At 43.1% G+C, this 57,671-nt stretch carries 60 protein-coding genes (2 of these 60 running past the window's edge); 22 read left to right on the top strand and 38 right to left on the bottom strand.

All coding sequences use genetic code 11. The features are described from left to right. Nucleotides 1–586 carry the beginning of a methionine adenosyltransferase gene (locus CI957_RS02810; RefSeq protein WP_096712700.1) on the bottom strand. It extends 614 nt beyond the left edge of the window, so 586 of the gene's 1,200 nt are visible here — the first part of the coding sequence; its start codon is at nucleotides 584–586; its stop codon lies off the left edge, out of view. 217 nt (nucleotides 587–803) lie between these two features. Here CI957_RS02810 and hisG point away from each other — a divergent pair, with 217 nt between their 5' ends. Genes hisG through hisB form a run of 3 tightly spaced genes read left to right on the top strand, consistent with a single transcriptional unit; the run spans nucleotide 804 to nucleotide 3,004 of the window. Next, nucleotides 804–1,658, top strand: a complete 855-nt coding sequence (gene hisG / locus CI957_RS02805) for an ATP phosphoribosyltransferase (RefSeq protein ID WP_096712727.1) — start codon at nucleotides 804–806, stop codon at nucleotides 1,656–1,658. 12 nt (nucleotides 1,659–1,670) lie between these two features. Next, a complete protein-coding gene (gene hisA / locus CI957_RS02800) occupies nucleotides 1,671–2,423 on the top strand; it encodes a 1-(5-phosphoribosyl)-5-[(5-phosphoribosylamino)methylideneamino]imidazole-4-carboxamide isomerase (RefSeq protein ID WP_096712699.1) in 753 nt (250 codons plus the stop codon). A 2-nt stretch (nucleotides 2,424–2,425) separates the two neighbouring features. Beyond that, nucleotides 2,426–3,004, top strand: coding sequence for an imidazoleglycerol-phosphate dehydratase HisB (gene hisB, locus CI957_RS02795; RefSeq protein WP_096712698.1), 579 nt, complete (start codon nucleotides 2,426–2,428; stop codon nucleotides 3,002–3,004). Here the strand turns inward: hisB and CI957_RS02790 are convergent, their stop codons facing one another. The 10 genes from CI957_RS02790 to argC all read right to left on the bottom strand — a co-directional run bounded on the left by CI957_RS02790 (nucleotide 3,005) and on the right by argC (nucleotide 14,101). Beyond that, nucleotides 3,005–5,107 carry an endonuclease MutS2 gene (locus CI957_RS02790; protein ID WP_164909013.1) on the bottom strand — a complete coding sequence of 701 codons (2,103 nt, stop codon included), beginning with the start codon at nucleotides 5,105–5,107 and terminating at the stop codon, nucleotides 3,005–3,007. A 1-nt stretch (nucleotide 5,108) separates the two neighbouring features. Continuing rightward, nucleotides 5,109–5,963: a DUF4130 domain-containing protein gene (locus CI957_RS02785; RefSeq protein WP_164909012.1), complete on the bottom strand. Its 855-nt coding sequence runs from the start codon at nucleotides 5,961–5,963 to the stop codon at nucleotides 5,109–5,111. Continuing rightward, on the bottom strand, nucleotides 5,960–7,096 hold the full coding sequence (locus CI957_RS02780) for a radical SAM protein (RefSeq protein WP_128754170.1): 1,137 nt from the start codon (nucleotides 7,094–7,096) through the stop codon (nucleotides 5,960–5,962). The genes CI957_RS02785 and CI957_RS02780 overlap by 4 nt, the downstream gene beginning before the upstream one ends. Before the next feature lie 69 nt (nucleotides 7,097–7,165). Continuing rightward, nucleotides 7,166–7,681 carry a metalloregulator ArsR/SmtB family transcription factor gene (locus tag CI957_RS02775; protein WP_096712694.1) on the bottom strand — a complete coding sequence of 172 codons (516 nt, stop codon included), beginning with the start codon at nucleotides 7,679–7,681 and terminating at the stop codon, nucleotides 7,166–7,168. A 46-nt stretch (nucleotides 7,682–7,727) separates the two neighbouring features. Further along, nucleotides 7,728–8,447 carry a sugar phosphate isomerase/epimerase family protein gene (locus tag CI957_RS02770; protein WP_128754169.1) on the bottom strand — a complete coding sequence of 240 codons (720 nt, stop codon included), beginning with the start codon at nucleotides 8,445–8,447 and terminating at the stop codon, nucleotides 7,728–7,730. A 141-nt stretch (nucleotides 8,448–8,588) separates the two neighbouring features. After that, nucleotides 8,589–9,911 carry an ADP-dependent glucokinase/phosphofructokinase gene (locus tag CI957_RS02765; RefSeq protein WP_128754168.1) on the bottom strand — a complete coding sequence of 441 codons (1,323 nt, stop codon included), beginning with the start codon at nucleotides 9,909–9,911 and terminating at the stop codon, nucleotides 8,589–8,591. Beyond that, nucleotides 9,912–11,387, bottom strand: a complete 1,476-nt coding sequence (gene pfkC, locus CI957_RS02760; RefSeq protein WP_096712691.1) for an ADP-specific phosphofructokinase — start codon at nucleotides 11,385–11,387, stop codon at nucleotides 9,912–9,914. It abuts the gene before it with no gap. Nucleotides 11,388–11,409: 22 nt separating this feature from the next. After that, complete coding sequence (gene argJ / locus CI957_RS02755) at nucleotides 11,410–12,588, bottom strand: bifunctional ornithine acetyltransferase/N-acetylglutamate synthase (protein WP_096712690.1); 1,179 nt, start codon at nucleotides 12,586–12,588, stop codon at nucleotides 11,410–11,412. A 9-nt stretch (nucleotides 12,589–12,597) separates the two neighbouring features. Further along, nucleotides 12,598–13,062, bottom strand: coding sequence for a CBS domain-containing protein (locus CI957_RS02750; protein ID WP_128754167.1), 465 nt, complete (start codon nucleotides 13,060–13,062; stop codon nucleotides 12,598–12,600). Between the two features lie 19 nt (nucleotides 13,063–13,081). Beyond that, complete coding sequence (gene argC, locus CI957_RS02745; RefSeq protein ID WP_128754166.1) at nucleotides 13,082–14,101, bottom strand: N-acetyl-gamma-glutamyl-phosphate reductase; 1,020 nt, start codon at nucleotides 14,099–14,101, stop codon at nucleotides 13,082–13,084. Between the two features lie 62 nt (nucleotides 14,102–14,163). Between argC and CI957_RS02740 the strand changes: the two genes are divergently transcribed. Continuing rightward, nucleotides 14,164–14,592, top strand: a complete 429-nt coding sequence (locus CI957_RS02740) for a nucleoside 2-deoxyribosyltransferase (protein ID WP_096712687.1) — start codon at nucleotides 14,164–14,166, stop codon at nucleotides 14,590–14,592. Nucleotides 14,593–14,604: 12 nt separating this feature from the next. On the opposite strand, the gene CI957_RS02735 is transcribed toward CI957_RS02740, so the two are convergent. From CI957_RS02735 to acs, 4 genes are all read right to left on the bottom strand, one after another. Next, on the bottom strand, nucleotides 14,605–15,198 hold the full coding sequence (locus tag CI957_RS02735) for a TIGR00296 family protein (protein ID WP_096712686.1): 594 nt from the start codon (nucleotides 15,196–15,198) through the stop codon (nucleotides 14,605–14,607). Nucleotides 15,199–15,212: 14 nt separating this feature from the next. Continuing rightward, on the bottom strand, nucleotides 15,213–16,457 hold the full coding sequence (locus CI957_RS02730; RefSeq protein ID WP_394328817.1) for a phosphoglycerate kinase: 1,245 nt from the start codon (nucleotides 16,455–16,457) through the stop codon (nucleotides 15,213–15,215). 71 nt (nucleotides 16,458–16,528) lie between these two features. After that, on the bottom strand, nucleotides 16,529–17,596 hold the full coding sequence (locus CI957_RS02725; RefSeq protein WP_096712684.1) for a phosphotransacetylase family protein: 1,068 nt from the start codon (nucleotides 17,594–17,596) through the stop codon (nucleotides 16,529–16,531). A 17-nt stretch (nucleotides 17,597–17,613) separates the two neighbouring features. Then, nucleotides 17,614–19,707 carry an acetate--CoA ligase alpha subunit gene (gene acs, locus CI957_RS02720; protein ID WP_128754165.1) on the bottom strand — a complete coding sequence of 698 codons (2,094 nt, stop codon included), beginning with the start codon at nucleotides 19,705–19,707 and terminating at the stop codon, nucleotides 17,614–17,616. Nucleotides 19,708–19,824: 117 nt separating this feature from the next. On the opposite strand from acs, the gene CI957_RS02715 reads away from it, so the two are divergent. Then, nucleotides 19,825–20,391, top strand: coding sequence for a flavodoxin family protein (locus CI957_RS02715; RefSeq protein WP_096712682.1), 567 nt, complete (start codon nucleotides 19,825–19,827; stop codon nucleotides 20,389–20,391). 49 nt (nucleotides 20,392–20,440) lie between these two features. Beyond that, entirely contained in the window at nucleotides 20,441–22,183 is a 1,743-nt protein-coding gene (locus tag CI957_RS02710; protein WP_128754164.1) for a chloride channel protein, read from the top strand. Here CI957_RS02710 and CI957_RS02705 read toward each other — a convergent pair. The 3 genes from CI957_RS02705 to cgi121 form a co-directional block, all read right to left on the bottom strand. Beyond that, entirely contained in the window at nucleotides 22,164–23,444 is a 1,281-nt protein-coding gene (locus tag CI957_RS02705; protein ID WP_241645852.1) for a tRNA (N(6)-L-threonylcarbamoyladenosine(37)-C(2))-methylthiotransferase, read from the bottom strand. The genes CI957_RS02710 and CI957_RS02705 overlap by 20 nt on opposite strands. A gap of 30 nt (nucleotides 23,445–23,474) precedes the next feature. After that, the gene (glpX, locus tag CI957_RS02700; protein ID WP_105460904.1) at nucleotides 23,475–24,563 is read right to left on the bottom strand and encodes a class II fructose-bisphosphatase; all 1,089 of its coding nucleotides are present in this window, start codon (nucleotides 24,561–24,563) and stop codon (nucleotides 23,475–23,477) included. A 73-nt stretch (nucleotides 24,564–24,636) separates the two neighbouring features. After that, nucleotides 24,637–25,146 (bottom strand): KEOPS complex subunit Cgi121, encoded by a 510-nt coding sequence (gene cgi121, locus CI957_RS02695; protein WP_096712678.1) that lies wholly within the window; start codon nucleotides 25,144–25,146, stop codon nucleotides 24,637–24,639. Nucleotides 25,147–25,321: 175 nt separating this feature from the next. Here cgi121 and thrC point away from each other — a divergent pair, with 175 nt between their 5' ends. Then, complete coding sequence (gene thrC, locus CI957_RS02690) at nucleotides 25,322–26,524, top strand: threonine synthase (RefSeq protein WP_096712677.1); 1,203 nt, start codon at nucleotides 25,322–25,324, stop codon at nucleotides 26,522–26,524. A 12-nt stretch (nucleotides 26,525–26,536) separates the two neighbouring features. Beyond that, entirely contained in the window at nucleotides 26,537–29,422 is a 2,886-nt protein-coding gene (gene leuS, locus CI957_RS02685) for a leucine--tRNA ligase (RefSeq protein WP_096712676.1), read from the top strand. Between the two features lie 32 nt (nucleotides 29,423–29,454). Here leuS and CI957_RS02680 read toward each other — a convergent pair whose 3' ends face one another. Further along, the gene (locus tag CI957_RS02680) at nucleotides 29,455–30,060 is read right to left on the bottom strand and encodes a hypothetical protein (protein ID WP_128754162.1); all 606 of its coding nucleotides are present in this window, start codon (nucleotides 30,058–30,060) and stop codon (nucleotides 29,455–29,457) included. 181 nt (nucleotides 30,061–30,241) lie between these two features. Here CI957_RS02680 and CI957_RS02675 point away from each other — a divergent pair, with 181 nt between their 5' ends. Genes CI957_RS02675 through CI957_RS02665 form a run of 3 tightly spaced genes read left to right on the top strand, consistent with a single transcriptional unit; the run spans nucleotide 30,242 to nucleotide 32,079 of the window. Further along, a complete protein-coding gene (locus CI957_RS02675) occupies nucleotides 30,242–30,751 on the top strand; it encodes an ArsR family transcriptional regulator (protein ID WP_096712674.1) in 510 nt (169 codons plus the stop codon). After that, a complete protein-coding gene (locus CI957_RS02670) occupies nucleotides 30,748–31,536 on the top strand; it encodes a winged helix-turn-helix transcriptional regulator (protein WP_096712673.1) in 789 nt (262 codons plus the stop codon). Before CI957_RS02675 ends, CI957_RS02670 begins: the two co-directional genes overlap by 4 nt. 9 nt (nucleotides 31,537–31,545) lie before the next feature. Continuing rightward, nucleotides 31,546–32,079: a metallophosphoesterase gene (locus tag CI957_RS02665; protein ID WP_096712672.1), complete on the top strand. Its 534-nt coding sequence runs from the start codon at nucleotides 31,546–31,548 to the stop codon at nucleotides 32,077–32,079. 5 nt (nucleotides 32,080–32,084) lie between these two features. On the opposite strand, the gene CI957_RS02660 is transcribed toward CI957_RS02665, so the two are convergent. From CI957_RS02660 to CI957_RS02635, 6 genes are all read right to left on the bottom strand, one after another. Then, nucleotides 32,085–32,318, bottom strand: a complete 234-nt coding sequence (locus CI957_RS02660) for a hypothetical protein (protein ID WP_096712726.1) — start codon at nucleotides 32,316–32,318, stop codon at nucleotides 32,085–32,087. Nucleotides 32,319–32,392: 74 nt separating this feature from the next. Further along, the gene (locus tag CI957_RS02655) at nucleotides 32,393–32,959 is read right to left on the bottom strand and encodes an RPA family protein (RefSeq protein ID WP_096712671.1); all 567 of its coding nucleotides are present in this window, start codon (nucleotides 32,957–32,959) and stop codon (nucleotides 32,393–32,395) included. Further along, complete coding sequence (locus CI957_RS02650) at nucleotides 32,960–34,510, bottom strand: replication protein A (RefSeq protein ID WP_128754161.1); 1,551 nt, start codon at nucleotides 34,508–34,510, stop codon at nucleotides 32,960–32,962. Between the two features lie 94 nt (nucleotides 34,511–34,604). After that, on the bottom strand, nucleotides 34,605–36,473 hold the full coding sequence (locus CI957_RS02645) for a cation:proton antiporter (RefSeq protein WP_342764915.1): 1,869 nt from the start codon (nucleotides 36,471–36,473) through the stop codon (nucleotides 34,605–34,607). A 267-nt stretch (nucleotides 36,474–36,740) separates the two neighbouring features. Next, nucleotides 36,741–38,366 carry a methylamine methyltransferase corrinoid protein reductive activase gene (locus CI957_RS02640; protein WP_128754160.1) on the bottom strand — a complete coding sequence of 542 codons (1,626 nt, stop codon included), beginning with the start codon at nucleotides 38,364–38,366 and terminating at the stop codon, nucleotides 36,741–36,743. 127 nt (nucleotides 38,367–38,493) lie between these two features. Beyond that, the gene (locus tag CI957_RS02635) at nucleotides 38,494–39,078 is read right to left on the bottom strand and encodes a hypothetical protein (protein ID WP_128754159.1); all 585 of its coding nucleotides are present in this window, start codon (nucleotides 39,076–39,078) and stop codon (nucleotides 38,494–38,496) included. Between the two features lie 214 nt (nucleotides 39,079–39,292). On the opposite strand from CI957_RS02635, the gene CI957_RS02630 reads away from it, so the two are divergent. Beyond that, on the top strand, nucleotides 39,293–39,622 hold the full coding sequence (locus CI957_RS02630) for a DUF6951 family protein (RefSeq protein ID WP_096713063.1): 330 nt from the start codon (nucleotides 39,293–39,295) through the stop codon (nucleotides 39,620–39,622). Between the two features lie 45 nt (nucleotides 39,623–39,667). Beyond that, nucleotides 39,668–39,889 (top strand): histone family protein, encoded by a 222-nt coding sequence (locus tag CI957_RS02625; RefSeq protein WP_096713064.1) that lies wholly within the window; start codon nucleotides 39,668–39,670, stop codon nucleotides 39,887–39,889. Between the two features lie 2 nt (nucleotides 39,890–39,891). Here CI957_RS02625 and CI957_RS02620 read toward each other — a convergent pair whose 3' ends face one another. The 10 genes from CI957_RS02620 to mmcA all read right to left on the bottom strand — a co-directional run bounded on the left by CI957_RS02620 (nucleotide 39,892) and on the right by mmcA (nucleotide 48,266). Next, nucleotides 39,892–40,398: a small multi-drug export protein gene (locus tag CI957_RS02620; RefSeq protein WP_096713065.1), complete on the bottom strand. Its 507-nt coding sequence runs from the start codon at nucleotides 40,396–40,398 to the stop codon at nucleotides 39,892–39,894. A 9-nt stretch (nucleotides 40,399–40,407) separates the two neighbouring features. Continuing rightward, nucleotides 40,408–41,364, bottom strand: coding sequence for a replication factor C small subunit (locus tag CI957_RS02615; RefSeq protein ID WP_128754158.1), 957 nt, complete (start codon nucleotides 41,362–41,364; stop codon nucleotides 40,408–40,410). A gap of 101 nt (nucleotides 41,365–41,465) precedes the next feature. Continuing rightward, on the bottom strand, nucleotides 41,466–41,807 hold the full coding sequence (locus CI957_RS02610; protein WP_128754157.1) for a DUF4870 domain-containing protein: 342 nt from the start codon (nucleotides 41,805–41,807) through the stop codon (nucleotides 41,466–41,468). Nucleotides 41,808–41,811: 4 nt separating this feature from the next. After that, nucleotides 41,812–42,609, bottom strand: coding sequence for a Fe-S cluster domain-containing protein (locus CI957_RS02605; protein WP_128754156.1), 798 nt, complete (start codon nucleotides 42,607–42,609; stop codon nucleotides 41,812–41,814). Beyond that, on the bottom strand, nucleotides 42,606–43,193 hold the full coding sequence (gene rnfA / locus CI957_RS02600; RefSeq protein ID WP_096711934.1) for an Rnf electron transport complex subunit RnfA: 588 nt from the start codon (nucleotides 43,191–43,193) through the stop codon (nucleotides 42,606–42,608). The genes CI957_RS02605 and rnfA overlap by 4 nt, the downstream gene beginning before the upstream one ends. Nucleotide 43,194: 1 nt before the next feature. Continuing rightward, nucleotides 43,195–43,812 carry an Rnf electron transport complex subunit RnfE gene (gene rnfE, locus CI957_RS02595; protein WP_096711935.1) on the bottom strand — a complete coding sequence of 206 codons (618 nt, stop codon included), beginning with the start codon at nucleotides 43,810–43,812 and terminating at the stop codon, nucleotides 43,195–43,197. 13 nt (nucleotides 43,813–43,825) lie between these two features. Further along, nucleotides 43,826–44,395 (bottom strand): Rnf electron transport complex subunit RnfG, encoded by a 570-nt coding sequence (rnfG, locus tag CI957_RS02590; RefSeq protein WP_096711936.1) that lies wholly within the window; start codon nucleotides 44,393–44,395, stop codon nucleotides 43,826–43,828. After that, nucleotides 44,388–45,311 (bottom strand): Rnf electron transport complex subunit RnfD, encoded by a 924-nt coding sequence (gene rnfD / locus CI957_RS02585; protein ID WP_096711937.1) that lies wholly within the window; start codon nucleotides 45,309–45,311, stop codon nucleotides 44,388–44,390. The genes rnfG and rnfD overlap by 8 nt, the downstream gene beginning before the upstream one ends. 1 nt (nucleotide 45,312) lies before the next feature. Continuing rightward, on the bottom strand, nucleotides 45,313–46,668 hold the full coding sequence (gene rnfC, locus CI957_RS02580) for an Rnf electron transport complex subunit RnfC (RefSeq protein ID WP_096711938.1): 1,356 nt from the start codon (nucleotides 46,666–46,668) through the stop codon (nucleotides 45,313–45,315). 14 nt (nucleotides 46,669–46,682) lie between these two features. Next, entirely contained in the window at nucleotides 46,683–48,266 is a 1,584-nt protein-coding gene (gene mmcA, locus CI957_RS02575) for a methanogenesis multiheme c-type cytochrome (RefSeq protein WP_096711939.1), read from the bottom strand. Between the two features lie 317 nt (nucleotides 48,267–48,583). Between mmcA and CI957_RS02570 the strand changes: the two genes are divergently transcribed. Then, a complete protein-coding gene (locus tag CI957_RS02570) occupies nucleotides 48,584–49,543 on the top strand; it encodes an FAD:protein FMN transferase (protein ID WP_241645840.1) in 960 nt (319 codons plus the stop codon). Here CI957_RS02570 and thpR read toward each other — a convergent pair. After that, the gene (gene thpR, locus CI957_RS02565; RefSeq protein ID WP_128754155.1) at nucleotides 49,533–50,078 is read right to left on the bottom strand and encodes an RNA 2',3'-cyclic phosphodiesterase; all 546 of its coding nucleotides are present in this window, start codon (nucleotides 50,076–50,078) and stop codon (nucleotides 49,533–49,535) included. The two genes, CI957_RS02570 and thpR, sit on opposite strands and share 11 nt — an antisense overlap. 134 nt (nucleotides 50,079–50,212) lie before the next feature. Here thpR and CI957_RS02560 point away from each other — a divergent pair, with 134 nt between their 5' ends. Further along, complete coding sequence (locus CI957_RS02560) at nucleotides 50,213–51,082, top strand: diadenylate cyclase (RefSeq protein WP_096711942.1); 870 nt, start codon at nucleotides 50,213–50,215, stop codon at nucleotides 51,080–51,082. Here the strand turns inward: CI957_RS02560 and CI957_RS02555 are convergent, their stop codons facing one another. Together CI957_RS02555 and rqcH are read right to left on the bottom strand one after the other, a co-directional pair. Next, the gene (locus tag CI957_RS02555; protein ID WP_096711943.1) at nucleotides 51,083–52,132 is read right to left on the bottom strand and encodes an mRNA surveillance protein pelota; all 1,050 of its coding nucleotides are present in this window, start codon (nucleotides 52,130–52,132) and stop codon (nucleotides 51,083–51,085) included. Between the two features lie 11 nt (nucleotides 52,133–52,143). After that, on the bottom strand, nucleotides 52,144–54,132 hold the full coding sequence (gene rqcH / locus CI957_RS02550) for a ribosome rescue protein RqcH (protein WP_096711944.1): 1,989 nt from the start codon (nucleotides 54,130–54,132) through the stop codon (nucleotides 52,144–52,146). Nucleotides 54,133–54,213: 81 nt separating this feature from the next. Here rqcH and priS point away from each other — a divergent pair, with 81 nt between their 5' ends. The 7 genes in view from priS to CI957_RS02515 are tightly spaced (at most 26 nt apart) and all read left to right on the top strand, a layout consistent with a single transcriptional unit that may run on beyond the window. Then, on the top strand, nucleotides 54,214–55,440 hold the full coding sequence (gene priS, locus CI957_RS02545) for a DNA primase catalytic subunit PriS (RefSeq protein ID WP_096711945.1): 1,227 nt from the start codon (nucleotides 54,214–54,216) through the stop codon (nucleotides 55,438–55,440). After that, on the top strand, nucleotides 55,427–56,095 hold the full coding sequence (locus CI957_RS02540; RefSeq protein ID WP_096711946.1) for a hypothetical protein: 669 nt from the start codon (nucleotides 55,427–55,429) through the stop codon (nucleotides 56,093–56,095). The genes priS and CI957_RS02540 overlap by 14 nt, the downstream gene beginning before the upstream one ends. A gap of 26 nt (nucleotides 56,096–56,121) precedes the next feature. Beyond that, the gene (locus CI957_RS02535) at nucleotides 56,122–56,400 is read left to right on the top strand and encodes a 50S ribosomal protein L44e (protein WP_013038141.1); all 279 of its coding nucleotides are present in this window, start codon (nucleotides 56,122–56,124) and stop codon (nucleotides 56,398–56,400) included. Nucleotides 56,401–56,406: 6 nt separating this feature from the next. Further along, complete coding sequence (locus CI957_RS02530) at nucleotides 56,407–56,583, top strand: 30S ribosomal protein S27e (protein WP_096711947.1); 177 nt, start codon at nucleotides 56,407–56,409, stop codon at nucleotides 56,581–56,583. A gap of 9 nt (nucleotides 56,584–56,592) precedes the next feature. Then, nucleotides 56,593–57,390: a translation initiation factor IF-2 subunit alpha gene (locus CI957_RS02525; protein WP_096711948.1), complete on the top strand. Its 798-nt coding sequence runs from the start codon at nucleotides 56,593–56,595 to the stop codon at nucleotides 57,388–57,390. 6 nt (nucleotides 57,391–57,396) lie between these two features. Beyond that, nucleotides 57,397–57,552 carry an RNA-protein complex protein Nop10 gene (locus CI957_RS02520; protein ID WP_096711949.1) on the top strand — a complete coding sequence of 52 codons (156 nt, stop codon included), beginning with the start codon at nucleotides 57,397–57,399 and terminating at the stop codon, nucleotides 57,550–57,552. A 5-nt stretch (nucleotides 57,553–57,557) separates the two neighbouring features. After that, nucleotides 57,558–57,671: the beginning of a proteasome assembly chaperone family protein gene (locus CI957_RS02515; protein WP_096711950.1), read on the top strand. 666 nt of this gene lie beyond the right edge of the window; 114 of the gene's 780 nt are visible here — the first part of the coding sequence; it begins with the start codon at nucleotides 57,558–57,560; its stop codon lies off the right edge, out of view.

Raw genomic sequence — 57,671 nt, 5'->3', positions numbered from 1 at the left:
CCTTGATGTCTTCACCTATTGCAGGTAATTTCCCTTTCAGATCACCTATAAGCTGCTTTTCGGTATCATACACTATACGCTCAAGTTCGGAAAATGATGCATGGCCAACACCAAAAGATGTATCATTGGCAGTGGGAACTTTTTCCCGGCCAAATACATCCCGCAGGTCAGAAGATCCCGTACCAAGTTTGCAGTCAAGGATAATATCCCTGTCAAGATCAAGATTTACAATATTATTTCTCAGGTAATCATGTGCTGCCGAGACAGCTACTGTTTCAGCCGGGATTTCCACACCATTAAATTCCTTTGTAGCCCTCCCCACAAGAAGAGTATAGATTGGCTTGATGACCTCCCCACCACCAAAAGCAGGGGAAGAACGACCTGCAACAATCTGGGTTTCATCCGTGTTATGGTGAAGTACTGCACCGCATTTTTCGATATATTCAGCACAAAGGGCACGGCTTACAGCCTCTGCAATTCCATCAGATATACTGTCTGGATGTCCCACACCCTTACGTTCAACAAGCTCTATCTCCTGATTTTCCACAGGTGTCTGGACAAGTTGCTCAACCTTTATATTCCGCATAACCAAACCTCATGAAAATACTAAAATATGAATTAAATAAGGCTCCAGTATCAAATCTGTGTTGATATGAAAAACCCATTCTATATAAATTGGATACTATATGAAAGTGAATTAATTACTGGAAAACAAGATATCTTATGGATACTTTTTCTTCATCAAACCTTTATATGCAATGAAAGTATTGGAAATGTTGACCCAGATTCCAGAGGCAACCAGGATGATACGCATTGCAATACCAAATAAAGGCAGACTCCACGATCCGACCGTGAAACTCTTCAAAGAAGCAGGTCTCCCGGTACTTGAGGGATCAAGCCGCAAACTTTTTGCAAAAACAACAGACCCGGATATGACATTTTTATTCGCAAGAGCGGCGGATATTCCCGAATATGTGCAGGACGGAGCTGCAGACGTAGGAATTACCGGGCTTGATCTTATAGATGAAACTGATGCAGAAGTTGAAGTTATGCTGGATCTGCATTTTGGGAGGGCAAAGCTGGTACTTGCAGTTCCTGAAGACTCAGGGATTAAAGCCCCTGAAGACCTGAAAAATATGCGGGTTGCTACTGAATTCCCAAATATTACAGAGAAATATTTTAAAAATGTTGACATTCCAGTTGAAGTTATCAAAGTAAGTGGTGCCTGCGAGATGACACCCCATGTGGGAATTGCAGATGCAATTGTTGATATATCCAGTTCCGGCACAACTCTTGTGACAAATCATCTCAGGAAAATTGCAGAGGTGTTCAGCTCATCTGTGTACCTGATTTCAAATGCCGATAGTTCCCAAAGGGAAGAAAAAATCCAGCACATAAAAACAGCCCTTGAAAGTGTACTCCATGCAAAACAAAAGCGCTATCTTATGATGAATGCCCCCTCAGGCAAACTGGAAAATATCAAAGACATCCTGCCAGGTCTTGCGGGCCCGACTGTTATGAAAGTAGAATCAAAAAATTCCACCCATGCAATACATGCCGTTATTGATGCAGACCAGGTCTTTACAATAGTCAGTGAACTGAAAAAAGCAGGTGCATCAGACATACTTGTTGTACCCATCGAAAGAATGATACCCTGAGGAGAGTAAATAATGGAATTTGAGGTCATCCCCGCTGTAGATATGAAAAACGGGAAATGTGTCCAGTTGATACAGGGACTGCCAGATAAGGAACGTATTTCACTTGATGATCCCGAAGCAGTTGCGATTAAGTGGATCGGACAGGGAGCAAAAACACTGCATCTGATAGACCTTGACGGAGCCATCGAAGGGAAAAGGAAAAACGCCCCTATAATAGAAAAAATCATAATGCTGTGTGAAAGACAAGGAGTCGAAGTACAGGTAGGTGGCGGAATTCGCTCTTTTGAGGATGCTGCAAACCTCCTGCACATGGGTGCTAACAGGGTGATACTAAGCACCGCAGCTGTCCAAAATCCGGACCTGGTTGAAAGACTTGCCAGGCAGTTCAAACCCGAAAACATTAATGTCGCCCTGGATTCAAAAAATGGTAAGGTTTCTACAAAGGGATGGACCGAGCAATCCGAGTATACCGCGGTACAGCTCGGGAAAATGTTCGAAGAAAAAGGCGCAGGAAGCATTCTGTTCACCAACATAGACAAAGAAGGATTAATGGAAGGTGTGGACACAGAACCCACAACAGAGCTGGTTAATGAACTTACAATACCGGTGATTGCTTCTGGAGGAGTTACAGCCCTGAAAGATATTTTGACCCTGAAAACAACCGGTGCCTGCGGTGTTGTGGTAGGGAGTGCTCTTTATGCAGGAAATTTTACCCTTACAGAAGCGATAAATACAATCAGAGAGGAAATCTCTGGTGGAGAGTAAGTATGCCAAGAATTTCCACTGTATCCCGTACTACCAGAGAAACCAGCATAGAACTTACGATCAACATCGATGGCAAAGGGGATTCACAGATAAATACAGGCATCGGTTTTTTTGACCACATGCTGGTATGTTTTGCACGACATTCAGGTTTTGACCTTACAATCGATGCTAAAGGTGATCTGGAAGTAGACGGCCACCACCTGGTAGAGGATATTGGGATCGTAATGGGGCAGGCCTTTGACCGGATAATGGCAGAAAAGTCAGGAATTGCCCGTTTTGGAGAAGCAAGAATACCAATGGATGAGGCTCTTGCAAGCGTAGTAGTGGATATAGGAGGGCGCAGTTATCTGGTGATGAACACTACTTTTGAATCCGAAAGAGTAGGCGAATTCAACACCCAGCTTACAAGGCATTTCTTTGAATCATTCGTCTCCAATGCAAAAGTCACCCTTCATGCAGCTGTATATGGTTACAATGACCACCACAAAATCGAAGCCCTTTTCAAGGCATTTGCTCAGGCAATGAAAAAAGCAACGGTTATTGAGGGAAAAGAGGTCAAAAGTACAAAGGGATGCCTCTGATTAGCATCCTTTTTCGAATTTATTTTTCAAACGTCTGTAAAACTCCCTTTCAACTTCCCCTCCGCTTCTGAAAAGACGCTCCACGATTAATTCCGGAGTACTCTTTGCAATATGATTATAAATCGGATTGCGATCAACAATCAGGTTCAATTCATTATCAAGTCCTTTTGCTTCAATTCCATCCACTCTGATGGAAGCGTCGGTATTTTCCAGTATCTGGTCGGCAAGATGGGAAACAAAAATAGCCATTGTATTGGATTCTTCAGAAAGGGTTTCAAGGATACCGGCTATGATTTTTGCAGAAGCTCCGGGTTCGGTGATGGATTCAAGTTCATCGACAAGCACAAGTTTGGATCCCGCCCCTCTCAAAGCTGAAAATGAGCGTAAGGTAGTTTCAAATGCCCCCGCATCAAGAGTGCCCCTGGATTTGCTGAAATAATACAAACTATCAATCGGCCCGATCTTCAATTCATCTGCCGGCACAGGGAAACCAATGTGGGAAAGAATTGTACATTGAGCCACTAACTCCAGCATGGATGTTTTTCCTCCGGAATTCACACCACTTAAAAGAACTACGGAAGAAGTGGGAACCTGCGAAGGAGACATGATCGAGCCCAGAGAATAATCTATAGGTTCCACAGCAACACCCTTTTCACAAAGGAAAATATTTTTTCCATTCTTGAGACCCATACCACATTCATCTTCAAAGCCGGCAAGTTGCATCTGCAGAGAATGACCAAAACGGGCCACTGCCAACCCCACATCCAGATCAAGTAACCTCATAACAAGTTGTTTCAGGGGTTGCCTGAATTCGTGTAGCTCATATGCAATATTCCTTTTATGAGTAACTTCCCTGCGGAATATCTGCTGTTTGATCTGTTCTTTGAATTTTTGTAACTGGGACATGTCGGCTTCTACAGGATAACAAAGTTCAGAGGGGAAAAAATAATCCACTAATAGAGATTCATTTTGCTTCATTGAAAGGGTTTCAATGAATTCTTTTCTGGCATCATTAATTATCTGGCTGAAAGATGCCGATATATTGCGTGAAAGAATATCCTTTAACTCCATCTCATCCCTGATAACACCCAACATATCATTCCCGCTGAGTGTAATACTACTTTTTTGGAGGAGATCATTTATTTCCTGGTTGCACTGGTCTACATATTTTGTAAGTTCCGAATCCACATTATCCAGAATATGATGTAAGCGGTCTATTTCCCCATCCCTGCCTTCAACAATATTTCCTTCAGGATTAATGGCAGCCATGAGATTGCTAAGAGCCGAAATATCCGCATTGACTACTGGAGGTATGCCTGCTTTATCCAGTGCAATTGCAAGATCCAATGCATTCATTATTCGTTCATGATTGAAAGCAAAAAACGAAATCTGTTTTTCGGGTAAAATATGCCATTCCTCAATTTCCCGGGCATTTGTTATTATTTCAGGATTCGTATCCTCTGGAAAATCATATTCCAGGAAGGGTTCTCCTATGGCAATTACATGGGGATAACTGCGTGCAACATCTGCAAATTCCAGAGGATCTTCCACCAGCTGGACCTCAATGCTTTTACCATATTTTTCCTTTAAAGTGCTGTAATCATCTGTATTTGAAGTGACAATTACCCTATCCCTGATCCGGGGAATTGAAGGAGAGTTTTTCAGGGGTTCTATTCTGGAAAGACTTGCTGAAATCCTATCCATATCATCGAGCATGGAGAGGTATTCCATATGGTTTTCAACCCAGTCCCGGTTTATGTCAATAAGGTCTTTCCTGCTTGAAGGATATGGGATATAAGTGTGCAACTTATCCCTTGCATAAGGGGTAGAAGCATAATTTTTGATAGAATCGATTACCCGTTCATAAATATCGACTGAATCCCGGGTTTTCAAAAAAGAGGAGATATCAATACCATCCTGTGTAGACCTCACATCGTGTACAAGGGATATGGCATACCTTCTACCTACTCCTTCGATCTCCGATATACCGGCTATATCCCCTCTGAGAATTGCCGCCATGGCATCCTCTTCACATCCAAAATGAGATATAAAGCGCTGTGCCATTTTTTCTCCTATACGTGGAGCATCAACCAGTGACTGCATATTATTGACCACCTTGTTTCTCATTCACAAAATCAAGTAATGTAGATGTGGGAATACCCCGTTCTACAAAATACCGATCTTTTTTAGACATTGTACTATAGCCGGAATCGCCGCGGGGCTGTAATCTTTTTGAAAGCGAATGGTTACGTCTGTTGTCTATCATCTGGCTTTTGTAATAGGTATCCCACAATTCTTCCGGATTAGCAGAATCTTCAGAAGGAATCAAATGTTGTATTGAATCCACAGATGTTTTCAGGAAATGCTGCATCTTCAGGATTTCACCATTGCATACATAAGCAAACTTTCCATCAACAACAATTACCGCCCTATCTGGATTGCGTACTGCAAGCCACCTGCAAAGCATATCAGACACATGGTTTTTGGAAGTTACATTTACATAAAGGACTGTATCTCCGCAAACTGGCCGCACAAACATGCAAAGTCTGTGATAATTGTTTTTAACCTCACGCATGTACCGGTAATATCGCTTGTAAATTCTTTCTTTACCACAATAAAGACCATCCACCTCCCCTTCACACCCATGCAATAGTCTCACAAGCTCTGCAGGATTGCATTTCCTGTGTCTGAGCACCAATTCTATATAATTCAATGGAGGGGAATCAAAATTGGTTATTCTGTGCCACCCATCGGGAAAAACTCTTTTGGCCAACTGCTCCTTATCAACCTTACTATTGAATCCAACCCGAATTACTTCAGCTGTCGGGTAGGTCATTTTCAATTTCGTTTCCCCTTCATTGGGATCACAGGCAAAAACCAGATCTGCCTCTGGCCGTTGCCTCAATTCCAGACAGGCCAGTAAGACACCTGTTACAGTGGCCTTAAAAAGAATAATCATGTGCATTCTCCTGCAAACTGTATAAGGTTAGTTTGCCCGGAACCACCAATTTTGATAAAGGGGCGTGCACGACCTATAACAACACCCATACGTGCAAGTTCATCCTCCCCATAAATTGGCCTGGATCTCAGGATACGGGAAGCACTTATAGGCCCTATACCCGGCACCCTGAGCAGGGAAGAGTGATCGGCGCTGTTTATTTCTACCGGAAACATTTCCGGGTTGACCCGGGCAAGTTCAAGTTTAGGATCATCATTCAAAAGAAAACCATCGTCATTATAGATTTGATCAATATGCCCGGAATCCAGGCCATAATCTTTCAAAAGATAAGATACCTGATAGAGCCTCTGTTCCCTCCATTTTGGAGATGTTGAACCATTCTCAAGCGGAGTATCAGGTACCGGGTCAAAACTCATAAAATAAGGTCTGCGCAACTGGTATTTTTCCATGAAATCATGCACGGTATTCACAATATCCCTGTCGGGTTCGTCAAGGGCACCCACAACAAACTGGGTATCGTTGGCACCTATGATCTTATGATCATATCTGTGCAATTTCCTCTGTTTCCTGATCAATTTGCAGATCCAGTTCAAACGCTGAAGGACATCATTTTTGTAATCGAAATTGGGACAGATTTCCGAATAGTTCACAGAACCCGTTGTTTCTGCATTTACCCCGAATTTGTTGGCAACCCCGGCTACCTCCTGCAGCAAATGGAAAGGTGTACCGGGCATGAGCCGAAGGTGGATATAACCATTAAACCCCTGATTTCTCAAGAGCCGGGCCACATGAAGCTGTTTTTGGGTTGTTGTTTCAGGATCCCCGATAACACCGGAGGAAAGGAAAAGGCCTTCGATCGCATTTTTCCTGTAAAAATCCCAGGTAATTTTCACAATCTCTTCCGGGGACAGGGAAACCCTGCGCACATCCCTGTGACAGCGATTAGGACAATAGGTACATTCTCCGGCACAGTAGTTGGTCAGTAATGTCTTGTATAATTGAATGCAGCGCCCGTCTGGCCCGAAAGCGTGGCATACTGCACTCTGATTACAGCTGTCATACTTTGTACCCGAGGAAAGGTATCGCATCCTCTCATGCAAAGTGAAATGATAGCCGTCTGAAGGAATACTCATTACATGTAACTAAGTTCATCGCCTATATAAGAGACAAGAAAGTGGATTGAAAGTATTCGTTGGGCACCTTCATTCCCTGACGTGAATGTCAAGCCGAATCCTTGTGATAGGTTCCAGCTTTTTCCAGTCCACGATTGTATCATCTTCCAGTACGCAGTCATTCACGTTTTTATCCCCCAATTGGCCATCAATCTCATAAACATAAAGGCCTTCCTCCCCATCAGTAGAAACAATCATCTCCCTATCTCCCTTTTTCCTGACATCAATATCTGCCACATTGCGCAGGGCTTCCATAAGGCAAGCACCTTTCTCGACTTCCACATGCCTGGTGGGAGCAAACGAATCAACAGCCAGATGAATATTTTTCCTGTTGGGTTTTAATACATGGGATTTTCCGAAAATATGTCTCTCAAGGAGTTCTGATTCTTCAAGCACCTTTACATGCTTGGAAACTACCGATACTGATATATCCAGTTCCCGGGCAATTTCAGATATATGCATTTCGTTGCTGCTTAAGAGTTCCAGTATTTTAATCCGGGTTTCACTACCAAGTGCATGAAATATCCTGCATCCCATCGAACTCATATACAGGTCAAGTGAATTGTAAATATATAAATTTAACTGGATTTGTTCATTTGATACCCATATTTTTCAGAGCAGAAATACTTTGAAGAGCATCTTCAGCTGATTTGTTCTCAATTATCTTAATAGAGTTGTTTTGGCGGAGTAATCCCTGTATGGCCGAAAAATCAATATTTCCCTCACCAGGAGGCAAATGTTCATCGTTATTCCCGTGGTTATCATGAATATGAAAATGGGAAATCTCACGTTCAAGAAATGCCTCCAGATTGCCCATTGTGTTGGCATGACCAATATCCAGTACAAAATCATTTGCCCCTATCTCAAAATCCGGTTTTCTGAAAAGGAAACATTCCCATTTGGGCATATTTTCCACACATATCCGCACACCGGCATCCTCACCAATCCTTTCCAATACAGGCAACGATTTTTGGAATGCATTAAATGCAAAATCCCTATCATAAGCAAAGGGGAAATAACCGGGATGGACAACCATGACTTCAGCATCAATTTCATTGCAAACACCTGCCATGTCTTCCACAAGTTGGAGAGCTGCATTCCTTATAGGTTCACGAATGCTTGCAAGATTGAGGTCTGTACTGGGAGCATGAACCGTATATTTCAAGTCATAGGAAAAGGCGATTTCATCCTGCCTGAAGAGGTCATGTCTTCCTTCAGAAAAGATTTCTGCACAATTGACAACGTGTTCAATATTTTGCAAAGCTTCACCAAGCGATAAGTCGTGATAAGCAAACGAAGAGATACCGATCATAAGTAAAATACTCCTGGAATATAAATAATAACCCTGATTACTTTAACTTATGGCAAGTGTACTTGAGACTATATTAAACTTATCTCGAATCCACCAAAATTAATATAAAAATTGCAACACGGAATGGATAGCCTGAAATTTTCAGGATCTATTGCGTAATTCAAGCAAGCGCAGGAAAGAAGATGCAGTAAATGTATCTCCCAACCCAACTGTCACTGCCGGCTCATTGACCACAAGCGTGGGAATTGCACAAAAATAATACTCATTGAAGATACCACATATCCCAAAACCATACTGCCTGGCTCCAGTAATAGACTTTATTCTCTTAACCTGCAGGCTACCGTATTCACTGCGCTTGAATTGACTGCACCATTCCTCCAGTTTGGACCTGTCCGGCAATAATCCTGAAGAAGCAAAGTATGCCGCACACTTCAAACCAAAATCAATAGCATCTATTTTCTGCTCATTCAGGTTATCTGAAGCAGAGAGACAAAAGACAAAATCCCTGGTATGGACAACAAGGGCTCTGGCCAAACAACCTTTAATGCAATTGCGGGCCGCTTGGAACATTGCGGAAATATCCATTTCATGTATGCCTTCTATCCCAAAACCCATCTTCTGCGTCAGGGTTGCAAGTTCATCTTCGTTCAAACCCATAGAATCAACCCTTCCTGCAAGTTTAAGGAAAACATGCCTGGCGATATCCGATGTCGCAAAATGACCCAACTCAGCATGGATGAAAAACCCGGGCATCGAATTCCATTCATCAATCTGTGCAAGGACAGGAGATAACTTTTCCTCGAAAGAAGAATCATCCGGATAGGAGGGTTGGAGCATATGAAAACCGGATACAACTGCACCATCCATTTCCCCAATATGTGCGGTTGCATATTGTTTGAAGAAGGAAGAAATTGTCATTTGAGGGTTGAATTTATCAAATGTTGCAATGAACCTGTTTTCCCGGGATACAGTTATCCTGCGGCCGTATAAGTCGAAATTATCCCCTTGACGAAAATCAAAAACAAAATGTACCGGCTCCTCTTCACCCCTCTGGCTTTCGAATTTTGGAGGGAGTACCATTCCCCTTTTTGAAAAAAGAGCCTCCTGTGTCCCGGAAAGATAAACAACATTGGGAACAATCATATCTACATTGAGCCCGGAGAGGACATTGGCCATTATACCCATATTCCCCCCAATTCTGATCTCTGCCTCTTCAAAAAAACGTTTCTTGAGAAAATCAAGAACATCCCGGGAATAAATGAACCATTCTGCACCCCTGCCATATTCCATACAATGGATAAGTCCGGCAAGGAAATCTTCGAGGGAATTTATGATATCCGGCTGGCGTTCGATCTTCATCAGCAGTTCCTTTTCATCCACCTCACCAAGGATGGATTCCACATCCCTGCCGGTTATCCTGTAAACTGCATCGATATTAGCGTTGTAACCGCAAAGGATATTCATTCAATCCTCCCGCGGACTGCACATACCTGCCAGCACAGCTGCAAAGGCACTTGCTGAAATAGTATCTCCTATACCTACCGTATCAACGGGATGATCCACCACCCTGGCCGGAATGATTAATACGTCATGATTGCGGGTGCAGATACAACCTCTTTCAAAATCGTCCAGATTACATTTTCCCTGCCTGACAAGATAGGCACCCAGTTTGTCAATTTGGTCCATTCCCTGTGTGGATATAGGTACATCCAGACCTGCTTTTATATCCTCAAAACTGTCTATCCCGCCCTGAAGGGCTCGGGCAGCGGCTGCAGTGGATGCAAAAAGCAGGGAATCAAGATGTTGTTCAATATCAATTGGACAATCTTTGGAAACAACACATATATAAAAGCCCAGGGAGTGCACATGAATCCTCTGCAATCTGAGTTCATGAAGCAGCCGGACAGCTCCTTCATAGAGGGCTACTATAGCATCTTCTCCCCTTTTGATTACCGAATATGCAAGTTCTTCATAACCCAATACATTCAATGCATTGGCAACTTCCACAGTATCAAGACCCAGTGAGTGGACATGATTGCGCACAATATCATTCAGAATTGCCGAACGAATGATTTTATTCTGTATGGAAGTGAATTCCACATGTATGCAAATATCGGGATTGGCTTTTTTTAACTGGCCTATTGCCCCTACCGCACGTTCTACATAATCCCTGTAAGTCATGCCATCTTCATATTCTTCTTTTATCATCTGGTAACCGGAGAGAATAGCCCCATCGACGGTTTTGCCCATCTCGGGAAGGTGCTCATAGACCTCATCGGACATATCGATACGAATCCAGGGCGGACGTGATGAAATGATCAGGCGGTTATCACGAGGAACTATTATCCTATCCTCGGCATATTTCACAGAGAGTCCTTTATTGAATTCTATAATCCAGTTGACCTTGGCTTTATAATCGGGATTGCAGGCCTCTGCAGGAGGAAGCAATTCCATCCTCCCCTCCCTGACAAAAGGATGTAAAAGATTAGGGGAGGATACAAAGTAATCCGCCTGCTCAGGGGAAAGCCAGGGGATATAAGCAATTACTTTATTCAGATCCATATTGGCAAGCAGATTGGATATTATCCCGGCCTGCCCCCCCATCCTGGCTTCATCAAAAACAAGATTATCGGTCAACCATTCATGGATATCAGTTGAATAGGTGGGAATTTCCGCAGCTTTACCGTCCTTCATTGCAATCAGGAGTCGTGCAAGGAAATCTACAGGAGAATCTATCTGTCGGGGATAGGAAAATATTCTCTGCTGGACAGTATCCACATCCACTTTCCTCAGCAGGTTTTCCACATCACCGGGACCAATGTGCTTGATGGCATCCACATTACTGTTATAGGCAACAAATATTCCGTTTACACAGTGAATATTTCGTGCAATCGACTCATAACTCTCAATGTATCTCTTATCCCACTCAGATATATCCATTCAAATTCCCCCTGAAACAATATCATGTAGTATATTCCGCATTAATACGCACATAGTCATATGTAAGATCACAACCCCAGGCAACCGCAGAAGCTTCCCCAAGTGAAAGGTCCACTGAAATTATGACAGTATCACTTTCCATTATGGATTTTAGTTGTTTGTTGGCAGAGATATCCGCCACATGACCGTGATCCACCAGAGTAACTGCATTTTTTCCATCCGAAAATTTCAGAGAGATTTTATCCTGATCAAGAGAGGCACCTGAATATCCAGCTGCAGCAACAACCCTACCCCAGTTGGGATCATGCCCGTATATTGCAGATTTTACAAGAGGTGACCGTACAATGGTTTTGGCAACCTTGCGTGCATCGGCCAGGTCAGAGGCACCGTTTACCTGTACTTCGATAAGTTTGGTAGCACCCTCCCCGTCTCGGGCAATTTTCTTCGCAAGTTCCACAAGGACATAATCAAGTCCTCTCTGGAAATTTGCTACATCAGGAGCTATTGAAGAAGCACCTGTTGCGGTTAACAGAGCCATGTCATTGGTACTGGTATCACCATCGACTACCATCATGTTAAAACTTGAATCGTTGGCTTTTACAAGACATTTTTTCAGTGTATCGGCAGAAAGAATAGCATCAGTATAGATAAAAGCAAGCATTGTTCCCATGTTGGGCTCGATCATACCGGAACCCTTTGCAATACCTCCGATACGTACACCACACTCCAGTTCTACAGCCACTTCTTTTTCCATCAGATCAGTGGTCATGATGGCTTTTGTAGCATTGCGGCATCCCTGAGGATCCGCAGAAAGTGCCCCGTAAACTTCATCCAGATGATCTTTTATCCAACCTACATCAAGAAAACGGCCAATTACACCGGTGGATGCAACTGCGATGTGGGAATCCTGAACTCCCAGTTTGCTGGCAGCAGCCTTTGCCATCTCACGGGCATCGGCCATTCCCTGTTCACCGGTGAAGGCATTAGCATTTCCGCTGTTTATAATTGTGCCTGCAATATATTTATGGTTTTCAAGATTGTCTCTGGTAAACACTACCGGCGCCGCTACAATCTTATTGCGTGTAAAAACGCCTGCGCAAGGACCCGCACCTTCAATCAGTGCAAGGCCCATGTAATCATCCTTCAAACCGGAAGCATGGACGCCACGTACCGCACATATACCGCCTTCAATTGCTCTCATGACAGAACCTCACAGACTACCCAGACCCCTGATGATATCTCCTCTGGTGATTATCCCTGTAAGTTTATCATTTTCAACCACCGGCAGGCGGTTTATCTTGTGTCTGGACATCAGGTGGGAAGCATCCTCAATTGAATCTTCAGGAGAGACAGTGAATACACCGGTGCGCATTATTTTGCGAACCGGCATTGAACCTACATCTGAAAGCATTTTTTTGGTATCTTCCCAGCTGATAAATTCCCGGATAGGGATTTCTATCACCTCAAAGGGACTGGGGAGCCAGAAGTCACCATGTTCGGGAGTTTCCAGCAGAGCCAGTAAGTCAACCTCTGAAAGTATACCTACAATCTTGCCGTTGTCCACTACAGGCATACCACTTATGTCATTATCCTTCAACGACCTGGCAGCATCACTCACTTTGTCATCTGGGCTGCAATAAATCACATCACTGTTCATAATTTCTTTTACAAGCATAAATCAACCTCCAAATAAATCAGGGCGCAAGGCCCGCATTCCATAGACCATCGGTTTCCCTGAAACCACACATGAGATTCATGTTCTGTATAGCCTGTCCTGAAGCTCCTTTTACAAGATTATCAATTGCCGAGATAACGACAAGCCTGTTACTGTTTGCGTCAATCTCAAAACCAATATCACAGAAATTGGAACCACGTACATTACCCAGCGCAGGTATATCATCGACCATTCTTACAAAGGGACAGTCGGAGTAAAAAGAATCATATAACTGCCGGATATCTTCTTCTGAGCATTCTTCATTAAGAAAGAGATGAGCTGTAGTCAGTATCCCGCGGATAGCAGGGATTACATGAGGAGTGAAATTAACACTATCAAGGCCACCAAGGCCATTCAATTCCTGCCAGATCTCCGCCCGGTGGCGATGGGTTGTGAGCTTGTAGGGCTGGATGTTTTCCGCCATGTTGGGGTAATGGGATGCCTGGCTTGGATTCACACCGGCGCCTGTTATGCCGGATTTGGAATCAAAAACTGCAATATCTGCAAGCCCTGCATTAACAACAGGAGCAGCTGCCAGGGTGGCTCCTGTGGGATAACAACCCGGATTGGAAACAAAGGTTTCCCCCTTTACCTCGGGATGCAACTCCACCAAGCCAAATACTACCTTACGGGGGTCATGGTGTTTAATGCCATAGACCTTTTCAAATTCTTCCACATCCAGACGATAATCCGCACTCAAATCCACAATAAGCAGGTCACTGTCAATAAGTTGAGGTACAATATCCATAGCACTGCCATGAGGCACTGCCAGAAATACCACATCACACCTCTGCTTTACAGCAACAGGATCAAGTTCTTCAAATTCAAGATCCGTCAAACCTGCCAGATGGGCATGTTTTTTGGATACATTTTGTCCGGCAAGTTTTCTTGAAGTTGCCATTTCAAGATTTACATGGGGATGATTGAGAAGAAGGCGCATCAATTCCCCCCCCGTATAGCCGGAGGCACCGATTATGCCTGCATTAACCTTATCTTTCATGTTTTAGTGTTATGTTTTACCACTAATTAAAGTTATTACCATACAGGCAGGCAAGGGAAACAATGAATTACAAAGAAATATACCTGGCAGGCCCTCTTTTTTCCGAGGCTGAGAAGAATTTCAATGAACAACTCACAGAGAAAATCGAAAGTGCAGGATATGACGTATTCCTGCCACAGAGGGATTCAACAGATACGAAAAGTATGCGCAAAGAACAGGATGCTGCAGAATTGTTCCGGAGAAATTCAGAAGCTATAGACAGAGCCGATCTTGTAATTGCTATACTGGATGGAGGCAGCGATGTGGATTCCGGTACAGCCTGGGAAATCGGCTATGCTTATGCTAAAAATATCCCGGTAATGGGGATGAGGACTGATTTTCGTACACTTGGAATCGAAGGTACGGTCAACCTGATGATAGAAAAAACCCTAATTAAACTAGTGTATTCAACCGATAAACTACTTACAGAACTTGAAAATATGAAAAGATAAGCAGTTTAGAATTTAGAACTGCTTTTCCACAACTTGCCCCTCAGGGGATTCTTCAGAAAAGACCTGTCCTTCAAACCAGTATACTTCAGCGCCTGTAAGCCATGCGTCCGGTGAAAGTCCGGCTTTTATGCAGGTGTGATTCAAAAAATCCACAGCATTAAATCCCTGCTCAGGGGCCACCTGTGGCAGAAGTAAACCCTGATAGAAACCCTGTTTGACTATAAGCCCATGCCTGCCTATCTCTATAAGACCGGGCAAATCTGCAGCAGCCGCATCAATCTTTTCAGGCGGGGTCAGTACAGTAACTTCGACCGTGATTACAGACATCTCCTGTAGCTTTACAGGAGGAAAACGCGGATCCCTTGTTGATGCTGAGATGGCAGAATCAACAATTGCATCCTTCAGGGATGAATCTGGATAGGGATGACCAATACAGCCCCTCAAATCCCCTTCCATGGAGAGGGTTACGAAAACGCCGCGCTCTTCTTCAAAGACCGGAGAGAGGGACATAGAATCCGGATCCAGCTTAGTACCGCTCTCAAGAAATTCAGTGATAGTATTGCGGGCAAGGTTTACCGCCATCTTGCCTTCATCCAGGCCAAGCATAATATTACCTCCACTCAATCGTGTTTAGATATTATGACAGCAGCTTTTTTAAGGGCTTCGATTGCGGGTAGGGGAGTGCCTGCAAGATAGTCGATGCATGAGCCGCCTCCTGTACTTATGTGGGATAAACTGTGATCGAACCCCATATTCCGCACCTCGGCAGAAATATGCCCGCCTCCTGCAATGGAATAATCGGCTTCTGTGGCAGCTTTTACAATCTCATAGGTCCCCAGTTCAAATCCATCCTGTTCGGAAACCCCGGCTGGTCCATTGAGAATTACAGTGCCTGCTTGACTGATTTCCCTGGAATAAGCAACAATCGTTTCAATTCCTATGTCATTGATTGGGAGTACTGAATCCCCGACTTCTTCGACCGATACTTCGATCCTGCTGCCGTTATCATTCAATGCTACATCTATGGGTAAACCCACTTTTCCGTCAAAATCGTCAAGAATTTTCTTTGCCCTGTCTATCTGTTCAAGGTAGCCCTGGGATTCAATGAAATCCTTATTTGCTTTCCCGATATCAAAACCTGATGCAGCCAGCATTACATTTGCAACAACACCTGTCACAAGTACGCGGTCAGCGCCACCATTTGAAAGTACATTTTCAGCAACCTTAAGGGAATCGTCAACCTTGGCACCACCCAGTACAAAAATACAGGGTCTTCCCCCTCCCTTTATTCCCATGTCCAGAGAGGTAATCTCTTTTTCCATTAAACGGCCTGCACCACAGGGAAGGAGATGTGTAAAACCCATTAAAGAAAGATGAGAACGATGGGATACTGCAAAAGCATCATTCAAAAAGATGTCCGCAAGGGGAGCCAGATTTTTCACCATATGTGTGCTTGCATGCTCTTTGGCAGATCGTGAAATGGTTTCCTCAGAATAGAAACGTACATTTTCGAGCAAAAGCACATCCCCTTTTTCCATTGCTGCAATCCTTGAACGGGCATGAGAGCCGAAAATATCATCTACGTATTCCACTTCCCTGCCCAGATAGTGACTTAGTCTTTTTGCATGGGGTTGCATTGTTGTGAAATCACTTTTTCCCGCCCGACTTTGATGGGCAAGCAATACTACCCGTGAATCTTCAAGATCCTTTATTGTGGGAATGTGGCTGCTTATCCTCAGGTCATCCAGAATACTGCCCTCGGGGTCCATCGGGGTATTGATATCGACTCGCACCAGAATTGTTTTGTCGTCAACATCAAAATCATCAATAGTGAAATAATCCTTGTCCTGCACGGTATCCATCACCAGTCAACCTTTCCATTAACATAGGCTACTTCAGCCAAGCCCCTATATACATATCCATATTATATATGTTCTTATAAACCTGCTGAATCCAGTATAGAGTCAACATCCACATTCTCTTCAATCAGTCTAACGATTGTTTCAATCTTGGTCTTCTGCTGAATCCGGGCATGTCCGATTAGATTCTCCATTCTTTCTATCGTGGAAAGAGTGTCACCCTTTACAAGTACAACAACCACGCCTGCTTCATCAGCACTTCCAAGTACAGCTTCGCTGGGCCGGAGATTGCCCGTCAGGATCAATGCCCTTGCCCCGGCCTCTATAGCCGCCATCTGTATATCCGCGCGGTCCCCCCCAGTCACTACTACACTGTTTGGTGTGCGCCTGAAATACTTGATCGCTGAATTAACTTCCATAGCACCCACAAGATAATGTTCAACAAGTTTACCCATTTCCTGTGCACCCGTCAGGACATCCCCTCTCAAATCTTCCACAATTTCTGCTATAGAAACCGCTCCAAGTGTATGATCGCGGGGAATTACACCAAATACCTTCACCCCTTTCTTTTCAAGGAAGGGTACGACCATATCCCTTACCATTCCTAATTTGTCTTCTTCAACTTCATTGAGAATGATACCTGAAAGCATATTCCTGTCATCTATCAGTTCAATGTCACAGAGAATCCGGTCCACTGCACTAACCGAATCAAAACGGGTAATCAGCAGGATCTTACTATCCAGTATGGAAGCTACCTGGGGATCTGACAAATTGTACATGGCACCACTACCGATACCTCCTTCACCCTCTATGAGAACCATATCTTTACTCCTGGAAACTTCTGAATAAGCCTGTTTCAGGGTTTCTTCCAGGTGTTTTTCCACTCCCAGCAGAGCATCATTGATAAGATTCTCGGTAAGCATAATCGGAGTGATGCAACTGCGGGGGGTCTCAAGAGACAGCAGATTCCGCATTTGTTCTGCATCCTCATCGGAGAGAACACCATCAACATCAACCAGCAGGTTACCCACCGGTTTCATGTAGCCCACACTTTTTCCACGCTCTTTAAGAATCAAGCCAAAGCCACTGCATATCGAACTTTTACCAGAATAATTTTCAGAAGAACTTACAAGTATTGAAGCCATACAAACCCTCCCTTTTATCAATTTGATTCTTTCAATGTAAGACGCATATCCATAGCAAAACAACCTTCATCTTCCGGAAGGACCATCAACGGATTTATTTCAAACTCAAGGACCTGCGGGAAATCTTCCACAAGTCTGGAAACACGCACAAGGACATCCGCCACCGCATCCACATCATATGCTTTTTCTCCCCTTACACCTGTAAGTAAAGGATAGGAACGGATGGAAGAAATCATTGAGTGAGCATCCTTTTCATTGAGTGGGGCAAGCCTGAAAGATACATCTTTAAGGACCTCTACATATGTCCCACCCAGCCCGAACATAAGAAGCGGGCCGAACTGCACATCCCTGTTCATACCGATTATCACTTCCCGGCCACCTTCAATCATTCTCTGTAATTGCACACCTGCAATTCTTGCAGAAGGCATGTAGCGACCTACATCCGACATCATTGTATGATAGGCACGCCTGACATCATCTTTATTCATCAGTGAAAGCCGGATACCTCCAACATCGGTCTTGTGTGAAATGTCAGGAGACAGGACTTTCATAACTACAGGGTAACCAATCCTTTCACTTTCCTCCACCGCTTCTTCCACAGTGGAAGCCTTCCCGGTTTCCACAACTGGAATACCATAAGCTTTCAGAAGATCAAATGATTCAAGCCCCAGGATTTTTTTATCCTTTGCTGCTGCTTCATCGAGCAGTGCAGATGCCATTTTCCTGTCCGAATGAACCGGTTTGGGTAAAGGATAAGTTAAACTTCGCCTTTCCCCATAATCACACAGGGCACCCATACTGGCAACTGCTCTTTCAGGGAAGGTGTAATTGGGTACTCCCCCTGCTACAAGAATTGAATTGCCTTCCATAACCCGTGTACCTCCTACAAAACTGCAAAGTACCGGTTTATCAGAATTTTCCATTTTTTGAATTACAATCCTGGCGATGCTTGTCACATCAGTCATCGCCTGGGGAGAAGTCAACAGGATTACACCATCCACATTTGGATCTTTTAACACAATTTCAAGGGCATCACCGTAGAGTTTTGCACTTGCATCCCCCAGTACATCCACAGGATTGTAGAAACTGGCAGCATCCGGCAGAAACTCACGTAAGCCTTCAATTGTTTCACCAGATAAAGAAGCCAGCTCCAGACCTTCATAATAACATGCATCCGCCGTGAGAATACCCAGACCACCTGCGTTTGTGAGTATGGCAATTCGCCTGCCTGAAGGGATTGGCTGGGTTGAAAATGCCCTTATATAATCCAGCATATCTTCCAGCGTATCCGCACGAATCACACCGGCTTTATCAAAAGCGGCATTATAGGCCTGATCAGAGCCGGCAAGAGTACCTGTATGGGATGATACTGCCCGGGAACCGGCAGCTGTACGTCCTGATTTGACCAAAACCACAGGTTTTTTCCTGGAAACATCCCTGGCAATTTCAATGAATTGTGACCCATTTTTGATACCTTCCAGATAGGCTGCAATAACCGAGGTCGACGGATCGTCCCGGAATTCGGCCAGAAATTCGTTTTCCCCCAGATCAGCCTTATTCCCAAGGCTTACAAATTTGGAAAACCCCATTCCATTGGCTTCTGCCCAATCAAGGGTAGAAGTACATATGGCACCGGACTGTGACATCATTGCAATATTGCCCTCATATGCCATCGATGCAGCAAAAGAGGCGTTCAGACCTGCAACCGGGTCCATGATTCCCAGACAGTTGGGACCTACCATGTGAATTCTGTATTCCTTACAAATCTCCAGGGACCTGCGTTCAAGTTTAGCTCCCTCAATACCTGCCTCCTTGAACCCCGCAGAGATTACCACCACGTATTTCACACCTGCCTTTCCACATTCTTCCAGTGTAGGAGGCACTACTTTTGCAGGTACGACTACAACAGCAAGGTCCACTTCATCGGCCACATCAAGGATGGAAGCATAGCATGTAAGGCCCTCTATCATTTCCTCACCGGGATTGACAGGGTAGATATTTCCTCTGAAATCCTTTACAAGGTTGGAAAGGACAGCATTTCCCACTTTACCCTTTTTCCTTGATGCACCGATCACAGCCACTGAATCAGGATTAAAAAGACTGGATAACATGATTATTCCCGGCTCCCTCTTTACAATAAGGAGAAGGGCCTATGATTAATAAATTTATACCAAAGTCACCCAAAAGCTAATATTAACATAAACCTATACGGGCAGTCAGGTGATTTTATGAAAATTCTGGGCATATCAGGCAGTCCTAAAAAGAACGGAAACAGTGAACAGATGATAAACAGAGTCCTCGCCATGGCTGAAAAAAGAGAATTTAACACTGAGAAGGTATTCCTCTCAGGGATGGAAGTCAAACCCTGTATTGCATGCGGCAATTGCAGGGAAAGCGAGGAATGTCCTATCAATGACGATATGGAAAAGATCTATCCAAAACTGGATGAAGCGGATGCAATTATCGTGGCTTCCCCGGTCTATTTCGGAAGTCCCACTGCCCAGCTGAAGGCCCTATTTGACAGAAGCGTCCTGCTCAGGAGACATAATTTCAAGCTCAGCGATAAGATTGGTGCAGGTATTGCTATTGGTGGCTCCAGAAATGGGGGACAGGAAAAGACCATACAGGTAATCCAGGACTGGATGCATATTCATGGAATGGTTGTTGTGGGAGATGGCGGACATTTCGGCGGCATTGTCAAGAAGCCATTCAGCGAGGATGAGACAGGCACCAAGACACTGGACGATACTATTGAAAAGGTGTGTGACTTACTCGAAATGATGAAGAAAACATAAATAAGGAGTCCTTTCCTTATTACTTTCTTATTTATGAAGGCGACCTTTTTTGAATAACCTCAAAAACGAGTTACAGGATCGGTATTATACCGAAGGGTTCATTTCTAATTTCCTTGCCATAATAATAGGAATAATAACAGCCCTGGTTTTTGTGGCCTATGATCAGGTTACCTATTACTTTACAACCCTTTTTTTCAACACTCCGAATAATAGCCTGCCCATATATATCATCCTCCTCCCTGCTGCCGGAGGATTATGCGTTGGCCTTATATCCTATAAATTTATGAAAAAAAGTAGGTGTGGAGTTGCAGAGATTGTAGAGGCAACAGCTCTTCAGGGAGGGAAGATAAAGAGCAAATTTGCTTTTTATGAAGTATTCCTTTCAATGATCTCAATATGCACAGGAGGATCGGTGGGCAAAGAAGCTCCCGGTATACTTGCGGGAACCGGAGTAGGAGCTACGGTCGCCGACCTGCTGAAAAGTCCGGACAACCGTTTCAGGACATTGATTGCCTGTGGGGCTTCTGGAGGAATTGCAGCGGCATTTCATGCCCCTCTTGCTGGAGTGGTTTTTGTAGTAGAGGTAATTCTCGGAGAATTACAGACCAGGACACTTATACCGGTAGTTCTTTCTTCAGTATTTTCTACTCTTGTAACTGACATCATTTTTGGAATTCAGCCCATACAGGTTTCCTACTACGGGATGGAGAGCCCGTTCCGCGAGCCAGTACTCTACATTATTATGGGTCTACTTGCAGGCATTGTGGCTGCAATATTCATAAAGTGTACATATCTCACCCAGGATTCCTTTGAAAAACTCCCGATAAAACCCTATTTAAAACCAGCCCTTGGCGGACTTGTTGTCGGATGTATCGGTTATTTCTATCCCCAGATATTCGGAATCGGTTACGATGTCATCAAACAATCCCTCAACAACGAACTTGCCATGCAAATGTTGTTGATATTGCTTGTCCTGAAAATAGTGGCATTTGCCTTCACTGTTGGTTCAGGGGGTTCAGGGGGAGCGATCGTACCAGCCCTTTTTGCGGGTTCCATGCTGGGAGGGGGTTTTGGAAAACTGGTGAATTATATTTTTCCTCTGTCCACAGCACCTGCGGGAGCATATGCCCTTGTAGGGATGGGGGCAGTTTTTGCGGGAGTTGTACATGCACCCCTGACTGCCATGCTTATCCTTTTTGAATTGACCCGTGATTACAGCCTTATCCTGCCCCTTATGTTGACCTGTGTAATCAGCAATGTAATATCAACTCACCTTCATGAAGAGTCGATATATACAGAATTGCTCAGGAGAAGAGGACACGTTATCAGAGCCGGTACCGAGGTAAATGTGATGGAATCGCTAACTGTAAGGGATAATATGGTAAGAGATGTTTTATTTCTTAATGTAAAAGACACAGCTGCCAATCTTCTTAATCTGATGCATAAAAGCAAACATGCAGGTTTTCCTGTACTTGACAATCAGGGAAAACTTGCAGGAATTGTTACCCTCCATGATATGCGCGACAAAGTAAAGCAAGGAGAACTGGAAAAACCGATCACCCAAATAATGAGTAAAAATGTTGTTACTGCGTATCCTGATGAATCCCTTGATATCGTACTCAAAAGACTGGCAGCCCATGATGTGGGCAGATTACCTGTAGTCTCCCGAAAGGACAGAATTACCCTGATAGGAATAATAACCCGCAGTGATATCGTGAAATCCTATGACCGGGAGATCGTTAAAAGAATGCAAACAGGTGAAAATGATAATCTTAAACCGGATGGCCGATAAAGTAACCCGGGGTTGCTTCATCTATCTTCAGCCTGCAACGTTGACCGGGACTAAATTCACCTGATTCAGGGATCACAACAGGTTTATAAGAAGCAGTGCGGGACATCAATCCTTTTACCTTTGCCTGTTGTGAGATGAATACATCAACTTCTTTTCCTACCATATCTTCCTTTTTTCCGAGTTTGATTTGATTACAGAGCCGATGGAGTTTGCCCGAGCGCTCCACAACAATACGTGTATCTATATTTCTGAATTGCAATGCTTCAGTGTGCGGTCTGGGTGTGTAACGTGAAATATTTACCTTATCGGGGCGATAGGTTCGAATCCAGTCCAGTGTAAGTTCGAAATCCTCTTCATCCTCCCCCGGAAAACCCACAATAATATCTGTGAAAAGGGTACTTTCAGGAAATGTATCCCTGAACTTTTCGACTATCCTGTTGGCCTGATCCATTGTATGTTTACGTTTCATCCTGCCAAGCACTTTGTCCGAAGCTGACTGGATGGGAAGATGCAAAACTTTGTAGATCTTTTCACTGGAATAAGCCTCTAACAAGTCATCCAGAATTTCAAGTGTTGAAGCAGGATTCATCATACCCACACGTAGCCTGAAATCTCCGGGAATTGCAGTAATCCTCTCAAGCAGGGCAGGCAAATTAATTCCTTTATCCAAACCATACTGAGCATTGTCCTGAGATGTTAGCCAGATCTCACTGCAGCCCTCGTAAACAGCCTGCTCGATGTCTGTAACGATTGAATCGGCATCAAAGGAGTAAAGGGGACCCCTGGCAAGTGTAACAATACAATAGGAACAACGGTTATTGCAACCCTGTGATATCTGGCAGATATGGATATTCGGACTCGACCTGTTGCGGGGTACATTGAGTAAACCTTCAGGAGAATCATCAAAGACACTCATGGGCCTCAGTGAAAGTCCCCCCAGCCTTTCATGAACCCGGTTGAGAATTACTCCGAGCTTAAGAAGGGAATTCATGCCCAGGACATGAACCTCGGGATTATTTTCTAATATTTCGTCCATTTGGACCTGAGGCATGCAACCTGTAACAATTACTTCCCTGCCCTGAAGGCCCCATTCCTTGATCTTGTGCAATATCTTCTGCTCTGTAGTATCCTTGACTGTACAGGTGTTGCATATGATCACATCAGCTTCTCTTTCAGATACAAGCCTGTGGCCCAGCTCCACCGCTTTAGCCTCAAGGATCTCGGAAGAGGACTGGTTGGCCGTACAGCCAAAGGTTGCTATATGTATATTTAACAGAACAAAATCTCCATATTATAGCCTGAGAGGCGTATTTTCCTTATCATGTATATAAACAGAATCTGAAAATTTGACAACACCGGAACTACCCATAGATATACTGTGTACCCTTGCGTCCCCATAACCAAAAAGGTTGGTGCCTTTGAGGAAATGCCCGGAGGTCACACCAGTTGCAGCAAAGATTACATCTTTACCGGGTACAAGTTTTTCAGTGTCAAGAACATCATTCATGTTGTCTTCGTTTATGCCCATCTTTTTAAGCCGGGGCATCTTTTCCTCTACCTCCCGTGCAATTACATCATCGGGTTTGCGATTGGCAACTGAAGGTAAAACCAGGCGTGCAAGCACCTTACCACCCAGGATCTTCATTGCAGAGGCTGTAAGTACAGCTTCGCCCGAGCCACCCGAACCCATTACCACATGGATACCTGAGCCACGTATAGCCGTTGATACGCCGGGCATAAGATCACCGTCGGAAACCAGATTTACCCTGGCACCGGTTTTCCGGATTTCCTCGATTTTATCCTTATGACGCTCACGGTCCAGAATCACAACCACAAGTTCCTCTACACTGCGGTTTAAAGCACGGGCCACTATCTCAAGATTGTCAATTGCTGGGGCGTCCAGATCAATTTCCTCTCCTGGGTGTTCGCGTTCATACTTTACGACTTGTGGACCTACCACGATTTTATCCATATAGACATCTGGACCGTGGAACAAACCATCGGGTTCGGACATGGCCATAACTGAGATGGAACCCGGTACACCGTCTGCACATAGATTGGTACCCTCCAGCGGATCAACTGCAATATTTACCTTAAGGTCACCTTTACCTGTACCGACTTCTTCACCAATATAGAGCATTGGTGCTTCATCCCTTTCACCTTCACCGATCTGGATGACACCACTGATATCCAGGCAATTAAGCATCCTGCGCATTGCTTCCACCGATACCTGATCGGCATAATTCTTGTCACCCCTGCCTATCTGATGGGCAGCAGCAATAGCAGCAGCTTCTGTGACATGGATCAGTTTGGGGAGTAAGGCACTTTCTATCGGACCGGCATTTTTCATAATATTCTCTGCAGTCTTCGGGTGTGGCATTAATAATCCTCTCATTTGATAGATATATAGATGAATAATCTGTATGTACTTATTAATAAGTTTACCAATGGACTTATTTCAGGATGTCCACCAGTGACACTCGCTCCAGCACGATGTCAGGTATCCGCGATACACCGATTGCATCTGTCTCTGCAGAACCGATTCTGAAATGAGCCCTTACAGCCTCTTCCTTTTGGACTGAATAACCGACCACTTCAATCCTGGAGACCATTGAATCAAGTGCAGGTAAAACAGCATCTACATTATTTTTTTCACCCAGGACAAGAAAAACAACAGAAATATCCCCTTCCTTCATACCCATAGAAAAAGCTTCAACAATCTGTCGTTTTCCGGAAGCATACCGGAGAATTTCAACCCCCAGGTCCCGGGCCACATTGCTGCCGGAATCGAATGCTTTTCTGGCTTTTTTTATTGCAAGTTCGATATGGGCCCTACCTGCTATTTTGCCTGCATCCATTGCCTGTATGGTAACATCATGTTCATCTGCAATATCATTCAGTTTTTGCAAAAAAGCATTCAAGTCATCAACAAAAAGAGTACCCTGAACAGTCTTCCAGTACATGGTGGATAGGTGGGGCTTCCCTACAATAAAGATAACGGTGGTCTTTCAACAGATTTAATAACAATTACATAATAGAAGGGGTCAGGCGCCATTTCCGAGTACTTTATTTATATTGGAATTGATTAGGTTATAAGATTCACCCTATTAAAACTTTAAAACTATCAGGAGAACTCCAATGTACTATTTAAAATGCATCGAATGCGGTAAGGAATATCCTAAAACAGAGGTCCTGTATACCTGTGAATGCGGCGGTTTGCTTGATGTAATTTATGATTATTCTCAGATTGATATTAAAAGGGAAGATTTAGAGGGAATTGCACTTTCTGTATGGAAATATGCAAAACTTCTTCCTGTTGACAGAAAACCTATAACAATACAGGAAGGTGGCACACCTCTCTATAAATGTGACAGGTTAGCCGAAAAGATTGGTGTCAGGGAACTATATGTCAAACATGAAGGCATGAATCCTACCGGTTCCTTCAAGGACAGAGGTATGACCGTAGGTGTCAGCAAAGCCCTGGAATTAGGGATGAAAACAATTGCCTGTGCATCTACAGGTAATACTTCCGCAGCCCTTTCCATCTACGGTGCAAAAGCGGCAGTTCCTGCTGTTGTACTGTTACCGGAAGGGAAAGTTGCACTGGGCAAGGTTGCGCAGGCCCTGATGCATGGCGCAAAGGTGCTTAGCATACGCGGCAATTTCGATGATGCTCTGGAACTTGTAAGAGAACTCTGCGATGAGGAAAAGATCTACCTTTTAAACTCCATTAATCCCTACAGGCTGGAAGGACAGAAAACAATAGGTTTTGAAATCGCAGACCAGCTGGATTTCCAAATGCCTGACCGGCTGGTACTTCCGGTAGGTAATGCAGGCAACATTACTGCCATCCATAAAGGCTTCAAAGAATTCAAGAAACTGGGAATTACAGATAAAGTCCCACAGATGATGGGAATACAGACTGAAGGTTCTTGCCCAATAGTAAAAGCCGTAAGGGAAGGAAAAACTGATATTACCCCTGAAAAGAATCCCGAAACTATCGCAACAGCAATCCGGATAGGGAATCCGGTTAATGCCAGAAAGGCCCTTATAGCAATTTCCGAATCAAATGGTGGTGCGGAAAGTGTTACTGACGATGAATTGGTGGAAGCCCAGATAGACCTGGCACAACTTGAAGGAATCGGCGTTGAACCTGCAAGTGCCACCTCTGTTGCCGGTCTGAAAAAACTTGTAGAGACCGGAGTAATAGGTGCAAATGAATCCGTGGTCTGCGTGACTACAGGACATCTTCTCAAGGACCCGGAAGAAGTAATATCCGTTGCACCAAAACCCATTGTAGTTGATGCCACAATGGAGGCTATCAGAAAGGTCCTGTACTGAGGGGAAATGAATATGGAGCAGAACTACAAACCTGCCATCATTGAAAAAAAGTGGCAAAATATATGGTCTCAGGACAAAGTTTTCGAGGCCGAACCTGACAGCCGGAATAAATATTTCATAACTGTTCCCTACCCATATCTCAATGGGAATCTGCATGCAGGCCATACCAGGACATTCACCATCGGGGACGTTATTGCAAGGCACAAGAGGATGCAGGGATACAATGTACTCTACCCGATGGGATTCCACGTAACCGGTACGCCCATTGTAGGACTTGCTGAACTAATCGCCAACAGGGAACCCCAGACGATGGAAGTCTATTCTAAGTTCCATGGCATTCCGAAGAATATCCTTGAAGGACTTGATTCTCCGGAAAAAATCGTGGAATATTTCAGTGTGGAAGCAGAAAAAGCCATGCGATCCATTGGATATTCCATTGATTGGAGAAGAAAGTTCACCACGACCGATGAAACATATAAAAAATTCATCGAATGGCAATACAATCTGCTTTACGAAAAGGGACTGATTGTAAAAGGTTCACACCCTGTCAAATGGTGCCCCAATGATGACAATCCTGTGGAAGACCATGACATCCTCAGGGGAGAAGAAGCCACTATCGTGGATTATACCCTGATCAAATTCACCTACGATGGCATGGTATTACCCTGTGCTACCCTGCGGCCGGAAACCACATTCGGGGTCACCAACCTCTGGATAAACCCTGATGTGGAATATGTCAAGGCGAAAGTGAAAACCGACGAGTATGAAGAGACCTGGATTGTAAGTGAAGAAGCATACAACAAACTTACCTACACAGATCGTAGAGTCGAACTCATAGGGAAAATAAGTGGCCTGGACATCATCGGAATAAAGGCCAAAAACCCATTGACAGACTCGGAAGTCATCACCCTTCCGGCATCTTTTGTCAGGGGAGGGAACGGAAGCGGAGTTGTTATGAGTGTGCCCGCACATGCACCTTATGATTATCTGGCCCTGAAGGACCTTTATGATAGAGACCTTTCAGAATACGGTATTACAGAAAATCTCCAGAACATCCAGCTCATACCCCTTATCGATGTTCCTGAATACGGAGAATATCCGGCAGTTGAAGCGGTGGAGGAATTTGGAGTACAGGACCAGGATGATCCAAAAGCCGAATCTGCAACAAAAATGGTCTATCGGCGGGAATTCCACGGAGGTACCCTGAAAGAAAATACCGGGAAATATGCAGGCACAAGGGTCTCAAAGATAAAAGATCTTCTTACACAGGATTTGATCGATGAGAAAATCGGCGAGATATTCTATGAATTCAGTGAACCTGTGGTCTGCCGGTGTGGAACCCCATGTGTAGTAAACATGGTTAAGGGCCAGTGGTTCCTCAATTATTCCAATCCTGAGTGGAAGGATAAAGTATACCGCTGCATAGAAAATATGGATATAATCCCCGAAGAACTGAGGGTGGAGTTCAATAATAAAGTTGACTGGCTTAAAGACAAAGCCTGCGCCCGTAAAAAAGGCCTCGGAACACGCCTGCCCTTTGATAAGGACTGGTTGATCGAATCCCTGGGAGATTCCACGGTATACATGTCCTACTACATAGTTGCAAAGTTTCTCTCTGAAGATATTAAGACCGAGCAACTGGTGCCCGAACTCTTTGATTATGTGCTTCTTGGAAAGGGAAGGGTGCAGGATGCAGCAGAAAAAAGTGGAATTGATATCTCTGTAATTGAAAGCATGCGAAAAGATTTCAATTACTGGTATCCCGTCAATCTCAGATCCTCAGGAAAAGACCTGATACCCAACCACCTCCTGTTCTTCCTTTTCCATCATGTTGCGATATTCAAAGAAGAGAACTGGCCTCGTGCCATTGCAATCAATGGTTTTGTATCTCTAGAAGGACAGAAAATGAGTAAGTCCAAGGGACCACTGCTAACACTCAGTGAGGCAGTGAAAGATTATGGTGCGGATATTTCCAGGATGTATATCCTGTCCAGTGCCGAACAAACACAGGATGCAGACTGGAAGAACAGTGGCATCGAGTCCGCCAGGAGACAGATCGACAGGTTCTACCATTTTGCAAAAGATACTATCGATACCAAATGTACCTCTGGAACCTACAGGGAAAAACAATTGATAGACAGGTGGATACAGAGCCGCTTGCAGCAGCGTATCAGTGAAACAAACGAGGCCCTTAAAGGTATACGCACCCGGCAGGCCCTACAGAATTCTTTCTTCCTGCTTCTTAATGATGTGAAATGGTATCAGAGAAGAGGAGGAAAGACCCTCCAGTATGATATACTCGATACATGGGTGCGCCTGATGGCACCTTTCACTCCCCACATATGTGAGGAAATCTGGAGTGAAATGGAAGAAACGCAAGGTTATGTGTCCCTGCAAAAATATCCTGAGTATGACCCACAACTTATCGACAGGGATGCCGAAGCCGGCGAAGAGCTGATCAGCAACACTTTTTCAGATGTTGAGGAAATAATAAAAGTCACCGGTATAAAGCCGCAAAAACTTGTCCTCTATACAGCCTCCCAATGGAAATCAGAAGCTTTTAAGCAGGCTCTTGAACTCCAGCAACAGGGAAATCTCAACCCGGGAATTCTCATAAAGAATCTCATGCAGGATCCCGAAATGAGACCTTACGGTAAAGAAATACCCAAGTTTGCAAAGAAAGTTGTTGATGACATAAAGGCCATGAAAGAAGAGAAATTCGAGATGGTATACGGTTTCAACCTGGACGAAAAAGAAACGCTGCAAGAAGCAATAAGTTTCTTTGAAAAGGAAATTGGTTGTGAAGTGCAGATAGCCAGGGAAGGTGCAGAGACGTATGATCCCGAAAAGAAAGCCCGCTTTGCAGCACCAATGAGACCGGCTATTTATATTGAATGAAGGGGATTATACCTTTCTTTTTTACCTTTCTTTTAAGTTGCCAGTTTTGTTTGTTTAGTCTTGGGTACAAGGCCTTCCAGATTCATAAGCGCCTTGAGCACCGGAAGGAGGACTATACCTACATACCGGAGATTATCATTATCTTTCCCGCTTATTTCATAAGCAGGGTCAATCGAGGGAATGGATATCCGGGTAATAGAATTGCGCAGGATCTTGATGTCTTTTTCAGGTATTTCTATGATAGGATTGCCCTTTTGCACTGCATCCATGATCGTATTTTCATGAAAACCCATCGATTTTAACTCTGCCCTGAAAACCGGCCTTTCCAACAGAGAAGAAAATACATAGATTGCTACATAGATGCGTTTGGATGCAGGAACATCCTTCAGATGATGACCTATAAGAGAATAAATATTATCTTCTTCTTTCTCAGCATTATCTGGAAGTTTATAGGTCTTTGATGGAGGCACCTCTATTTCATCAAGTTTTTTCAGATCTCTCAGTGCCCTCAAATAACCGGTCATGATCAAACGATGCTCATCAATACCTTCTGATTTGAGGTCTCTCGTGATGCCACTGATCGAAAGCTGTCGGTTATCAAGCAACCTGAATATTTTAGAATACAGTGCCTCTGTCATAATACCTGAACAGTATTGTTAACAGGATTGAATAAATGTAACGGTATAAATGTACAAGGAAAAAACTGCGATAAGTATCAACACAAATACTACAACACATTTATTAATCTTAAGACCATATTAGTATAGCTGTATTAACCTTTTCTAAATCGAATCAATTACCTACATATGAGGTTTTGTGATGCCCAGGAGAACCCGAATAATAAACGACCCATCTGAAATGGTACCCCTCCTACAAACATTCAGATCAAAGGAGCATAAACATGTCTTTAACGCACTCAGTTCAGAGTGGATGACAAAAGGCCAGCTTGACGAAAAAATGGGAATTGACACAGAGGAAAGTATCGATATACTCCAGAAATGCGGGTTACTGGAAAGCCAGTGGCGCATGCCCAAACCTGGAAAAAAACCGGATAAGGAATATCACTCATCGTATTCAAAAGTACAGGCGAATTTCCAGTGTTCTTTTGACGACCTCAGTGAAATAATTACTTTAACATTCACTCCTTACGAAGAGATAAAAGATCTGATAGGAGAACTTGAAAAGGAAGTAGAAAGTGGCAACCATTCTATGAGTGCTCTTACACGTAAGCTCAACAGAAGTGCATTATACATAAGATCCCTTGCAAGAAGAGCAAATGGGTTAACGGTTATGGGCCAGAGATTGAAAATAAATGAGGAAAAGAAATGATTGACATTCTCCAGAGTAAAAGCGGCATTACCAAATTCCAGATACTTATCGAAGTTGCCGCCCATCAACCCAATGTCAGACAGAAAGAAATAGCAGAGAAAGTCGGAGTAACCCCCCAGGCAGTTTCAGAATATATCAAGGAACTTACATCTGAAGGATATATTTATTCTGATGGGAGGGTACGTTACAGAATTACAAAAAATGGAGTAGAATGGGTCCTGGAAAATGCTGCTGACATGAAAAGATATGCCAAATTCGTAATGAGTGATATCATAAGCCATGTATCTACCTGGACTGCTATTGCCGATGAAAATCTGGATAAAGGCGAAGAGGTCTATCTTCATATGAGAAACGGTCTGCTATATGTTGACACTAAAGAAGAAGCAGATGCCCGGGGTGTCACCGTATCTGATGCAGAAGAAGGAGAAGATGTAGGTGTCACCAACCTTACCGGGATGATCGATCTGGAAACGGCAAGTATTACAGTCTGCAAGATTCCCCGCAGCGAAAGACAGGGGTCCAGAAATGTAGATTTGGGACGATTGAAAAAACTCACCGAATCAAAGGACTATATAGCGGTGATTGGAGTTGAATCGCTCGTGGCACTCAAAAAAATTGGAAGTCAACCCGATGTTATGTATGGGGCCAAGGAATCGGTCGTAGAAGCTGCATTCCATGGGCTTTCATCCCTTGTGCTTGCAATCGATGAGCAGGTCCCGACTATAATGAGTAAACTTGAAATGGAAAACCTGGAATACGAACTTGTAGACCTGAGTCTCCATTAAGGTAAAAACATGAAGATACTAGTTATTTCAGATACACATCTCAAAAGTGGAGAATTTCCTCCTGATTTGAAAACCCTGATTGACAGATATGACATGGTAATACATGCAGGGGATTTTACTACACTAGAATGTTATAAGGCTTTCAACGATACAGGGAAACTCAAATCAGTATATGGAAATTCTGATACATACGAGTTAAAAGAGATTCTTCCCGAAACCCTGCAACTTGACATTGACGGCATAAGGGTCGGCGTGGTCCACGAAGCCGCCCTATCAATAAACGATACAACTGCCCTGCGCTACAAAGCCCTTGAAATGGGTGTTAATGTGCTTATATTCGGCCATATTCACAGCCCAATCCTGGAAAAAACAGATGTACTGGTATTGTGTCCCGGCTCTCCGACATCGCCCCGCATGTCAGACCCTATGGCCGCCGAACTAAATATTGAAAACGGTGAAGTAAAAGCAAGATTTATAGAAATTAAAGGAAATTCCTGTGGATTTGTCGGATTTTCAAGAGAACTAGAAAAAGCGGACAATTAATCCGTTTACTTTTTCCCATCAATCGTTTCTATTTTAAATATAACTCCAAGCCCATTGAGGCTCAGGTGTACTTTATCCCCAAACTGGAGGATATCCTCAACATGAACATTATTGCCCCATTCATAGACATAGTCATAATATCCCTGAATTGGTTTAAACCCCAGAGACAGAAGGCGACGGTTAACTTCAGAGGGACTGGCACCTTCACTGTTAAACCACACCAGCAGATAAGTTTTCACAAATATCACCCGAATAAAAATAGATTTACTCATTTATTATACTTATGCAAAAAAAGGTGTGCATAAAGCACACATCAAATCTGTTCTTTCAGGGATTTCAAAGCATCCAGTACCATGGATGAATAACTTCCCTTATCGGTGTTGTAATGTTCTTTAGCACGAGTCACATATGTATCCGAACCATCCAGATCATTTAATCTGTTAATTGTCTGAATAGCAGTATCAACAACCCACATATCCCGTGTGTTACCATCAACTATGCTTATGGATTCAGGTCTTATGGAAGTAATAGTGTCCCCATCAGGAGTCTCATAAACACTGGGTTTGCCTGCAACAGCTACAAATGCGGGAGTTTCACATTCTGACAACAGTTGTGCTGCTTCCGGTTGATACTGACCTGCATATATTGTGAAGGTACCTGTAGGATCTGTAACCCGACCTCTCCAGTATTCCGCTTCATTGCCTATATTTTCCTTCTCGATAAGAGTCCCTACAATAAAAAGGCGATTTACCCTGGCCCCGGTTGGTGTTAACAGATACTGAGGAGAATAAACATCGTCACCTTCCCTGAATGAGAGATCCGAATTCCTAAACTCTTTTGCAAACATTCTTTTTGCTACTTCACGTACATAGGTAGACATTCAGGCCACCTCCAGATCTGCAATAAGCTCATCAACCTTTTCCATATCAACAGTGGATAATGGTTCAATGGATTTTGCTATTAAGTAACGATCAGCAAGCGATCCTTCCACACAATAATATTTTCCCACAAGGTCCTCACGCATTTTACTTACCACTACCGTTTGATCAAGGGCATCTGCTGCAAGATTAATTGCTTCCTCAAGAGTGATACCGGTCAATTCTTCGGTAATTTCCCTGTTCAGAAGAACATCCTGCACAGTTTCCCCATTATCAAGCACAGCTTTGATACGCAGGTCATAATTCCCATCAACCTTACCGTGCTCCATACAGGCTCCTTTTGTAAGTGCCCGGTTACATTCAGGACAGCGCTTAATAAGACCGGACCCATCCTGGATATCAATCATTGCACCCTGGAAACTATTAGCTCCCACTTCTATTTCTTCAGAGAGAGGTTCAATTGTAGTAGTACGGTTGAGAATTACCTCATAGTTTCCATTCCACTCATTGACAACAATGTTATTGAAACGATAAACATTTCCTTCTTCGACATCAGGCAGATCATCACGAGACCATTTGACGAATTTGATAGTACCGGATTCATCCCCAAGAATGCCAACCTGGGATATTGCATCATTTGAATTGTCCCATAATTGGACAACCTTGGCTTCAATGTTGGCCCACATATTTTCCTGACGTAATTCTGAAAGTAAACGGTCTTCAGCCGACCCCTGGGGCTGGAAGGAGGTATCAATATCTTCTTCCAGAGGCTCAATGTTACTGGTACGGTTTAGGGTAACTTCATACTTACCATTCCATTCATTGACAACCACGTTACTGAAAAGGTAAGATTTGCCTTCTTCTACATCAGGCAGATCATCACGAGACCATTTAATGAATTTGATAGTACCGGATTCATCCCCAAGAATCCCAACCTGGGATATTGCTTCATTGGAATTGTCCCATAACTGGACAACCTTGGCTTCAATGTTGGCCCACATATTTTCCTGATTCAGATCTGATACCTGACATTCTTCAGAAGCACCAGCCGAAGTTGAACCTGCATCAATATCTGTTGCAAGCGGTTCTATAGAACTGGTACGATTCAGGGTTAATTCCAGCTTACCATTCCATTCATTAACAACCACATTACTAAAACGGTATGATTTACCTTCTTCAACGTCAGGAAGATTATCCCTGGACCATTTGATAAATTTTATTCGACCTGTAGAGTCGCCTACGAGACCTACCTGGGAAATTGAACTGTTTGAATTATCCCATAATTGTAGTACTTTAATGTCGACATTTACCCATTGGTCTGCTTTCACATCCGCAATATTAGACATTGTTGCGGGTTTTGATTGGTTGAAAAATTCATTCTTGTTGACATTATACTGCTTAAGTAAAACATTTACAGTATTTTTTCGTGCCTCATTGGCAGGAACTTTGAACTTGTTAACAAGTTTATCTAGCCGTTCTTCAATCTCTTCCAGAGGAACTTCTATTCCCATATCCTTAAATTGGGTCTGTATACTCTTTGCAATATCTTCCATAAAATCACCTTGACCTCTTGTTTTTAATTCTAGAGAGGCAAAGACGAATATGGCGTTTGGGTATATATAGATGTTTGAAGTGGACTGAAAGTAATCAACGCTCAAAAAGGTCTGCAACCTTCTGTGCTGAATCGCCTTCACCAATTATAGTTACAATATCGTCATATTCAAGCACGACACTTCCATTGGCAATAAAGGATTTCTCACCTCTTCTAACCATAAGCAGAAGACTGCTTTCAGGCAAGTTAAGTTCCCTTATAGCTTTGCCTACAACTTTGGGATTACTTACATGTGCCTCTATGATGGCGGCCCCTTCCTCTACTTCACACATGGAGAACATATGAGGATGGCCGACCATATTATCCAGCACAAGAGCAGTTGTCATTGCAGGACTCATTGCTCTTATTTCAAGGTCCCAGAAAGCATGAAGATTTTCAATATTATTTACACGTGCAACGATCTGGTCCTTATCAAAACTAAATTTGGTCTTGGCAATCTGGCAAATCAAAAGATTAGTATTGTCCTCATCAGTAGTTGCAACCACATATTTAGCATGATCAATTCCTGCTTCCTTAAGGACATTAATATCTTCCGCATCACCATGCACAACTCTTATATCAGATTTCATCAATTTCTGGCAATTTTCTTCGGAAGGGTCTACAACCACTACATTTTCCCCTCTCTTTTCAAAACGCTCGGCGAGAATCTGTCCAACCTCACCGCCACCTACAACAAGTATCTCCATTGGAATCACTCCTAAGAACTTAGCTACACGATTGGCAAGGGAACCGGTCATTAAAACCGTAATGATGATGGTAATAAATATAAGTCCTACAAGGGCATCACCGCCTACCATCCCCATTGAATTTAACTTTACTGCAAAATAGGTTGCAATCGAAGCTGGAACCACGCCCCTTGGACCAACAAAGGAAACGAATAATTTCTCATTCCGATTAAAAGATGTACCCCTGGTAGAAAGAAATACAGAAATTGGCCTGGCTACAAAAATCAAAACCATTACAACCGCTACACCCACAAACCCTATCTGTATAATATAATCAAAACGCAATAATGCTGCAAGTAACAGGAAGATCAAAGACAACATCATCAATACAAGATCAGCCTTGAACTCTTTTAGTGCAGACTTATAGGGAACTTTGGATGAACCTACCATAATACCAAATATTGCAACGGCAAGAATTCCCGATTCATTGGCAAAAGATTCAGCAATCACAAAGGTGGCAATCACCATTGTAAAGGTAATGAACCGTACGGTTTGTTCAGTAAGAAGCATTTTGCCAAGGATATTTCGCAGCAAAAAGCCACTGGCCAGCCCTAAAATCAGTCCCATTCCTATTCGTTGTATGAGAAAACTGACAAGTTCCAAGCCGGAAAGAGGTGAGACAATCAATTCAAAAATAAGTGCCGCCAATATGACACTTGCAGCATCATTGAGAACACCTTCAAGTTCAAGTATCTTGCTAACTTTATGGGAAACATTGACATTCCTTACAAGTGGAGTTATTACAGTTGGACCGGTAGCTGTTACAAGTGCACCAAAAAGGGCAGCAATATTCAAAGGTAGTCCTGCAATATAGTAACTGGCAGCCGTGGCTAGTATAAATGTTATAACAATACCAAATATAACAAGTCTTAGTACACTTTTTTGGATACTACGTATAGAATGAAGGTCAATGTGAAGGCCACCTTCAAAAACAATGACAGACACACAAAGGGCAACAATTGCTGAGAGGCCTTCACCTAAAATCATGGGATCCAATATATTAAGAACTTCAGGACCTGCGATTATTCCTTCAATCAGAAGGAAGATCAATATAGGCATACGAAAACGCATACTCAGCAGATGAGCTATAATAGTCATAAGAAGCACAGCAAGTGCAATCTGTAAGAAATATATTGACTCCACCCTGTCATCTCCCAGTGAGGTTAATGCGATAACCAAAAAAAGGTTTTCATATATAAATCTTTTATTAGAAATGTGAATCCATAGAGAGAATCATTAATGTTTACTTCAAAAAAGAACTCCTATCTGCAAGAAGCAGACAGAACATTATTTTGTTCAGCCTGAGATATCTGAAATTATCACCGCATTATAAATTGATATTCAAAATATACTCAATTTAATGTTGGATGTGTTACTCTTGGCACAAAAGAACTTATAAATAGGAAAAGGTGCGCCACACACGCACCGGCTCAAAAAAAAGAGACATCAGATTGTTTTGATATCAATGTCTATGTAATGAATTGCATCCACCGGACAAATTGCAACACATCGATGGCAGGAAGTCCCAAGGCATTTTTCACTATCATAATGCACATATTTCTTACCGCCTTCTTCCAGCGCTATAATAGCATCTTCAGGACATTCCTCTTCACACTTACGGCAAAGAATGCAATCCGGAGCCTCCTCTTCTATTACGATACCCAGATTTCTCACAACTTCAAGGCCTTCTTTGCCTACTTCATCAATATCCTTTGAGACCCTTTTTTCAATTACAGGATCCTTGTAAAGCTCAGGTAATTTTGGAAGACCATACATTTCAAGCATCTGATTGTATGTTTCAATGGGCATTCCCTGTGTCCAGTAGGAAAGTTCACAAACATAGAAGTTCGAGAATGTTTGGCTTTCTGCCATCATCAAATGGTCGGCCTTTATTTTGTTGGCTACTTCCTTAACATCCTCAAGACGACCTACATCAAATACAAGTTCCCTTGCAAGGGAGATAGAAGTGTTACCAAATTGCACTATTGATTTGGAAAAGTTTGGACAGGACCCCAGTATCCTGGCTTTGTCCGCATCAATATATGCACCTGTTGCACCGGACATATACATATAATCAAGGTCTTCATAGGCAAGACCTGCTTCAACAAGTAAAGTCAGGTGTGCAGCACGTATCGCACCAATAGCTTTGCCTGCTTCTTCAATATCCCTGTCATAAATTTCCACACCATCAGCCAGGATAATTTTACCGTTGGGCAGATTTGGAAGTTTCTCGATTAATCCAGTATCCAGGGCAACCGAAATTGATGCAATTACACCCGTACCGGTAATACCTTTTGCAATCAGGTCACTGGCTTCTTTTATGTCACCGGTGGCCGGGTCAATCAGATGGGCTTTACGGGGAGACATATCCTCATCCAAAATCGTAATTCTCCAATAATCACCCTCAGGATTTACATCGGATATTGCACCGGGACTTGCAAGCATACCACAGGATATACCCTGCCCCTCAATTGCAGGACCTGCAGCTGCACTGCCAGTAATAATCTTTTCCCCTACTTTAAGTGCCATTTCGGCATTTGTACCATAATCCGTTACAAGAGAAGGTTTTTCCTGTTCATAGAAATCGGTCTTAATCATCATTGCCAGTGCATCGGCACCAATTTCATGTTTGATTGCGGGAGGGACTATGATTTCGCAATTTGGAAGGGGAATCACACCATCAAATATCTCAGAAGCATCGAAAACCCGGGCATCACGCACCACATTTTCGACACCAAGCTTTTTTTGTTTGTTTTTACCTGCATACGCCAGGTCGCGGATCTCAATGTTCTGGAAAATTGAAAGCTGTATAGGATTTCCACATATAGCAATACGTCTGATATCTGCCGGGTCAACATCAAGTCTTTCGATTATTTTCTTTACCGTATCCATCATTATTTCATGTGAAATATCAGGACCTACCTGAATAGAAAAATCCAGATGATCCATCACATTTCCGCCCGGCAGAGGATGGCGCATTGTAATAGCAGTCTTTAAAACATCCTTCGTATCAAGATCAATCAATTGTGCCCGAAAACCACTTGTTCCCAAATCTAGAGCAATACCATACATTTTATACACCTCTATTAATACAGAAAGTAATGCATAAAGAAGATAAAATTCAAAGGTATATAAGGTTTTGTGAAGTAATCACAAAACCACACTGTTACATAATAATTAAATTGCTATACGCTGTAAATCAGCTTTTGTTCTCAAAATCAAATCCCAGTAGGAATGTACCGCTCCCACATTCGTTCTTCTCACACATCCTTTCTTTAATGTATTCATCAGTAGGAGGTGAGGGGGAAGCCAGAATTGCATCACTAACGCCTTCAATACAGCCTACAGGTTCACATTCTTTGGGTGGGAGGACAACTACAAGCGGTTCCTTGCTGCTATTGGCATCCATAAGGACCTCTTTGTCATAAATGATAATATTTCCTATTACAAGAGAATCGGCACACTTTTCCACTTCTTTAATCCTTTCGGCATCCTCAGTGTCTTCACCCACTTTTTTATCTTTATGCTTTAAGATTACATTTGGGCCAGAGGGCCATTCATAATCCATGTCCGTAAAGAAAGACACAAGTACGTCCATATCAAGTACTTTTTTCACACCCTGATTATCACCTCTACCCAGACCCATTAAAGTCATCTGGTCAGCCTTTTCCTCCATTTTTCTTATGGTTTCCCTGTCCTCTGAAGAAAGTAGTGTTGTAGCACCTACACCTTTTACCTGACCCAGTTTTTCAAGAACCTGTTCAATTATTTTATCTCTGTCCAATTTGTATCCCTCATAAAAGAATGATTAAGTCATTTTAATGAACTGCTAATAATCTCTTTCTTTTGGATATTTAAGGATGTCGAATTATTCCCGGAGAAAAACTATAGTTAGGAACATAATCATAGTGGTTTTGTGACATGTGTGCATAACTGTTATATAAGACCACCAAACATAATTATCAGAGAGAAGCACCAATCATAACAGGAGTTAAAATATGACAGAAGTTACTGTAAACTCAAGAATCTGTGGTTATAAGCATAAAATTAATGCAGAAAAAGAAGGAAAAAAAGTTAAAGTCGATATTACCAGTGACTGCAAAAAAATACAGGCAATGTCAAAAATGGAAGTACCCAGAATGGAAATTTTTGACATACGGGACAACTACATCACCAAAAAGGCACAGGAAGCACACACATGTCCGACCTGTATCGTACCCAGTGGAGCAATTCATGCCTGCCATCTTGAATCAGGATTCATTTCCAAAACACTGGCAAAAGAATCAGGTAGTGTCAGTATCGATTTTGATGAAGAAATTGATGATTAACCCAGTAAATACATTAATCGCCCAATAAAGGAGACATAAGAAAGAATGACAATAATACCAGTTGCACCGGTTGGAAGAGTTATCAGAGAAGCAGGTGCAGAGAGAATTAGTGAAAGTGCAAGTGAGGAGCTTGCCAGGATACTGGAAGAATATGGCATGAAAATATCGACTGAAGCCATTGCTCTTGCCAGGCATGCAGGAAGGAAAACTGTTAAAGAAGTAGATATAAAAATGGCAGTTGATATTGCACGCAAGACACGTGACTAAGTTTAAACTGCAAGACCCATAACACCAATTCCTATCAGTGTGGATATGGTTACTATAAAACCGGCAATCATGACCCCTGCCAGAATGGCAATAAGAGAGTGTCTGAATTTGATTCCAAAAACAAAAGCTGCTGCACAACCGGTCCATGCACCGGTAATCGGAAGCGGGATGGCCACAAACATAACCAGTGCCATGGTTCCGTATTTTTCAAACCTCTTCGAATGGTTACGGTGGGTGCGTGCAAAAAGCCACCCAAAAAACCTGTCTAAAATATAAAAACGCCTGAGCCGGGATGAAACCGGCTCAAGAAACAATAAAAGAGGCACCACTGGAAGCATATTACCAAAAACAGCCAGAAAATATGCTTCCAGGGGAGACATATTGTATAAACCTATAGCTATTGGGATTGCACCCCTGAGCTCGGTTACCGGCAAAGCAGCCATTACTATGGTAGCAAGCCAGGAAGGAACAGAACCCAGTAAACCGATAAGATGGCCACCAAAAAGCATTCAATAACCTTATTCCTCACCTTCAATGGAGAGATGGGCAAGTAAAGCATCCAGCTGGATGCGCTCGTCAGCCCCCTCAGTTATCCTGAAATCGATTTCACCCAGCACATCAACAATTGAGACAAGTTTCCGGGCAGGCATGTCAAGATCAAAGAGAGACCTGTAAACCTGACCTACAACATCTTCACCCGATAAACCCCTTGAAACCATTAAATCATCAAGTTTTTTGCGAGATGAAATAAAATTGCCCCCAAGAGCACTTTCTAAGAGGTCTTTTATTTCCTCAGGGTGAGCCGTGGCAGTAATCCGATAAATACTGTCCGCATGGATACTGGAATCAAACATTGAAGCAGCCTGAACGGCATTTATTGCTTTGCGCATATCCCCTTCTGCAACATATTTGATGGCTTCAATACCATCATCTGCAATATCCAGACCTTCCTTTTCTGCTATATACCGACAACGTTTGCCTATTGCATCATCGGAAAGAGGACGGAACCTGTAAACAGCACATCTGGATTGGATTGGCTCAATGATCTTGGAAGAATAATTACATGAAAGAATAAATCTGCAATTGTTCGTATAGCGTTCCATGGTACGTCTCAATGCAGACTGCGCATCAGGTGTGAGAGCATCTGCCTCATCAAGAAAGATTATCTTAAAATCCGCTCCACCTATTGGAGAAGTTTTTGCAAAATTCTTTATTTTGTTCCTGACCACATCAATACCACGCTCATCCGAGGCATTCAGTTCAGTGAAATTTTCCCGCCAATCATCCCCAAAAAGTTCTCTGGCAATCGATACGGCAGTAGCAGTTTTTCCTACACCGGGCGGACCTGAAAAAAGCAAGTGTGGAAGATTATTGGTTTTTATATAGGAGCGCAATCTTTCAATTGTATCTGATTGTCCCACCACATCTTCAAGCCTGTAGGGCCTGTATTTTTCAATCCATATTTCTTCTTTCATAGCTATCCTCCAAATTCGGCGAGCAAGGGGGAGCAAAAATAAGAGTTAATTAGAGTTTAAATTTTCGCAAAACATGACAGTAGATGAAGCCAGAAATGACTTCATCTGTAAATTTCTTCATAGGCAAGTTTTCCTGAAAAAGGCAACCTGAACTTTGCACCCCTCCATGCCATTATGACAAGTACAAGTGTCAGAAAGAGGGAAAAAAAACCTGCAATATCAGCAAGCAACCAACCTACATATGGAATCCAGGCAATAAGATAGATGCCTATGGAAAGAGGCAAGAACGTTAGTATTGACTGCAATGCATGGAATTGTACAAACCTGTTCTCCCTTTCTATGAGAAGGAAGATAAGACCTGTGATCCAGAAACCCACATAGCAAAGCACGGCTTCAACATTTTCATCCAATCCGGTAACTGTTGAATAACCAAGACGACTCATCAAATCACCTCATTTCAATACAGCCCTGTGGGCATTTTTCCACGCACTTACCACAGGATATACATTTTTCCTGATCGATCTCTGCAAGGAATTTGGTTACATGTACTGCATCCACAGGACATGCCTTCTCACAAAGTTTGCAACCAATGCAACCGTTTTCACATACCGCTTTTACAGTCTTTCCTTTGTCATGGGACATGCAAACTACATGTACCTTTTCTGATTCCTTTGCAAATACAAGGATATCGTTGGGACAGGATTCAATACAAAGACCACAGCTTGTACACAAATTCTTGTTAATTTTGGGCAAACGTTCATCACCAATATAGATAGCATCGAATGGACAAGCCCGTACACAGGTTCCACGGCCCATACATCCGTAGTTGCAACCTTTTTCACCTTCAGAAAGCATCATTACGGCTTTACAATCTTCAATACCCTCATAATTGAATCGGTCCACACAATGTACACCGCCATTGCATCTAACATAAGGGAATTCAGCTTCACCTTCGGAGACTTCCTGACCCAGAATACCTCCTATTTCCTTTGCTACATCAAAACCGCCAACCGGACATCCGGTAAGTGGGGCATTGTCTTCCACCACATGTTCAGCAAAGTCAGCACATCCGGCATAACCACATGCACCACAATTTACACCTGGCAAAATTTCATTTACTTCTTCTACAAGAGGGTTTACATCCACTTTGAATTTCTTGGAAGCAACAATCAACATAACACCGATTGCAAGGGCAAGGCCTCCAAGAGTAGCCATTGACTGGATAAGCAGGGTTGGCATGCTCATAAGGGTATCACCTTGAAGTAATTAACAAAAGCCATTGAAAGCATTGCAGCAATCAGGAATGCCTGGGGAAGGCCCCTCATTGCAGAAGGAACTGGCAGGATGGTGGTTTTTTCCCTGATACTTGACATCATCACCATAACGATTGTATAACCCATGCCTGCCGATATACCAAATACAAGACTCTGCAGGAATGAATATTCATTCATAACGTTCAGCAAAACCACACCTAGCACGGCACAGTTAGTGGTAATAAGGGGAAGGTAGATACCAAGCGACCTGTAAAGGGAAGGAATATTTTTCCGCACTACGAATTCTACAAGCTGCACAAGAGCAGCAATTACCACAATGAAACTGATAAGTCTCAAAAACTGAAGATCCAGTGGAATGAGGACGAAGGTATAAATTACATATGAAACAATCGAAGCCATTGTCATTACAAAAATAACAGCGCCGGACATACCTGCTGCACTCTTGGTATCTTTGGTTACACCAAGGAATGAACACAGTCCAAGAAACTGTATTATAAGGAAGTTCTTTATGAAAAGACCTTCCATGAAAATGGCAAATAAAGCTTTTTCTACCATTTTATTCACCTCTTGCAAGTTTTTTTGCACGCCTGTGATTGATAATAGCCATAAGGATACCTATTGTAAGGAAAGCTCCCGGAGGCAATATCATATAAGAAGCTGGAGACATCATTGGAATGCTCACTATCATCTGGCCAAACACTACAATCTGACCTGTACCCAGAAGTTCACGGATACCACCTATTGTAACCAGAGCCAGCAGGAATCCTGCAGAAATTCCCAATGCATCTATCAGGGAATAAAACATGTTATTCTTATTAGCATAAGCCTCTGCACGTCCAATAATTATACAATTTACTACAATCAAGGGAATAAAAACACCCAGTGCTGCGTATAAAGGAGGTGTATAGGCCTCCATAACCATATCCACGATGGACACAAATGTAGCAATAATGAGGATAAATATTGGAAGTCTTACAGTGGATGGAATATAATTTCTCAAAGCAGAAACCATTAGGTTTGCTCCAACCAATACAAAAGCTGTACCAGCAGACATTCCTATCGCATTATCAACCGATGTAGTTACCGCCAGAGCAGGACATAAACCCAGTACAAGGGCAAATATGGGATTGTCTTTTGTAATTCCACGAATGAATTCGTTGAATGCTTTACTCATAAAATCACCTGTTTTACGTTTCTTGCTCCTCTATTTCATCGATCTTTGCGTTTAATCCGTCCACTACAGCCTGGGAGGATATCGTAGCACCGGTTATGGCGTCAATTGAACCGCCGGCACTAGAGATCTGAAGGTCACCTATGGGGAGTTGACGGAACTGGCCCTTAAAATCCTCTTCCGTAATTTTAGAACCAAGACCCGGGGTTTCAGAATGCTTCATTACTTCCATTCCTGTAACTTTATTGAAAGAAGCATCTACCCCACCGGCCAATTGAATCACATCCTGAGCACCGGATTGAGTCGTGAAGAAAGCATAACCTACCACATTACCCGATGAATCCAGTGCTTTGTAATAAAGAATCTTGCGATCTCCGTCTTCATTTACCTCATTACCATACACTGGCTCAAAATCAGAAGCAGAAGGGACTACCTGGGACAGGGCTTCTTTTTTGGCTTCTTTTTCATTTTTCTCAAGCTGCTCCTGCGTAGGTACATAAGTCAGGCCTAGCAGTAGAGCTGCAACCAAACTAACAAGAACCAGCTTTCCTATGATTACTGCAATGTCTTTACGGGACTCAGTCATCAATTTTCACCCCCAGTTTTTCAAGGGGTATTTTATTCATCATTAAGCGGTATTTACGCTGAAGAAAGGATTCTTCCCCGAATGAGCGAGGCAAAGTGTTATTATCAATAAATGATGCTACACAGTTTGCCAGGAATATACCATAGAAAACCGCAAATACATAGTTTGCAAAGTGACCATATATCACAGTCAACAGACCACAGAGAATACCATAAATTATTCTTCCGTTCTTTGTCACGGGAGATGAAGGAGAATCAGTTGCAAGGAATAACACACCAAATATAAATGCACCAGTTACCACATGACCGATCTTATCCCCAATCAACAGGGCAAGCACAAGGGTTGTCAACGCATAAAAAAGCGGGATCTTCCATTCTACATATCTTTTAAAAATCAAATATAATCCGCCAACTAAAGCAATCGGGGATACACCGACAAGCATACCTGCTCCATTTTCCAGAAACAGATCGGATATGCCACCCAATTCGGGGAAAGATACAGGATACATAGCAGACCAGTAAGCCAGTTGCAGGAAAACCCAGGCAGCAAGCACAGGATTGAAAATGTATGAACCTATATCGCCAAAGGCGTGTTTTCCGATAGCCACTGCAAAAAAGGCGCCTACTATCGGAATCCATATAGGAGCTTCACCTGGCACCAGCAGGGCAACCATTAGCCCGATCAATGGGGCATGGCCATTAGCTACTGTAACTTCCTTTTTGAAGGCTTTCTGTATTACCACTTCCGTAACTACCGCCATACCAATTCCTGCAAGAATAAGGGCAAGGGCATATAGTCCGAAAAAGTAAACTGATACAAGACTTACCGGCAGAAGGGTCAAAAATTTAATCCAGGTTATTTTTCTGAATGTAGTGTCTTGCTTGATATGAGGGGGAGCTGATATTGTAAGAGTCATGTTATTCACTTCCGCATGCACATCCTAATTTAAGATTCGATGATTCCTTTTCAAACATATCTTCATATGCTTTTGCAATCGCTTCCTTGGAATATTGCAGCAACTGCATTATGTGTATTTTGCTGGGACAGACCGAGGAACATCTACCACATTCTATACAATTTTCCACATGCATCTGCTTGCATTCATCAAAACGACCCTGATTTGCAAGAGCTGCTATCCTGTTTGGGATCAGGTCGACGGGGCATACATCGACACAACGGGCACAATGGATACATTCCTTTGAAATATCCTTTAGTACTTCATCTTTACCCTGAACTATAATAGAGGTAGTCATTTTGGTAACCGGGACCTCTTCCTCATACTGTGCCACTCCTGTGATTACGCCATTTGAAATCAGTTTCGCAGGTTCACCACTATAACCACCACAGGCTTCGATGACATCTCTGAAAGTAGTACCTATTTTTACCAGTAGATGTTGAGGATTATTCACCTGACCGGATACAGTAACCACCGTTTCTATATATGGCATTCCGGTATTGACCAGGTCATGAATGGCTTTTGTGGATTTCACTCCACATATAGCAACCCCTGCGCTGGCCGGTGTGCAACGGAAAGGTACTTTCCTGCCTGTCACATTATAAGTGAAATATTCAAAAATATTTTTGCCGTATATCTTGTCCTGTGAAACTACGATAATATCAGTATTCTGGTCATTGAAATAATAATCAACCCTTCTTTTACCGATAAGAGGGGACACCATTATAGTTTTACCTTCATAATCCAGCCCATCAAAGGCATCGATTGAATCCTTATCATCATTTCTCAAAACAATGACCCCCCGGCTGGCACCGGCAGCTTTCATCAACAATCGGAGCGAATCAAGCATCTGTGATGCGTATTCCAGAGGAGTTTCATAATTATGACCAACCCATTCCGATGCGGTGGCATTGATCAAGACTGTATCTATATCACAATCCGGAGGATTCAATACTAGGTGAGTGGGAGTACCGTAATTTTCCACGATACCTGCCTCTTTGATAGCCGAGATTAATTGTTCCTTACCGGAATCTTTGAAGGGAGTGAAATCTTCACATTCTGTTTCTTCTATGGGCTGTATAACTACGCTGTTTATCCTGTTGCCGGATGGATGTGAACTTTCCTCAACTGAAACCACTTCCCCGCAGACGCTGGAATGGATTGCAGCACATTTATCAGAAGGACACTCACCGATCTTCTGGCCAACCTTAACAACTTCCCCTTTACTTACAAGAGGTTCACAAATGTCTCCTTTGTGCTGCTTGAGAGGAATAATCATTTTTTCAGGGATTGTTTCCATTACATTAATTTCTGCCATTTGGTACCAGCTCCTTAGAATGCAGGCTCCCTTTCTACCTCAGGTGGCTTTGCCCCGGGTATTGTAATATCTATGGTCTTTGCAGAGAAATTGGTAGGAGGATCTGTTTCTGCGGGATCACTGTCATATCCAAGAGCCGCCCAGTCAATTACAGGCTGCACTTCATGACAGGTCAGGCAATCCGGCCTTTCCTCAAAGTGGACTTGCTGAAGGGTTTCCGAAGCAGAGACCCCATGACAGTCGTCACACATAAGGGGCTCTGCCATTCCGGTTTCAGACCCTGCAATGTTGTGTCCCAGCTTATAGTGAAGATCAACCTGCCTCAGGACAGCATTCGGATAATCCGGTGTACCGTCACTGTCACCATCATAAGCCTGCATTTCTTCAGAAGTTACCGTCCCATCACCATTTGAATCAGCTGCCTTTACCTCAGGTGTCGGTATCGGATCTCCTTTAGAAGCACTAGTATTAGGATTGTTAATGACCTCAGGATCCTGGCCTGCGTCCCACCAGCTGCCTGTCACTACATTGAAAGGAGCAAGTTTTACATCACTGTCATTCTTGCTGTCAGGTACCTTGACCTCACTTTCCTGCACACCATCGGACCAGGCAAGTTGTGGAGTAAAGTTTTCCATTCTGTAAGAATCCACACGTTCGCCCGAAGACCAGTTAAAAGACTTAAGGGGAGTTGTCCCGGGCAATTCACCCCCGGGCAGGGCCGGGATATGACACGACTGGCATTCCAGGAATTCCAGGTGTGCATCTGCAATTGGGCCGTGGGAGATTCCCTCATGACAATCTGCATCCTCACAGCTCTTCATGGTCACCGATTCACCATGCACCGACTCCTCTTGTCCACTGCTAATCTGATTATCTTCGGTTTCCGATTCAGGTATTTCACTACCGGCAATGATGTGCTCCTTTGCAGTGTGACATTCCACACAATTGACTTCAGCGTGAACATCATATTCTTCATAATCCTCTGAAGCCCACATCACAGCAGTTGTCGGTACATCCTTTGCATGGCAACTGTCTATACAGGAGGTTTTGGCAGGAGCTGCGTTCACAGCATCATGGAAAGCTACAAGCATTGGCAGAGGTGTTACCACATCCAGAGTATAAGTGGCCACATGTATGGGATCCTGCTGGACCACAGGAATGGCGTCTTCCATAGCAGCATCGTTAGCAGCGGAGAAATTACCTGATTCAAAAGCCATTGCTCTCTTTTCAGCATCATATAAGCCATATTGTTCATGGCAGCTCATACAATCGATATCAACACCATATTCTTCCAGTTCACCCCCGCCCGGATGATAGCGACCATATTCTTTGACCCACTGTGTTTCTCCCTGTACATCAACATTATAATTGGTTAGGGGTTCCCACTGGGCGATGTCCCTCTGTACATGAGAGGATTCGGCAACTTCTTCATACACACCCATATGACAGCCACCACAACTTGAGTTTGTCCATTCACCATCTGTCATATAGTGCTGTGCAAGAAGATCGTTTCCACTGTATCCCAAATACAGGTTTATCCCTGCTAATACAAGGATGATAAATGAAATCGCAACGAGACTTGCTTTTAAATTTGCCATAAAGATCACACATTATAATTTTGCAACTTCTTCAGATACTGGTCATAATACCAATCGAGCCATTCAGGCAACAATATATTCCTTCTATATAACCTGCTTTCATATTAGGCATCCGCCATTGTGGCGAGTATATAGCCATAAAGCAGGAATGATGACATAATCATGATTCGTTATTATTAAGGCAGAACTGACCAATTGAATATATTTATAGATTTCGAATTAAGCTTAAGATAAAACACCTCATTTCCCTTCGCATGAACCCGAAATACCTGTTAATTCTTACATTAATAATCATTATAACTGCTGGGTTTGCATACGTGCAATCCACCTCAGAAGATAATTCTGAAGAATACCGTACATATAGCCAGACAAGAATGCTGATGGACACAGATGTCACAATAACTGTTGTGGATAACAGTGAAGTACATGCATACAAGAGCATTGAAGATGCTTTCATGAAAATGGAAAGAGCATCCAATTTGCTTGATTCCTATAACAGCAGCAGTGAGATTTACAGACTCAACGAGCACAAGGAAATCCAAAATGCCAGTGATGATTTAATATACGTAATTGAACGCGGAATTTATTATTCACAGATCAGCGACGGGGCATTTGACATAACTGTAAAGCCTGTACTGGACCTGTGGGCAAGCAAATTCGGACCCAATAAACCTAATATTCCCCCTACAGAAAAAGAGATAAACAACACCCTTTCCCTCGTAAATTCCTCGAATATTACCATAAATGACAACACAATAATTATTGGAAAGAATATGGGAATCGTTCTTGGAGGAATTGCCAAGGGATATGCTGTAGACAGAGCAATAGTGAGCCTGCAGGAAAACGGAATTGACAACGGATTTGTCAATGCCGGCGGAGACGGACGATATATAGGAGAAAAACCCGATGGACAGGAGTGGTCTATCGGGCTTCAGGACCCCGATAAGAAAGGAAAACCAATAACAATAATCAATGCCCGCAATGTAGCTGTTGCGACCAGCGGCAACTACGAACGCTACTACAACAAATCCGCCAGCGTATCACACATCGCAGATCCCCGCACAGGCTACCCGGCTTCACACCTGATCAGTGCAACGATAATAGCTCCTACAGCCATGGAGGCAGATGCACTTGCAACTACTGTTTTTGTGATGAAAGAAGAAAAGGGGCTTGAAATGATAGAAAAACTGGAAGGTGTGGAATGCCTCCTTATAAATAGTGAAAAAGAGATTAGCAGGTCAAGCGGGTTTGCTAAATACGAACAACTTAAAGATTGAACTGCCGGAGGGTTTCATATACAGGCCCTTCTGGAGTCAATATACTTTTTTTTAGCCTGAAATTGTCAACCGTAAATTTCCCGAATTCGACATCCTCCATTTCCTTAACTGTACTGGTAAACTGGTTCATATTGGAGCGAGGAATGTGTCTTATTCGTGCAATGGTTGCATGAGCGGTAAATTCACGCGAATCGGGTTCAAAACCTTCTTTTTCAAGGTAGTATTCAACCTGCTTATGCAAAGGGTCAAAATTACCTTCGGTACCAAGCCATAATACACGCGGTTTTCTGACATTGGGGAACACCCCTGCCCCTTTTATAAGGCATTGGAAAGGCTCACAAGAAATATTTTCAAGTGATTGTTCTATATCTGCAATTTTGCCTTCATCAACTTCGCCCAGGAATTTCAAGGTAACATGGACAAGTTCCGCAGGGACAATTTTCATTTTTCCCAGTTCCCTGAAACTTTCCTGCACCTCTTTTACTATCTGCGCAAAATCCACCGGCAACTCCACAGCAACAAATGTTCTTACCAAACCAAATCACCATAGTCAAATTAATGGTATTCTTTAATAGAATAACGACACAGGATACTAAACCTTATTTTATTATATAGACAAAAATTAATAGTAGCAAAAATATAATCTAAATAAAAGAAAACGGGGATGAAATGGACACCGCTGACATACTTGTAAAATCCGCACTTGAAACTGCAACACAAATTAAAGCCTCTGCAATAATAGTATCAGGAGAAGTTGACAGGAATTTATTTTGTTGTGACATACCCGTCTACTTTGCTGCAAACCCATCGAGAAGTGCCGTTGAAAGCCTGATACCTCTTGACGAAGAAGAAGGAAGGTTAAAACAAATTGTCAACCAGATCCAGAGAGATGCCGCGGTTTCCATAGAAGATGTAGAAAATGCAGCAGCTATTGAAGAGGCAATCGGGAATATCAAAAAAGGAAAGGTTGTAGGACTGGTAATTACAGATGATTCAGGTGCTGTAATTGTCCACAATATTTCAGGGAATCCACTCTTAAAAACCCTGGAAAAATTTGAACAGAGAGTCTCCCCTGAAGTAATAAGAGCAGTTCTTAAAATTGCCCTGGAAATTGCTTCCACAGGCAGGGAAGGCAGCCCAGTAGGTACAGCTTTTATAATCGGTGATCTTGAAGAAGTGATGCAGCGCTCCCACCAGATGATCCTTAACCCTTATTCAGGCCATCCTGAAGATGAAAGGAATATCTTAAAGAAAAACAACCGGGAATCCATTAAAGAATTTGCTCTGCTTGATGGGGTATTTATAGTATCTAAAGAAGGAATAGTGCATGCCGCAGGTCGTTATCTGGATGTTGATGCAAAGGACATAGGGATAAATAAGGGATTGGGAGGCAGGCATGTATCAGCAGCTGCTATAACCAGGGACACCGTGGCAGTTGCAATAACTGTCTCAGAAAGTGGTGGCACAATCCGGATGTTCATGGACGGCAAGGAAATGGCTTTTATAGAATGCAGCGACAGGGCCATTCGCAAACACTGATCAAACCTTAAATCTCAGGAGTGCGGCAATTCCACCAAGCGCTTCCAGTTTTTGACCTGGTTCAAACTCTGTACTGAAAACCACAAGCTTGCCCTGAGAATATTCTACATTCCTTATGAAAGAATCAATTCCTCCACCTTCGCCTTTTTCCCGTTCATGCAGCAGGAATTCATCGGAAATGAGAAGCGTTTCAATTGCACCGTAATTGTTGGCCCGTTTAACTTCCTCCACTCCATAAACAACCTTGCCGTCCATAGCTATTTCCTTTAGCAGGGAATCCATGAGGGATGCTTCCCGTGCTATACGGGATTGTTCCATAATCCTGTCAACCGCCCCTCTGCGCAGCACTTCCTGAAAACCAGATGTGCCTATCGAGGAAGTATCCTCCACGATAATCCCTGCTGCAAGCTCAGGCTCATTTGCTTCAACATATTTGAGAAAATCATCCTTGGTAAAGCCGGGTCCTGCAACCACGACAGACTGAGAATCTGAAACTACATATTTGAGCTTGTTAAGAATCTCATTGAAAAAGACTTCTCTTAAAGTGCCTTCCCCTTTACCCGAAGACTGGCAGATGTGGGCATAGGATTCCACACCATAATGGCGCACAAGCCCGATGTCGGCATCCCCCTCCTCGACTGCAACAATTATTACTCCCGGTTTTTTTGAGGATGCCTCTGCCTCATTGATCCTTTCAATCTGGTCTTTTTTCCAGCGCTTTATTATGGAAATATCAACGCCGTCCTCGACATTCAGGGTATGATAAGAACCGGCATCCATTCCGTGCTCAATGGGACCATGGATCCTGAGACGGTTGGAAAATTTATGGAATTCCAGGTTTTCGACCCTGATCCCAAGTCGCACAGTCTTCTTCTCAGTCTTTTCAGGGCGGATCTTATCATTTGCAGAATCAGATTTGCGTTTGGTCAAGGCGAATACAAGGTCTCCTTTCTCGATTATGTACTTAAGGTGCCAGAGGTCATCCAGTGTCTCCGGTACGACGGTGATCTCCCCTTCATTTCCTTTCAGGTTTTTTTTGGTAACTCTCATACAATCACGATTCACTCTTTGATATCTGATTCACCCGGAGGCAGTACGTTGGCGATCTTGTCAGGGGATGCTATCTGTTTTACAAAATGCACATCCTTTATACGGTCCACATATATACGATAGATCTTCTTTGCTATATCGTTCTGGTTGAATTTGCCGGGTGTCAGTTCAACAACATGTTCACCCCTGGACCTCACAGAAGCCACGGGACCTCCGATTACCCGGGTCTCAGGTTTGAGTTCCAGACCCACCGCAGCCCTGACTGGTACATCCCTGTAATAATTTCGCTCACCCCGGATAATAAAGGAGCCTTTCTTAAGGTACTCCCCGGCTTCCGGTGTCTTTGTGACCTGTTCGGGATAGATCCAGTAGCAATCCCCGCTAAACTGTCCTCCCTTCCAGATACTTGAGAATGAAACCACGAATTCGGATGCTTCCTGCAAAGTTGTGTCGGGAATGTCCTTTCCCCCTGTCTTGACAACCGTAATCGGGGCTCCTGGTGCCTGAGTATGGAATACGATATCCCGTTTTTCCATGTACTTCTTTACAAGTTCCTCATTGGTTGTGGCATCCCTGCCACCTACCACAAGGAAACCATCTGAAGAATAGAACCAGCGGAAACGTTCATACCAGTGTTTCTTATGCACTACCTTGAAATGCTTTTTAGGTGCAGCTTTTTTCTTTTGCATTGCCTTTTTCGTATCTTCGATTGCAGCAAGGGCCCCTTTACGCTTCTTTTCCAGTTTCTTGGCTTTCTCATAATAGCGCATGGCATTCTGGGGAACTGTCAGCCGTACATCAATATTCACCTTCTTGCCGTCAAGGTCCAGCAGTACAAGACCCTGTGAACCATCGATATTTATTATCTTTTTAGCCGCAGGCAGTCCATCCTTTGCATCCGAGATAATTGACTGGATTTCCTTCCAGGAATAATCTTTTTCACGGGCATCAAGCAGGGTTTGCAGTAATAGCTCTATGTCCTGATAGTGTTCATATATCTTCTCAGCAATGGAGGTATTTTTCTCTATATCCGTCTCAAATTTCTTGATGGCACTCTCTTGTTGTTTGAGCCTGCGCTGGAATACGTCTTCTGTTTTTTCTTTCACAGAGGCTTCCTTTTTTTGTTCCAGGGATTTTGCAGCTCTTTTGCCAAAGAAATCATCCAGTGCCTTATTGAATGAATCATAGTAATTCTTTTCAAAGGCTGTGTATTTTTCAAGATCAAAGGGTACTACATCAAAGGTTTCTTTTGAACCCGGTTTGCTGACAGTACAGGGTTTTAACTGCCCTTTTTCCAGAGGGGAGAAAAGGACACCCATTGCTTCAATCAATTTAGAGGCGACCTGCGGATTAACTTCCGAAGCAGGAAGGGTTTTGTCGATACCACTTCGCAGACAGACTTCTTCTGAGAGGATGCCTCCCAGATTAAAACGCGTTGCCAGGGTTCGTACTACATCAGAATCGGAATGTGAAAACACTTCACACAATTGGTCCTCATTCACATCAAGAGGTGTCAACTGCGCTTCAGGGTACTGATAGATCTCACCACTCCTGATACGCCTGCCCTTAAAAGTAACAGGGTTCATAGGCAGAATGATTTTTCTATCGCAGTCAAGCAATATTATATTGCCCTGTCCAAATATCTCTATGACAAGAACGGTCTCATCGTCCCCTCTTTTTATACCAATCTCAATAATACGGTCAAAATCATATTGCCTGAAATAAGTTATACGCCCTCCCATTATATGTTTACGTAAAAGCATAGGAAAAGATTGCGGATTTTTAGGGCTGGGAGGAATATATTCACTAAGGTGCAATCTGCTTCCGGCCTCAATTAAAAGATTGGCCTTACCTTTCTTAAAAATATAGAGGTGGATACGCAGCAGGTTCTCACCGGGCTGATAAATCTTGCCGATCTTGGAATCGACCAGGGAATCCTCCCCTGTACCAAGTTCCGTTGCCAGTGCTGCCACATCCGCACTTGTCATCTCTTCTTTCATAAACTGTACTAATTGAGGAAGGGGCTATAAAGTTTTGTGCAATAGATTAATATCCCCGATAAAAATTAGAGATGGAGAAAGATGAACACATCAACAAAACGCTATCTCAAATCAAGGTTCCATGATTATTACAGGGAAGCAAAGATACATGTTCCCCATTCCCTGACCAAACGTGAATGGGGATTCATATCGTATGATTCCATGCCTGAAACCATGATGTACAGGCATAAGGCATTCGGTACGGGAGGAGAACTCAGAGACTATCTTGTATCAATGCAACCGGCCCATGTGTATCACTCGGTTGCCTTTTATGATTATCCCGATGCACCCACAATGAAAGAGAAAAAATGGAAGGGCGCAGACCTTATTTTTGATCTGGATGCTGATCACTTGCAGGATGCACCTACTTCCTATGCAGCAATGCTGGAAATGGTAAAGAAAGAATCATTGAGACTGCTGGATTTTCTGGTAGATGATTTTGGTTTTGACGAAGATTATATAAAAGCCGTCTTTTCCGGTGGAAGGGGGTACCACTTCCATATAACTGACCCTCATATATGGAATCTGGAAAGTTCCCAGAGAAGGGAAATTGTGGATTACGTGGGAGGAAAGGGGATTAAATCTGAATATTTCTACCAGAAAGAATTCATGATCGGAGACCATGGAACCGGCACACGAACCTTCAACGATCGAACGGAGATACTTTCCAAGTATGTCATCAAAAATCCCGATACAGGATGGGGAAAAAGACTTGCTGAGTATATTGCCTCATATCTTGAAGAAGAAGGACAAAAGGAAGAAAAAGAACGTTTTGCGGATATAAAGCACATAAAAGGATTCGGCAAAAAAACACAGCAACAGATGAACCGGATATCCAAAGACAGTAAAGCCCTGGAAGACATACGCAGAGGAAGACTGGATTTTGGGAAAATCAGGGATTTCAAAGCCATAATGGCCCAATTTTTTGATAATACAATCGACCAGCATCGTGTCACGCTGGCGGGATCGGCACAGGTGGACGAACCGGTCACCGCAGATATAAAGAGATTGATACGATTACCGGGTTCCCTGCATGGCGGCTCCGGAATGAAGGTAATTCCATTAAGTCTGGAAGACATAGAGGATTTCAAACCACTTCAGGATGCTGTTGCTTTTTCGGACAGGCCGGTAACGTTAAAAGTCATAAAACCTTTTGAAGTACAAATGATGGATCTGGATATCCGGGTTGAAGAAGGAGTACAGGAACTTCCCGAATATGCAGCAGTGTATTTAATGTGCAGAGGGGTTGCCGAATATGGATCGTACTGAACTAAAGAGTATTCTCCGTCAGGAAAACAGCTCGTCTTTAAATTCCCTTCCCTACAATTTTTATGAAAAGGTTGATGAATATATAAAGGAATTGGAAGAGGAAATCAAAAAGATCAACAATCCGCGATCAGTTGAATCAAAGATTTTAGAAGACGAAATGCAAAGTGCCCTCAATGATGTGGAAACGATCTTTATCAGGAGAATCCGAAAAATAACATCCAGAGCAACTTCAAATGCATTTTCCAATATCTCATCCAGACAGGATCTCGACAAACTCCTGGAATCCGAACGCAAAGTTTTTGAGGCCACCCTTTCAGCAATCCAGATTGCAAGATCCGAATTGCTCGAACCTATCATGAACCCCCAGGATAGACAGGACAAGGGATTTGCGAAAGAAAGTATAATATCTGATGAAGCAGATGAAGAAGAGGAAATCGGGACCATCTCGCAGGAACTCCCTGCAGAGGAAGAAACGGGCAAAAACAATATAAGTAAGGAATACTTTGTTGTCCGAATATTGAAAGACCTTCCTACCATAAAAGCGATGGATAATCTCAATTATACACTTGCAGCAGAAGACGTTGTGGTTTTGCCTTCCATGAATGCTCAGGGACTGGTAAAACGCGGTGCTGCATATCCAATAAATCAGGAATGAAAATCAACATTAAAGGTGTGAAGATAATGAAGATCCCAAAAAGGTTCAGAACATACTGCCCTTACTGCAAAACCCATACAGAACATGTTGCTGAAAAGGTTAAAAAAGGCAGGGAATCAATGACCACACGTATCAGAAGGCAGAAGAAAAGGCATACTGGTATAGGAAACAGTGGGAAGTTCTCCAAGGTCCCAAGTGGTGACAAACCAACAAAAAGAATTGCCCTGCGATACCGTTGCAGCAAGTGCAACAAGGCACATCAGAGACCCTGCTTCCGTGCAAAGAAATTCGATTTCAAGGAGTGAGCATAAATGGCCGAACCAAACAGCAGATTTTTGAAAGTAAAATGCAATGATTGCTCCAATGAGCAGGTTATTTTTGGCAGTGCAAGCCAGAAAGTAAACTGTCTTGTATGCGGCAGGACCCTTGCAGAACCAACTGGTGGAAAATCTACAATTACAACACATATACTGGAAGTACTCGAATAAGGGATATTAATGGACAACAACAAATGGCCTGAAGTCGGTGATTTCGTAGTCTGTGCGGTAAAAAATGTCACTGACTTTGGCGCCTACACGACTCTTGAGGAATACGACGGAAAAGAAGGATTCATCCATATATCTGAGATTAAGGCAGGATGGGTCAAATATGTCAGGGATCACGTCAGGGAAGGACAGAAAATTGTCTGCAAGGTCCTGAGAGTAGATACCTCACGTCGCCATATTGATCTTTCCCTCAAGGATGTAAATGAGCATCAGAAAAGGGCAAAGATCCAGGAATGGAAGAACGAACAGAAGGCTGAAAAATGGCTACAGTTCGTCGCAGAAGACGCAAGACTCGACAAACAGCAACTTCAGGAAGTAGAAGATGCTTTTGACACAGAATTCGGAAGCAAATATTCTGCCTTTGAAGAAGCTGCCATGCGCGGGGAAGCTGCCTTCAGCAACCTCAAGATCGATAAAAAAGTTGTTGAAATCATTATCAAACTCGCACAGGATAATATCAAACTGCCGTTTGTGGAGATTGCCGGACATATAGACCTTACAAGTTCTGCACCGAACGGGATCGAGATCATCAAGGAGGCCTTACGGGCCGCCAATGAAGTGAAGATGGAAGATGTCCGTCTGGATATAACATATACCGGTGCACCCAGATATCGTATCAGGGTGATAGCTCCCGATTATAAGATTGCAGAATCTGTCCTGAAAGAATCTGCAGAAAAAGCCATCGAAAAAATAGAATATCTTGGCGGAGAAGGTGCCTTCCACAGGCATGCGGAAACTGCCAAGGCGTGATAACGATTGGGTAAAAAGATTTTAAAATGCATTTCCTGCGGGGAATACACCCTGCAGGAAACGTGCCCCAAATGCGGGGGAAGGACCATCAAACCTTCACCTGCACGCTATTCTCCCCGTGACCCATACGGGAAATATCGCAGATTGAGCAAAAGGAATTGATTCCCATGCAGAATACAAAAATCGTGCGTCAAAATACTGAGATTGAAATTCAGGATTCTACCCTGCTTGTCGGCCTGCCGGGTGTGGGACATGTAGGCAAACTTGTTGTTGATCATCTC

The organism is Methanohalophilus sp. WG1-DM (assembly GCF_004104135.1).
GTDB lineage: Archaea > Halobacteriota > Methanosarcinia > Methanosarcinales > Methanosarcinaceae > Methanohalophilus > Methanohalophilus euhalobius.
Note: the sequence above shows the minus strand (reverse complement) of the source record. Positions and strands in the feature narration are given on the sequence as shown.

Bases quoted from the DNA above. Each gene is read 5' to 3' on its own strand.
- hisG (WP_096712727.1), top strand. From the start codon at position 804: ATGATACGCATTGCAATACCAAATAAAGGCAGACTCCACGATCCGACC.
- hisA (WP_096712699.1), top strand. From the start codon at position 1,671: ATGGAATTTGAGGTCATCCCCGCTGTAGATATGAAAAACGGGAAATGT.
- hisB (WP_096712698.1), top strand. From the start codon at position 2,426: ATGCCAAGAATTTCCACTGTATCCCGTACTACCAGAGAAACCAGCATA.
- CI957_RS02790 (WP_164909013.1), bottom strand. From the start codon at position 5,107: ATGCAGTCACTGGTTGATGCTCCACGTATAGGAGAAAAAATGGCACAG.
- CI957_RS02785 (WP_164909012.1), bottom strand. From the start codon at position 5,963: ATGATTATTCTTTTTAAGGCCACTGTAACAGGTGTCTTACTGGCCTGT.
- CI957_RS02780 (WP_128754170.1), bottom strand. From the start codon at position 7,096: ATGAGTATTCCTTCAGACGGCTATCATTTCACTTTGCATGAGAGGATG.
- CI957_RS02775 (WP_096712694.1), bottom strand. From the start codon at position 7,681: ATGAGTTCGATGGGATGCAGGATATTTCATGCACTTGGTAGTGAAACC.
- CI957_RS02770 (WP_128754169.1), bottom strand. From the start codon at position 8,447: ATGATCGGTATCTCTTCGTTTGCTTATCACGACTTATCGCTTGGTGAA.
- CI957_RS02765 (WP_128754168.1), bottom strand. From the start codon at position 9,911: ATGAATATCCTTTGCGGTTACAACGCTAATATCGATGCAGTTTACAGG.
- pfkC (WP_096712691.1), bottom strand. From the start codon at position 11,387: ATGGATATATCTGAGTGGGATAAGAGATACATTGAGAGTTATGAGTCG.
- argJ (WP_096712690.1), bottom strand. From the start codon at position 12,588: ATGAGAGCAATTGAAGGCGGTATATGTGCGGTACGTGGCGTCCATGCT.
- CI957_RS02750 (WP_128754167.1), bottom strand. From the start codon at position 13,062: ATGCTTGTAAAAGAAATTATGAACAGTGATGTGATTTATTGCAGCCCA.
- argC (WP_128754166.1), bottom strand. From the start codon at position 14,101: ATGAAAGATAAGGTTAATGCAGGCATAATCGGTGCCTCCGGCTATACG.
- CI957_RS02740 (WP_096712687.1), top strand. From the start codon at position 14,164: ATGAATTACAAAGAAATATACCTGGCAGGCCCTCTTTTTTCCGAGGCT.
- CI957_RS02735 (WP_096712686.1), bottom strand. From the start codon at position 15,198: ATGCTTGGCCTGGATGAAGGCAAGATGGCGGTAAACCTTGCCCGCAAT.
- CI957_RS02725 (WP_096712684.1), bottom strand. From the start codon at position 17,596: ATGGCTTCAATACTTGTAAGTTCTTCTGAAAATTATTCTGGTAAAAGT.
- acs (WP_128754165.1), bottom strand. From the start codon at position 19,707: ATGTTATCCAGTCTTTTTAATCCTGATTCAGTGGCTGTGATCGGTGCA.
- CI957_RS02715 (WP_096712682.1), top strand. From the start codon at position 19,825: ATGAAAATTCTGGGCATATCAGGCAGTCCTAAAAAGAACGGAAACAGT.
- glpX (WP_105460904.1), bottom strand. From the start codon at position 24,563: ATGCCACACCCGAAGACTGCAGAGAATATTATGAAAAATGCCGGTCCG.
- cgi121 (WP_096712678.1), bottom strand. From the start codon at position 25,146: ATGTACTGGAAGACTGTTCAGGGTACTCTTTTTGTTGATGACTTGAAT.
- thrC (WP_096712677.1), top strand. From the start codon at position 25,322: ATGTACTATTTAAAATGCATCGAATGCGGTAAGGAATATCCTAAAACA.
- leuS (WP_096712676.1), top strand. From the start codon at position 26,537: ATGGAGCAGAACTACAAACCTGCCATCATTGAAAAAAAGTGGCAAAAT.
- CI957_RS02680 (WP_128754162.1), bottom strand. From the start codon at position 30,060: ATGACAGAGGCACTGTATTCTAAAATATTCAGGTTGCTTGATAACCGA.
- CI957_RS02675 (WP_096712674.1), top strand. From the start codon at position 30,242: ATGCCCAGGAGAACCCGAATAATAAACGACCCATCTGAAATGGTACCC.
- CI957_RS02670 (WP_096712673.1), top strand. From the start codon at position 30,748: ATGATTGACATTCTCCAGAGTAAAAGCGGCATTACCAAATTCCAGATA.
- CI957_RS02665 (WP_096712672.1), top strand. From the start codon at position 31,546: ATGAAGATACTAGTTATTTCAGATACACATCTCAAAAGTGGAGAATTT.
- CI957_RS02655 (WP_096712671.1), bottom strand. From the start codon at position 32,959: ATGTCTACCTATGTACGTGAAGTAGCAAAAAGAATGTTTGCAAAAGAG.
- CI957_RS02650 (WP_128754161.1), bottom strand. From the start codon at position 34,510: ATGGAAGATATTGCAAAGAGTATACAGACCCAATTTAAGGATATGGGA.
- CI957_RS02640 (WP_128754160.1), bottom strand. From the start codon at position 38,366: ATGTATGGTATTGCTCTAGATTTGGGAACAAGTGGTTTTCGGGCACAA.
- CI957_RS02630 (WP_096713063.1), top strand. From the start codon at position 39,293: ATGACAGAAGTTACTGTAAACTCAAGAATCTGTGGTTATAAGCATAAA.
- CI957_RS02625 (WP_096713064.1), top strand. From the start codon at position 39,668: ATGACAATAATACCAGTTGCACCGGTTGGAAGAGTTATCAGAGAAGCA.
- CI957_RS02620 (WP_096713065.1), bottom strand. From the start codon at position 40,398: ATGCTTTTTGGTGGCCATCTTATCGGTTTACTGGGTTCTGTTCCTTCC.
- CI957_RS02615 (WP_128754158.1), bottom strand. From the start codon at position 41,364: ATGAAAGAAGAAATATGGATTGAAAAATACAGGCCCTACAGGCTTGAA.
- CI957_RS02610 (WP_128754157.1), bottom strand. From the start codon at position 41,807: ATGAGTCGTCTTGGTTATTCAACAGTTACCGGATTGGATGAAAATGTT.
- CI957_RS02605 (WP_128754156.1), bottom strand. From the start codon at position 42,609: ATGAGCATGCCAACCCTGCTTATCCAGTCAATGGCTACTCTTGGAGGC.
- rnfA (WP_096711934.1), bottom strand. From the start codon at position 43,193: ATGGTAGAAAAAGCTTTATTTGCCATTTTCATGGAAGGTCTTTTCATA.
- rnfE (WP_096711935.1), bottom strand. From the start codon at position 43,812: ATGAGTAAAGCATTCAACGAATTCATTCGTGGAATTACAAAAGACAAT.
- rnfG (WP_096711936.1), bottom strand. From the start codon at position 44,395: ATGACTGAGTCCCGTAAAGACATTGCAGTAATCATAGGAAAGCTGGTT.
- rnfD (WP_096711937.1), bottom strand. From the start codon at position 45,311: ATGACTCTTACAATATCAGCTCCCCCTCATATCAAGCAAGACACTACA.
- rnfC (WP_096711938.1), bottom strand. From the start codon at position 46,668: ATGGCAGAAATTAATGTAATGGAAACAATCCCTGAAAAAATGATTATT.
- mmcA (WP_096711939.1), bottom strand. From the start codon at position 48,266: ATGGCAAATTTAAAAGCAAGTCTCGTTGCGATTTCATTTATCATCCTT.
- CI957_RS02560 (WP_096711942.1), top strand. From the start codon at position 50,213: ATGGACACCGCTGACATACTTGTAAAATCCGCACTTGAAACTGCAACA.
- CI957_RS02555 (WP_096711943.1), bottom strand. From the start codon at position 52,132: ATGAGAGTTACCAAAAAAAACCTGAAAGGAAATGAAGGGGAGATCACC.
- rqcH (WP_096711944.1), bottom strand. From the start codon at position 54,132: ATGAAAGAAGAGATGACAAGTGCGGATGTGGCAGCACTGGCAACGGAA.
- priS (WP_096711945.1), top strand. From the start codon at position 54,214: ATGAACACATCAACAAAACGCTATCTCAAATCAAGGTTCCATGATTAT.
- CI957_RS02540 (WP_096711946.1), top strand. From the start codon at position 55,427: ATGGATCGTACTGAACTAAAGAGTATTCTCCGTCAGGAAAACAGCTCG.
- CI957_RS02535 (WP_013038141.1), top strand. From the start codon at position 56,122: ATGAAGATCCCAAAAAGGTTCAGAACATACTGCCCTTACTGCAAAACC.
- CI957_RS02530 (WP_096711947.1), top strand. From the start codon at position 56,407: ATGGCCGAACCAAACAGCAGATTTTTGAAAGTAAAATGCAATGATTGC.
- CI957_RS02525 (WP_096711948.1), top strand. From the start codon at position 56,593: ATGGACAACAACAAATGGCCTGAAGTCGGTGATTTCGTAGTCTGTGCG.